At 64.0% G+C, this 57,671-nt stretch carries 47 protein-coding genes (2 of these 47 cut by a window edge); 18 read left to right on the top strand and 29 right to left on the bottom strand.

Annotation, left to right across the window (positions count from 1 at the left end):
* The 6 genes in view from AC07SU_RS09765 to AC07SU_RS09740 are tightly spaced (each overlapping or abutting the next) and all read left to right on the top strand, a layout consistent with a single transcriptional unit that may run on beyond the window.
* A protein-coding gene (locus AC07SU_RS09765) for a salicylate synthase (protein ID WP_494996955.1) crosses the window boundary here: on the top strand, positions 1–865 show its 3' portion. It extends 470 nt beyond the left edge of the window; 865 of the gene's 1,335 nt are visible here — the last part of the coding sequence; the start codon falls outside the window, past its left edge; it ends in the stop codon at positions 863–865.
* Positions 862–7,245 carry an amino acid adenylation domain-containing protein gene (locus tag AC07SU_RS09760; RefSeq protein WP_494996924.1) on the top strand — a complete coding sequence of 2,128 codons (6,384 nt, stop codon included), beginning with the start codon at positions 862–864 and terminating at the stop codon, positions 7,243–7,245. Before AC07SU_RS09765 ends, AC07SU_RS09760 begins: the two co-directional genes overlap by 4 nt.
* On the top strand, positions 7,242–12,716 hold the full coding sequence (locus AC07SU_RS09755; protein ID WP_494996923.1) for a non-ribosomal peptide synthetase: 5,475 nt from the start codon (positions 7,242–7,244) through the stop codon (positions 12,714–12,716). The genes AC07SU_RS09760 and AC07SU_RS09755 overlap by 4 nt, the downstream gene beginning before the upstream one ends.
* Positions 12,713–13,810 (top strand): NAD(P)H-binding protein, encoded by a 1,098-nt coding sequence (locus AC07SU_RS09750; RefSeq protein WP_494996922.1) that lies wholly within the window; start codon positions 12,713–12,715, stop codon positions 13,808–13,810. Before AC07SU_RS09755 ends, AC07SU_RS09750 begins: the two co-directional genes overlap by 4 nt.
* Positions 13,807–14,889, top strand: a complete 1,083-nt coding sequence (locus tag AC07SU_RS09745; protein ID WP_494996921.1) for a Gfo/Idh/MocA family oxidoreductase — start codon at positions 13,807–13,809, stop codon at positions 14,887–14,889. Before AC07SU_RS09750 ends, AC07SU_RS09745 begins: the two co-directional genes overlap by 4 nt.
* Positions 14,879–15,673 carry a thioesterase II family protein gene (locus AC07SU_RS09740; RefSeq protein WP_494996920.1) on the top strand — a complete coding sequence of 265 codons (795 nt, stop codon included), beginning with the start codon at positions 14,879–14,881 and terminating at the stop codon, positions 15,671–15,673. The genes AC07SU_RS09745 and AC07SU_RS09740 overlap by 11 nt, the downstream gene beginning before the upstream one ends.
* On the opposite strand, the gene AC07SU_RS09735 is transcribed toward AC07SU_RS09740, so the two are convergent.
* Together AC07SU_RS09735 and AC07SU_RS09730 are read right to left on the bottom strand one after the other, a co-directional pair.
* A complete protein-coding gene (locus tag AC07SU_RS09735; protein ID WP_494996919.1) occupies positions 15,670–16,926 on the bottom strand; it encodes an MFS transporter in 1,257 nt (418 codons plus the stop codon). The two genes, AC07SU_RS09740 and AC07SU_RS09735, sit on opposite strands and share 4 nt — an antisense overlap.
* A 94-nt stretch (positions 16,927–17,020) precedes the next feature.
* Entirely contained in the window at positions 17,021–17,755 is a 735-nt protein-coding gene (locus tag AC07SU_RS09730; RefSeq protein ID WP_494996918.1) for a class I SAM-dependent methyltransferase, read from the bottom strand.
* A gap of 265 nt (positions 17,756–18,020) precedes the next feature.
* Here AC07SU_RS09730 and AC07SU_RS09725 point away from each other — a divergent pair, with 265 nt between their 5' ends.
* The gene (locus tag AC07SU_RS09725; RefSeq protein WP_494996917.1) at positions 18,021–19,103 is read left to right on the top strand and encodes an LLM class flavin-dependent oxidoreductase; all 1,083 of its coding nucleotides are present in this window, start codon (positions 18,021–18,023) and stop codon (positions 19,101–19,103) included.
* 135 nt (positions 19,104–19,238) lie between these two features.
* Here the strand turns inward: AC07SU_RS09725 and AC07SU_RS09720 are convergent, their stop codons facing one another.
* Positions 19,239–20,033 carry a class II aldolase/adducin family protein gene (locus AC07SU_RS09720; protein ID WP_494996916.1) on the bottom strand — a complete coding sequence of 265 codons (795 nt, stop codon included), beginning with the start codon at positions 20,031–20,033 and terminating at the stop codon, positions 19,239–19,241.
* 327 nt (positions 20,034–20,360) lie between these two features.
* Positions 20,361–21,266 (bottom strand): LysR family transcriptional regulator, encoded by a 906-nt coding sequence (locus tag AC07SU_RS09715; protein ID WP_494996915.1) that lies wholly within the window; start codon positions 21,264–21,266, stop codon positions 20,361–20,363.
* Between the two features lie 217 nt (positions 21,267–21,483).
* On the opposite strand from AC07SU_RS09715, the gene AC07SU_RS09710 reads away from it, so the two are divergent.
* From AC07SU_RS09710 to AC07SU_RS09680, 7 genes are all read left to right on the top strand, one after another.
* Positions 21,484–22,095 (top strand): cysteine dioxygenase family protein, encoded by a 612-nt coding sequence (locus AC07SU_RS09710; protein WP_176995613.1) that lies wholly within the window; start codon positions 21,484–21,486, stop codon positions 22,093–22,095.
* On the top strand, positions 22,092–23,675 hold the full coding sequence (locus AC07SU_RS09705; protein ID WP_494996914.1) for a rhodanese-related sulfurtransferase: 1,584 nt from the start codon (positions 22,092–22,094) through the stop codon (positions 23,673–23,675). Before AC07SU_RS09710 ends, AC07SU_RS09705 begins: the two co-directional genes overlap by 4 nt.
* 284 nt (positions 23,676–23,959) lie before the next feature.
* Positions 23,960–24,934, top strand: a complete 975-nt coding sequence (locus AC07SU_RS09700) for an ABC transporter substrate-binding protein (RefSeq protein ID WP_494996913.1) — start codon at positions 23,960–23,962, stop codon at positions 24,932–24,934.
* Positions 24,935–24,949: 15 nt separating this feature from the next.
* The gene (locus tag AC07SU_RS09695) at positions 24,950–26,299 is read left to right on the top strand and encodes an LLM class flavin-dependent oxidoreductase (RefSeq protein WP_494996912.1); all 1,350 of its coding nucleotides are present in this window, start codon (positions 24,950–24,952) and stop codon (positions 26,297–26,299) included.
* Positions 26,296–26,979, top strand: a complete 684-nt coding sequence (locus AC07SU_RS09690; protein ID WP_494996911.1) for a peroxiredoxin-like family protein — start codon at positions 26,296–26,298, stop codon at positions 26,977–26,979. The genes AC07SU_RS09695 and AC07SU_RS09690 overlap by 4 nt, the downstream gene beginning before the upstream one ends.
* Before the next feature lie 121 nt (positions 26,980–27,100).
* Entirely contained in the window at positions 27,101–28,270 is a 1,170-nt protein-coding gene (locus tag AC07SU_RS09685) for an acyl-CoA dehydrogenase family protein (RefSeq protein WP_494996910.1), read from the top strand.
* Entirely contained in the window at positions 28,267–29,214 is a 948-nt protein-coding gene (locus AC07SU_RS09680; protein ID WP_494996909.1) for a D-isomer specific 2-hydroxyacid dehydrogenase family protein, read from the top strand. Before AC07SU_RS09685 ends, AC07SU_RS09680 begins: the two co-directional genes overlap by 4 nt.
* Before the next feature lie 11 nt (positions 29,215–29,225).
* On the opposite strand, the gene AC07SU_RS09675 is transcribed toward AC07SU_RS09680, so the two are convergent.
* The 11 genes from AC07SU_RS09675 to AC07SU_RS09625 all read right to left on the bottom strand — a co-directional run bounded on the left by AC07SU_RS09675 (position 29,226) and on the right by AC07SU_RS09625 (position 40,002).
* A complete protein-coding gene (locus AC07SU_RS09675) occupies positions 29,226–30,107 on the bottom strand; it encodes a LysR family transcriptional regulator (protein ID WP_176995606.1) in 882 nt (293 codons plus the stop codon).
* A 182-nt stretch (positions 30,108–30,289) separates the two neighbouring features.
* Positions 30,290–30,904 (bottom strand): isochorismate family cysteine hydrolase YcaC, encoded by a 615-nt coding sequence (gene ycaC / locus AC07SU_RS09670; protein WP_176995605.1) that lies wholly within the window; start codon positions 30,902–30,904, stop codon positions 30,290–30,292.
* Between the two features lie 29 nt (positions 30,905–30,933).
* A complete protein-coding gene (locus AC07SU_RS09665; RefSeq protein ID WP_494996908.1) occupies positions 30,934–32,772 on the bottom strand; it encodes an amidohydrolase in 1,839 nt (612 codons plus the stop codon).
* Positions 32,769–33,359, bottom strand: a complete 591-nt coding sequence (locus tag AC07SU_RS09660; protein WP_494996907.1) for an antibiotic biosynthesis monooxygenase — start codon at positions 33,357–33,359, stop codon at positions 32,769–32,771. The genes AC07SU_RS09665 and AC07SU_RS09660 overlap by 4 nt, the downstream gene beginning before the upstream one ends.
* A gap of 97 nt (positions 33,360–33,456) precedes the next feature.
* Positions 33,457–34,692 (bottom strand): Zn-dependent hydrolase, encoded by a 1,236-nt coding sequence (locus tag AC07SU_RS09655; RefSeq protein ID WP_494996906.1) that lies wholly within the window; start codon positions 34,690–34,692, stop codon positions 33,457–33,459.
* Positions 34,685–35,167, bottom strand: a complete 483-nt coding sequence (locus AC07SU_RS09650) for an L-2-amino-thiazoline-4-carboxylic acid hydrolase (protein WP_494996905.1) — start codon at positions 35,165–35,167, stop codon at positions 34,685–34,687. The genes AC07SU_RS09655 and AC07SU_RS09650 overlap by 8 nt, the downstream gene beginning before the upstream one ends.
* A gap of 120 nt (positions 35,168–35,287) precedes the next feature.
* Entirely contained in the window at positions 35,288–36,427 is a 1,140-nt protein-coding gene (locus AC07SU_RS09645) for a branched-chain amino acid ABC transporter substrate-binding protein (RefSeq protein WP_494996904.1), read from the bottom strand.
* A gap of 66 nt (positions 36,428–36,493) precedes the next feature.
* The gene (locus AC07SU_RS09640; protein WP_494996903.1) at positions 36,494–37,210 is read right to left on the bottom strand and encodes an ABC transporter ATP-binding protein; all 717 of its coding nucleotides are present in this window, start codon (positions 37,208–37,210) and stop codon (positions 36,494–36,496) included.
* Positions 37,203–37,976, bottom strand: a complete 774-nt coding sequence (locus AC07SU_RS09635; protein WP_178922526.1) for an ABC transporter ATP-binding protein — start codon at positions 37,974–37,976, stop codon at positions 37,203–37,205. Before AC07SU_RS09635 ends, AC07SU_RS09640 begins: the two co-directional genes overlap by 8 nt.
* Positions 37,973–39,058 carry a branched-chain amino acid ABC transporter permease gene (locus AC07SU_RS09630; RefSeq protein WP_494996902.1) on the bottom strand — a complete coding sequence of 362 codons (1,086 nt, stop codon included), beginning with the start codon at positions 39,056–39,058 and terminating at the stop codon, positions 37,973–37,975. Before AC07SU_RS09630 ends, AC07SU_RS09635 begins: the two co-directional genes overlap by 4 nt.
* Positions 39,055–40,002 (bottom strand): branched-chain amino acid ABC transporter permease, encoded by a 948-nt coding sequence (locus AC07SU_RS09625; protein ID WP_494996954.1) that lies wholly within the window; start codon positions 40,000–40,002, stop codon positions 39,055–39,057. The genes AC07SU_RS09630 and AC07SU_RS09625 overlap by 4 nt, the downstream gene beginning before the upstream one ends.
* 172 nt (positions 40,003–40,174) lie before the next feature.
* On the opposite strand from AC07SU_RS09625, the gene AC07SU_RS09620 reads away from it, so the two are divergent.
* Entirely contained in the window at positions 40,175–41,071 is an 897-nt protein-coding gene (locus AC07SU_RS09620) for a LysR substrate-binding domain-containing protein (RefSeq protein WP_494996901.1), read from the top strand.
* Positions 41,072–41,328: 257 nt separating this feature from the next.
* Here AC07SU_RS09620 and AC07SU_RS09615 read toward each other — a convergent pair whose 3' ends face one another.
* Complete coding sequence (locus tag AC07SU_RS09615; protein ID WP_176995595.1) at positions 41,329–42,342, bottom strand: ABC transporter substrate-binding protein; 1,014 nt, start codon at positions 42,340–42,342, stop codon at positions 41,329–41,331.
* Between the two features lie 166 nt (positions 42,343–42,508).
* Here AC07SU_RS09615 and AC07SU_RS09610 point away from each other — a divergent pair, with 166 nt between their 5' ends.
* Entirely contained in the window at positions 42,509–42,937 is a 429-nt protein-coding gene (locus AC07SU_RS09610) for a hypothetical protein (protein ID WP_176995594.1), read from the top strand.
* 108 nt (positions 42,938–43,045) lie between these two features.
* On the opposite strand, the gene AC07SU_RS09605 is transcribed toward AC07SU_RS09610, so the two are convergent.
* From AC07SU_RS09605 to AC07SU_RS09590, 4 genes are read right to left on the bottom strand one after another with little or no spacing between them, the layout of a single operon-like run.
* Positions 43,046–43,510 carry a nuclear transport factor 2 family protein gene (locus AC07SU_RS09605; RefSeq protein ID WP_494996900.1) on the bottom strand — a complete coding sequence of 155 codons (465 nt, stop codon included), beginning with the start codon at positions 43,508–43,510 and terminating at the stop codon, positions 43,046–43,048.
* Between the two features lie 19 nt (positions 43,511–43,529).
* A complete protein-coding gene (locus AC07SU_RS09600; protein WP_494996899.1) occupies positions 43,530–44,489 on the bottom strand; it encodes a saccharopine dehydrogenase family protein in 960 nt (319 codons plus the stop codon).
* Positions 44,486–44,887 (bottom strand): VOC family protein, encoded by a 402-nt coding sequence (locus AC07SU_RS09595; protein ID WP_494996898.1) that lies wholly within the window; start codon positions 44,885–44,887, stop codon positions 44,486–44,488. Before AC07SU_RS09595 ends, AC07SU_RS09600 begins: the two co-directional genes overlap by 4 nt.
* A 16-nt stretch (positions 44,888–44,903) precedes the next feature.
* Positions 44,904–45,647, bottom strand: coding sequence for an SDR family NAD(P)-dependent oxidoreductase (locus AC07SU_RS09590; RefSeq protein WP_494996897.1), 744 nt, complete (start codon positions 45,645–45,647; stop codon positions 44,904–44,906).
* Positions 45,648–45,785: 138 nt separating this feature from the next.
* On the opposite strand from AC07SU_RS09590, the gene AC07SU_RS09585 reads away from it, so the two are divergent.
* Positions 45,786–46,673, top strand: a complete 888-nt coding sequence (locus AC07SU_RS09585; protein ID WP_176995589.1) for an AraC family transcriptional regulator — start codon at positions 45,786–45,788, stop codon at positions 46,671–46,673.
* Between the two features lie 125 nt (positions 46,674–46,798).
* Here AC07SU_RS09585 and AC07SU_RS09580 read toward each other — a convergent pair whose 3' ends face one another.
* The 6 genes from AC07SU_RS09580 to AC07SU_RS09555 form a co-directional block, all read right to left on the bottom strand.
* On the bottom strand, positions 46,799–48,541 hold the full coding sequence (locus AC07SU_RS09580; protein WP_176995588.1) for an ABC transporter substrate-binding protein: 1,743 nt from the start codon (positions 48,539–48,541) through the stop codon (positions 46,799–46,801).
* A gap of 138 nt (positions 48,542–48,679) precedes the next feature.
* Positions 48,680–48,952, bottom strand: coding sequence for a DUF2160 domain-containing protein (locus tag AC07SU_RS09575; protein ID WP_176995587.1), 273 nt, complete (start codon positions 48,950–48,952; stop codon positions 48,680–48,682).
* A 10-nt stretch (positions 48,953–48,962) separates the two neighbouring features.
* A complete protein-coding gene (locus tag AC07SU_RS09570) occupies positions 48,963–49,763 on the bottom strand; it encodes a carbohydrate ABC transporter permease (RefSeq protein ID WP_003174634.1) in 801 nt (266 codons plus the stop codon).
* Between the two features lie 10 nt (positions 49,764–49,773).
* Positions 49,774–50,640: a carbohydrate ABC transporter permease gene (locus AC07SU_RS09565; RefSeq protein ID WP_176995586.1), complete on the bottom strand. Its 867-nt coding sequence runs from the start codon at positions 50,638–50,640 to the stop codon at positions 49,774–49,776.
* The gene (locus AC07SU_RS09560; RefSeq protein ID WP_494996896.1) at positions 50,637–51,734 is read right to left on the bottom strand and encodes an ABC transporter ATP-binding protein; all 1,098 of its coding nucleotides are present in this window, start codon (positions 51,732–51,734) and stop codon (positions 50,637–50,639) included. Before AC07SU_RS09560 ends, AC07SU_RS09565 begins: the two co-directional genes overlap by 4 nt.
* Positions 51,734–52,828 carry an ABC transporter ATP-binding protein gene (locus tag AC07SU_RS09555; RefSeq protein ID WP_176995584.1) on the bottom strand — a complete coding sequence of 365 codons (1,095 nt, stop codon included), beginning with the start codon at positions 52,826–52,828 and terminating at the stop codon, positions 51,734–51,736. The genes AC07SU_RS09560 and AC07SU_RS09555 overlap by 1 nt, the downstream gene beginning before the upstream one ends.
* 351 nt (positions 52,829–53,179) lie before the next feature.
* Between AC07SU_RS09555 and AC07SU_RS09550 the strand changes: the two genes are divergently transcribed.
* Positions 53,180–55,006, top strand: a complete 1,827-nt coding sequence (locus AC07SU_RS09550; protein ID WP_494996895.1) for a sigma-54-dependent Fis family transcriptional regulator — start codon at positions 53,180–53,182, stop codon at positions 55,004–55,006.
* Here AC07SU_RS09550 and AC07SU_RS09545 read toward each other — a convergent pair.
* From AC07SU_RS09545 to AC07SU_RS09535, 3 genes are all read right to left on the bottom strand, one after another.
* Positions 55,003–55,935 (bottom strand): FecR family protein, encoded by a 933-nt coding sequence (locus AC07SU_RS09545; protein ID WP_494996894.1) that lies wholly within the window; start codon positions 55,933–55,935, stop codon positions 55,003–55,005. The genes AC07SU_RS09550 and AC07SU_RS09545 overlap by 4 nt on opposite strands.
* Positions 55,932–56,474 (bottom strand): sigma-70 family RNA polymerase sigma factor, encoded by a 543-nt coding sequence (locus AC07SU_RS09540; RefSeq protein WP_176995581.1) that lies wholly within the window; start codon positions 56,472–56,474, stop codon positions 55,932–55,934. The genes AC07SU_RS09545 and AC07SU_RS09540 overlap by 4 nt, the downstream gene beginning before the upstream one ends.
* Positions 56,475–56,672: 198 nt before the next feature.
* A protein-coding gene (locus AC07SU_RS09535; protein ID WP_494996893.1) for a TonB-dependent receptor family protein crosses the window boundary here: on the bottom strand, positions 56,673–57,671 show its end. Its footprint extends 1,119 nt past the window's final position; the window shows 999 of its 2,118 coding nt (coding positions 1,120–2,118); its start codon lies beyond the right edge, outside the window; it ends in the stop codon at positions 56,673–56,675.

Below are 57,671 nucleotides of genomic sequence, written 5' to 3'. Positions count from 1 at the left end.
CGCCAAGGTAGACGTCGCCGGGCATGACGCCGCGCGGTATTGCAGCCAGGTCGAAAGCGCCGTGGCGCAGATCGTCCGTGGCGATTACCAGAAGATCATCCTGTCGCGCAAAGTGCCCCTCGACGGCCGCGTCGACCTGGTGGCCAGCTACCGCGCCGGGCGCCGCGCCAACACACCGGCGCGCTCGTTCATCCATCATCAGGGCGGGTTCTCCTGCGTAGGCTTCAGCCCGGAAACCGTGGTGGAAGTCAGTGCCGGCGGCGCCGTGAGCACCCAGCCCCTGGCCGGCACACGCGCGCTGGGCCGTGACGTGGAAGAGGAAGCGCGCCTGCGCCAATCGCTTTACCAGGATCCCAAGGAAATCGCCGAGCACGCGGTGTCGGTCAAGCTGGCGTTTGAAGAGCTGCAACCGATCTGCGAGCCACAAGGCCTGGGGGTCAGCGAGTTCATGGGCATCTCGCGGCGAGGCAGCGTGCAGCACCTGAGTTCGCGCCTCAAAGGCCGGCTCAAGCCCGACTGCAATGCCTGGCACGCTTTCGCCGCGCTGTTCCCCGCCGTGACCGCATCGGGCATTCCCAAGCGTGAAGCCATCGCCGCGATTGCCGAGCACGAGGGCCGCAGCCGCGACCTCTACAGCGGTTGCGTGCTGATCGCCGACAGCGACGGCAGCCTCGACGCCGCCCTGGTGTTGCGCAGTGTGTTCGAAGACCAGGGCCAGGCCTGGGTGCAGGCCGGCGCGGGGATTGTCTCGTTGTCGCTGCCTGAACGGGAGCTGGAAGAAACCCGCGAAAAACTCGCCAGCATCGCGCCCCATGTGCGCGTGCTGGCCGTTGAAACCCAGCGCGCCGCCGAGGTGCAGCCATGAGCGCGCTGACGGTCGAACACCTGCGCGAACAGATCGGCGCGCTGCTGCACGGTGGCCCGGCGCTGGACGATCAAGCCAACCTGATCGAGCTGGGCCTGGACTCCCTGCACCTGATGCGCCTGGTCAACCAATGGCGCCAGGCCGGCGCCCCCGTGACCTTCGCCGACCTGATCGAACAACCGACCCTCGCCCACTGGCTGCCCCGCCTCACGGCCACCCCGCGTAAAGCGGCCAACGCGGTTGTCGTCATCGACCCTGCTGCACCCTTCGCCCTCACCGACGTGCAGCACGCCTACTGGATTGGCCGAGGCGCCGAGCAGGTGCTGGGCGGCGTGGGTTGTCACGCCTACCTGGAGCTGGACGGCAACGCCCTCGACCCGCAGCAACTGGCCCTTGCCTGGCAAGGGTTGCAGCAATGGCACGGCATGCTGCGCGCGCGGTTTGATGACGAAGGCCGCCAGCAGATCCTCGACGATGGCATGTCCGCGTTGCAGGTTCACGACCTGCGCACCCTGGCACCGGCTGCCCGTGAACAGGCCTTGCAGGCGACGCGTGACAGCCTGTCTCATCGGCAATTGGCGGTCGAGCACGGCGAAGTCGCCGGGCTGCAATTGAGCCTGCTGCCCGAGGGCCGTACGCGCCTGCATTTCGACCTCGACCTGCTGGTGGCGGACGTGCACAGCCTGCACCTGATCCTGCGCGACCTGGCCGCGCTGTACCGGGGCGAACGCCTGCCCGAGACCGGGCGCGATTGGCATTTCGCGCGCTACCTGGCCCAACGCCCGGCCCCTAAAGCCAGCGCCGCGCAGTACTGGCAGGCGCGACTGGACCACCTGCCCGCCGGCCCCGCCCTGCCCCTGGCCTGCGAACCCCAGGCCATCGAGCAGGTGCGCTTTACCCGTCGCCAGCAACGCCTCACGCCAGCGGTGTGGCAACGCCTGCGGGAGGCCGCCGCCAAGCGCCAACTCACCCCGGCCATGCTGCTCGCCGGGGCCTTCGCCCAGGTGTTGGGTCGCTGGAGCGAGGTGCCGCACTTCCTGCTCAACCTGCCGCTGTTCGATCGCCAGGGCGACACGCCGGGGCTGGATCAAGTCGTCGCGGACTTCACCAACCTGCTGTTGCTCGAAGTCGACCTGCGCCAGCCCGGCAGCCTCGCCCAGCAGTTGACGCAGGTGCAGGCGCAGTTCCATCGCGACATGGCCCATGCCGACTATTCCGGGGTGCAGGTGCAACGCGACCTCGCCCAGCGTGGTGCGGGCCAGCGCAGTTTTTCGCCGGTGGTGTTTGCCTGCAACCTCGGCACACCGCTGTTGGGCCAAAGGGACGCGCAAACCCTCGGCGCCCTCACCCAGATGATTTCCCAGACGCCGCAGGTGTGGCTCGACCACCAGGTCTACGAAGAGGACGGCGCCCTGCTACTGGCGTGGGATGCCCAGGACGCGCTGTTTCCCGAGGGCCTGCTGGACGCCATGTTCAGCGCCTACCTGGACCTGCTCCATAACCTGCAACACGACACTGCTTGGGATGCGCCCGCCCTCGCACACCTGCCGGCGCACCAGCACCAGGTGCGCCAACAGATCAACGCCACCGCCACATCGATTACTCCACGCACGCTGCATCAAGCGCCGTTTGCCATCAGCGGTGAGCGCCTGGCCCTGATCGATAGCGACCAGCGCATCACCTACGCACAGCTGCAACAGGGCGCCCTGCGAATTGCCGCGGCGCTGCTGGAACAGGGTGTGCAGCCAGGTGAAGCGGTGGGCGTGTGCCTGCCCCGTGGCCATCGCGCAGTGCTGGCGTTGTATGGCGTACTCGCGGCGGGGGCGTGTTATGTGCCCATCAGCCCGAGCCAGCCCCAGGCCCGCCGTGAACGCATCTGCCAACGTGCCGCCATCGACACGCTGATCGACCCTATCTGGCTGGATCACGCCCTGGCCTTCGCGCCGCTGCCGGCACCTGTGGCGGTGAGCCCCGACAGCCCGGCTTATGTGATCTTCACCTCCGGTTCCACCGGCGAACCCAAGGGCGTGCAGATCAGCCATCGCGCTGCCTGCAACACCCTGGATGACCTGAATCAACGCTTCTGCATCAATGAGAACGACCGATTACTCGCCGTGTCAGCACTGGATTTCGACCTCTCGGTGTACGACCTGTTTGGCGTGCTGGCCGTGGGCGGCAGCGTGGTGCTGCTGGATGAAGCGCAACGCCGCGACGCCTCGGTATGGAACCACCTGATCCAGCAACACCAGGTCACCCTATGGAACTCGGTGCCGCTGTTGCTGGACATGCTGCTGACCGTGGCCGACACGCTGCCGCTGCGCATGGCGTGGCTGTCCGGCGACTGGATCGGCCTCGACCTGCCTGCACGCCTGCACGCTGCCAGCAATGGCGGTTGCCGCTTGATCGCCATGGGCGGCGCCACCGAAGCGGCGATCTGGTCCAACTACCAGCCGGTCGACCTGCCCTTGCCGGTGCACTGGCGCTCGATCCCTTACGGCACGCCGTTGGGCAACCAGCAGTATCGCGTGGTCGACAGCCTGGGCCGCGACTGCCCGGATTGGCTGGCGGGCGAGCTATGGATCGGCGGTGCGGGCGTCGCCGACGGTTACCGAGGTGCGCCGGACCTGAGCGCCGAGCGCTTCGTTGAACACCAGGGCGCACGCTGGTACCGCACCGGTGACCTGGGCCGCTATTGGCCCGATGGCCGCCTGGAATTTCTCGGCCGCCGTGACCACCAGGTGAAAGTGCGCGGCCACCGTATCGAGCTGGGTGAAATCGAAAACGCCCTGCTCGTGCAACCGCGCATCCGCCAGGCGGTGGCCCTGGCGGTGGGTACACCGTTGCACCTGCTGGCGGCAGTGGTCCCGACCGAAGGGGCGCTGTGCACCGAGGAACTGCGCCAGGCCCTCGGCACGCAACTACCCGACTACATGTTGCCCAGCCAATGGCTGTTGCTGGACACGCTGCCCCTGAGTGCCAACGGCAAACTCGACCGCCACGCACTGGTGACACTGGCCGAGCAGGCTCACCCGCAACATGCCACCGCCAACGAAGCGCCGTGCGGTGAACGCGAGCAACAGGTTGCCGCGATCTGGGCCGAGCTGCTGCCCGGTGCCCAGGTGTATCGCCAGAGTGATTTCTTCCGTTTGGGCGGCGACAGCCTGCTCGCCACCCAATGCAGCGCACGCCTGCGCCGCGCTGGCCTGGCCAATGCGCAGAGCCTGCGGCAGCTGTTTGCCACGCCGCGCCTGGCGGAGTTCGTGGCGCAGTTGCAAACCCCCGGTGTACAGGCCGAGCAACGCCTGGTGGCCAACCTCGGCCAACGCCATCAAACCTTCCCGCTCACCGAAGTGCAACAAGCTTATTGGCGCGGACAAAGCCAGGGCCTGCCGCTGTCGTGCGGCACCACCTACCTGATCGAACTGGACGGCGCAGCGCTGGACATTCCACGCTTCGAACAGGCCTGGGACCGCCTCATTCAGCGCCATGAAATGCTGCGTGCGCAGTTGGTGGGCGATGACCAGCAGGTGATCCTGCCCGAGGTGCCGCCGATGCAGGTGCATCGGCACCAGGCGCCTGACGCGGCCGCCGCCCGTCAGCGCCTGGCAGACTGCTGGGCCTCGCGCCCACGCCAACGCCATCAGTGGCCGATGTTCGAGGTGCATGCCGTCAGCTATGGCGAGCACGGCTGGCGCGTCGGGTTGTTCTTCGATTACCTGACCCTCGACGGCCTGAGCATCAAGCGCCTGCTGGCTGAACTGGCGCTGCTCTACACCCAGCCGCACACGCAACTGCCTGCGCTGGACCTGTCGTTTCGCGATTACGTGCTGCAGGTCCAACCCGACCCGGCGAGCCTTGCACTCGCCCAGGCCTATTGGCAGGCACGCCTGGACGACCTGCCCGGCCCGCCCGCGCTGCCGTTGCACACCGCGCCGCAGCAGTTGGGCGAGGTGCACTTCAGCCGCCGCGAATTCCGCCTGGCCGCGCCGCAGTGGCAAGCCTTGCGCCAACGGGCGCGGGAGTCTGGCATCACCGCCTCGGTGCTGTTGCTGAGTGTGTATGCCCAGACCCTGGCGCGCTGGAGCGACGGCCAGCCGCACACCCTCAACCTGACGCTGTTCGACCGCCAGGACCTGCACCCGCAGATTGGCCAGGTGCTCGGGGACTTCACGTCCTTGGCGCCGGTGAGTGTCTACCCGCACGCCCACGCCAGCTTCCTCAGCGAAGCCCAGGCGGTGCAGGCGCAAGTCGCCGATGTGCTGCAACACGCAGCGTGCTCATCCATCTGGGTGCAACGCGAACGCGCCCGCCGTGTCGGGCCGCAGGCCGCCGCGTTGCCGGTGGTGTTCACCAGCACGCTGGGGCTGGCCGATGACCTGCTGCAAGACCTGCCCGAAGGCTTCCCGGACATCGTCGCCGGCGGCCTGTCGGAAACCCCGCAGGTGTGGCTCGACCACCAGCTCTATGAACATCGCGGCGCCCTGGTGCTGTGCTGGGATGCGGTGGATGCGCTGTTTCCCGAGGGCCTGCTGGACGCCGCCTTTGCCAGCTACACCCAGGCTTTGCTCGGGCTGATCGACGCCGACTGGCAGGCGCCACTGGTCTTGCCTCTGCCAGGCAACCAAGCGCAAATACGCGCCCAGGCCAACGCCACTGCCGTCGAGATTGCCCCCCGGACCCTGCTCGACGCGCCCTTCGCCATCGCCTCCCGACGCCTGGCCCTGATCGACGGCGAGCGCCGCGTCAGCTACGGGCAATTGCGTGAAGGCGCCCTGCGGGTGGCCGCCTGGCTGCAGGCCCAGGGCGTGCAACCGGCAGATGCCATCGGCGTGCACTTGCCCCGGGGGGCTGACGCGGTGATCGCCCTGTTCGGCGTATTGGCCGCCGGCGCCTGCTACGTGCCGATGGGTATGCGCCAACCGCTGGAGCGCCGCCAACGCATCGAACAGCGCGCGGCCATTCGCCTGACCCTGGATGCCGAACAATTGGCCCTGGCCCTGCACAGCGAAGCACTGCCCGCGCCCGTCGCCGTCAGTGTCGACAGCCCGGCCTACGTGATCTTCACCTCCGGCTCCACCGGTGAACCCAAGGGGGTGCAGATCAGCCATCGCGCCGCCTGCAATACCCTCGACGACCTCAATCAGCGCTTCGTCATCGGTGCCGAAGACCGGTTGCTGGCCGTGTCCGCGCTGGACTTCGACCTGTCGGTGTACGACCTCTTCGGCGTGCTGGCGGTGGGCGGCAGCGTGGTGCTGCTGGATGAAGAGCAGCGCCGCGATGCCTCGGCCTGGCAGCGCCTGATCCAGCAACACCAGGTCACCCTGTGGAACTCGGTGCCGATGCTGCTGGACATGTTGCTGACCGTGGCCGACACCTTGCCGCTGCGCCAGGCCTGGTTGTCCGGTGACTGGATCGGCCTCGACCTGCCGGCGCGCCTGCACGCGGCCAGTCATGGTCGCTGCCAGTTGATCGCCATGGGCGGTGCCACCGAAGCGGCGATCTGGTCCAACTACCAGCCCGTTTGCCTGCCGTTGCCCCGCCACTGGCAATCGATCCCGTACGGCCGCCCGCTGGGCAACCAGTGCTATCGCGTGGTGGACAGCCAAGGGCGCGATTGCCCGGACTGGGTCACCGGCGAGCTGTGGATTGGCGGGCGCGGCGTGGCCATGGAGTATCGCGGCGCAGCCGAGCTGACGGCCGAGCGCTTTGTCGAGCATGACGGCCAGCGCTGGTACCGCACCGGCGACATGGGCCGCTACTGGCCGGACGGCAGCCTGGAGTTTCTCGGCCGCCGCGACCAACAGGTGAAAGTGCGCGGCCATCGCATTGAATTGGGGGAAATCGACAACGCCCTGCTCGCCTGCCCGCAGGTGCGCCAGGCGCTCACGGTAACCCTGGGCAACCCGCCAAGCCTGGCCGCCGCCGTGGTGGTCGACGGCGAAGTGTCGCTGGAAGTGCTGCGCCAACAGCTGCGCCAGCGCCTGCCGGACTACATGCTGCCCGCCAGCCTGCACCTGCTCAACGAGCTGCCCTTGAGCGCCAACGGCAAGGCCGACCGCAATGCGCTGCGTCAATGCCTGGCGGACATCGCAACTGAACACAGCGATGCCCCGCAAGGTGCGCAGGAACGGGAAATGGCGGAGATCTGGAGCGAGGTACTGCAACGCCCGATCCCCGGGCGCCACAGTGATTTTTTCCTGCTGGGGGGCGACAGCCTGAGCGCCACGCGCCTGGTGGAAACCCTCAAGCGCCGCCGCGTGTGCCTGGCCCCGCTGAGCCTGCGCGAACTCTTCGCTCATCCGAGCATCGCCGCCCTGTGCGACTACCTGGGCAGCCCTACCGAACAACACGCCGAGCATTTCGAGGAAGGCACCTTATGAATTCCCCATTGAACCTGTCGCATTTTCTCGCTGAATGCGAAGCCCTGGGTATCCGCCTGTGGGCCGAAGACGGCCAACTGCGGTTTCGCGCACCAGCCGGCGCCTTGGACGACGCCCTCAAACAACGCCTGCGCGAGCACAAGGCACTGCTGTTGCAGTGGTTCAGCCCGCAGCAGGCGGAGGTGGTCGCCGACCCGGCCAACCAGTTCCAACCCTTTGCCCTCACCGATGTGCAAGCCGCCTACCTGGTGGGTCGCAGCGATGCCTACGACTACGGCGGTGTCGGTTGCCACGGCTATGTGGAACTCGATGGCCCGGCCCTCGACCCCAAGCGCCTGGAGCGCGCCTGGCACCAACTGATCCTGCGTCACCCGATGCTGCGTGCAGTGATTGCCCAGGCCGGCCACCAGCAGGTACTGCCCGAGGTGGAGTTGCCGGCACTGCGCAGCCTGGATCTGCGCGCACTGCCTGCCGATGCCGAGCAACAGGCGTTGCTGGCCACCCGCGAAGACCTGGCCCACCGCGTGTACGCCGCCGACGCCTGGCCGCTGTACGAACTGCGCCTGAGCCAACGCAACAACGGCAGTCGCCTGCACTTGTCGATTGATTTGCTGGTGGCCGACTTTGTCAGCATCCAGTGCCTGCTGGGGGAGCTGGATCAGCTTTATCACGCCCCCGAGCAGCCACTGCCGGCACTGGAACTGACCTTTCGCGATGCCCTGCTGGCCGAGCGCGCGGCCCTCGACACCCCCGCCGCGCAAGCCCGCCACAGCCGTGACCGCGACTACTGGCTGGCACGCCTGGAGCAATTGCCGCCGGCCCCCGAATTGCCCACCCTGGAACCGGTAGAGGGCCAGGCGCCGCGTTTCAAACGCCATGCCACCGGCCTCTCCCCTGCGCAGTGGCAACGCTTCTGCGCCCACGCCGCGCAACAACGCCTCACGCCCTCGGCCGCCGTGCTCGCCGCCTTCGCGGAGACACTGGGGCGCTGGTCACGCCGACCGGCGTTCAGCCTGAGTGTCACCGTGCTCAAGCGCCCGCCGCTGCACCCCGACATCGACAAGGTGCTGGGCGACTTCACCGCGGTGAACGTGCTGGCGGTTCAGCCGCCCTCCGATAGTGATTTCCACCAACGCGCCAGCTCCTTGCAGGAACAGCTGTGGCGAGACCTGGAGCATGGCGCCTTCTCCGGCATCGAGGTGCTGCGTGAGCGCGCCCGGGTCCACGGCCGCAGCCTGATGCCGGTGGTGTTCACCAGCACCCTGGGCGTGGGCGAAGCGCGCCCGTTCATGCGCGGTGCCACCCTGGGCTATGGCATCACCCAGACGCCCCAGGTGTGGCTGGACTGCCAGGTCAGCGAAGGCCCGCAAGGCTTGCAAGTGAACTGGGACGTGCGCAGCGGCGTGTTCCCCGAGGGCTTGGTGGAGGCTGCGTTTGCCAGCTTCGAACAGTTACTGCGCGAGCTTGCCGAACACCCTGCCAGTTGGCAGGCCGCGAGCCCCTCGCAGTTGCCCGCGGCCATGGCCGAACGCCGTTTGCACAGCAATGCCACCGAGGTCGACTGGCCCCAAGGCTGCCTGCACGACGGGTTTGTCGACAGCCTGCAACGCACGCCGCAGGCCCCGGCACTGATCACCCATGAAGGCACGTTCAGCTACCGCGCCCTGGCCGAACGGGCCAACGCCGTGGCGCAAGCCTTGCACCGCGAAGGCTGCCAGGTGGGTGCCAAGGTCGCCATCGTGCTCGACAAAGGGGTGAACCAAGTGGCCGCCGTACTCGGCACGCTGTTGCGCGGCGCGGTGTATGTGCCTATCGACAGCGGCCAGCCAGAGGCACGCCGTGACGCGATTCTTGACGACGCGGGCATCCGCTACGTGCTCACCGACAGCACCCAGGTGGAACACCGCACCTGGCCAACGCCAACCACGTTGATCGCCGTCGAGCGCCTGGCGCCATTGCCCTTCGAGCAGTTGCCCCAGGTGAAAACCGACGCGGCCAGCCTCGCCTATGTGATCTACACCTCGGGCACCACCGGGCGGCCCAAGGGCGTGATGATGAGCCACCGCGCCACCTTCAACACCCTGCTCGATATCAACCAGCGGGTGGCGTTGAGCGCACAGGACCGCGTGCTCGGCCTGGCCAACCTCGGCTTCGATCTGTCGGTGTACGACCTGTTCGGCAGCTTCCTCGCGGGCGCCACGCTGGTGCTGCCCGACCCGGCCCAACGCAGCGACCCGGCGCACTGGGCCGGCCTGATCAACCTGCATCAGGTCAGCCTGTGGAACTCGGTGCCGGCGCAGCTGCAGATGCTCTGCAGCTACCTGGAGGCCGAACCCTATGCCGCACCCAAATGCCTGCGCGTGGCGCTGCTCTCTGGCGACTGGATCGCCGTCAGCCTGCCGGGTGCGATCAAGGCCCATTGCCCTGGGTTGCGCTTGATCAGCCTGGGCGGCGCCACCGAGGCGGCGATCTGGTCGATTGGCCATGAGATCGACAGCGTCCCCGCCAACGCCCGCAGCATTCCCTACGGAACCCCCTTGGCCAACCAGCAGTTCCATGTGCTGGACGAACAGTTCCAGGACCGCCCGGACGGCGTGGCCGGCGAGTTGTACATCGGCGGCGTGGGCCTGGCAGACGGTTACCTCAACGACCCCGAGCGCACCGACCAGCGTTTTATCCGCCACCCCCACAGTGGCGCGCGGCTGTACCGGACCGGCGATTTCGGCCGCTACCGTGCCGACGGGCAGATCGAGTTCCTCGGCCGCGAAGACACCCAGGTCAAGTTGCGCGGGCACCGCATCGAACTCAGCGAAATCGAAAGCCTGCTCAACGAACACCCGGACGTGGCCCACGGCGTGGTGCTGCTCAGCGGTGACAACCCGATGGAGCGCCGCCTGGCCGCGTTCGTCGAGGCGCGCCACCTGAACACCGACAGCAGCGCCGCGCCCCTGGCCGACTGCGCCCTGGCATGTGGCGCCCAAGCCACCGAACAGCTGGACCGCAGCCTGTTCGCCGAATGGGTGGCGATGGCCAACCGTATCGCCCTGCTCGACATCCTCAAGACCCTGCGCGACGCGGGTCTGTTCACCGATGCCAAGGCCCGCCACAGCCTGGCCCAGGTGCAGCAGCAATGCCGTGTTGCGCCGGCCCATCAACGCCTGATGCGCCGCTGGCTCAAGGCGCTGGTCAACGAAGGCTGGCTGTTGCACGACGCCGACGGCTACCGACTGGGCGAAGCACCGGGGGCCGACCAGCGCGCCGTGTGCTGGCAGGCCATGAATGCCCTGGAGCAACGTTTGAACTACGGCGCTGAATTGCTGCGTTATTTGCACGAATCCAGCGAGCGCCTGCCGCAGTTGCTCAGTGGCGAGGTCGACCCGCTGGCGCTGCTGTTCCCCCAGGGCAGCATGGACACCGCGCTGGCGGCCTATCACGAAAACCTGTTGATGCGCTGCATGAACCAGGTGATCTGCGCCAGCGCCCAGCACATTGCCCGTGAGCGCGCCGCCCTCGGCCTGCCGCTACGGGTGCTGGAAATCGGCGCCGGGGTGGGCGGCACCAGCCGCGACTTGATCCCGGCCCTGGATGGGTTTGCCGTGGATTACCTGTTCACCGACGTCTCGACGTTTTTTATCAACGAAGCACGTGAGCATTTTGCCGACCGACCGTGGGTGCGCTTCGGCCTGTTCGACATCAACAGCGATGCCCTGACCCAGGGGCTGAACGCGGGAAGCTGGGACCTGATCGTCTGCGCCAACGTGCTTCACAACGCCCGCCATGCGCCCACGGTGTTGAACAGCCTGCGCGAATTGGCAGCGCCCGGTGGGCACTTGCTGGTGATGGAGGCCACCCGCGAGATCCTTTCATTGCTGACCTCCATGGAATTCAAGGAAGGCCTGGACGGCTTCACCGACTTGCGCGCCGGCAGTGACCAGACCTTTATCAGCCGCGCCCAATGGCAGGCGTTGTTCAGCGACGCCGGCGCCGAACTGGTGGCCGCGTGGCCCCAGGCCCAGGACGTGCTCGATTGCGCCGGCCAGACCACATTTGTCACGCGCTTCCCGGCGCGGCGCGTGGCGCTGGGTGGCGAACAACTGCAGGACTACCTGCACCAGCGCCTGCCCGGCTACATGGTGCCAAGCCAGCTGCAAGTGCTCGAAAACCTGCCGTTGTCGGCCAATGGCAAGATCGATCGCGCGCGCCTGGCCCAGCGCCTGCATGCTCAAGGCAGCAGCGTGATGGACAGCGGTGAAGCGCCGCAAACCGATCTGGAACAACGTATCGCCAAGCTGTGGAGCCAAGCGTTGGGTTGCACCGAGTTGGCCCGGGACCAGGACTTTTTCGCAGCCGGTGGCGACTCGCTGCTGGTGGCGCAGATCGTCGCCAAGATGCGCGAGCAACTGCCGGAAACCTCAGGCTGGGAATGGGATCGCCTGCTGCGCGAAGTGCTGCGTGAACCCACGGTCAAAGCCATCGCCGCACGCTTGCAGGATGCGCCGGCGCAAGCGCCCACCGGCCACGCCACCGACGCATCGTGCTTGAGCGTACTGGCGCCGGCTCGCGACCCGGCGTGCAGCACCGTGCATGTGTTGCTGCACGACGGCAGCGGCACCCTCGCCCCTTACCGCAGCCTGCTCGCCGCCCTGCGCACGGCGCCACAACGCCAAGGTGCGATCCTGGGCCTGAGCCTGCTGGATGAAGCGGCTTACCTGAAGGTGGACGCCGAACAATTGATCGAACAGTTGGGCGCACGGTATGCCAGTGAATTGCTGGCCCACGGCAACCTGCGTTTCGAGTTGGTGGGCTATTGCATGGGCGGCCTGCTGGCCACTGAAGTCGCCCGTTGCCTGCTGGAAGCCGGCGCGCAGGTGGGCACCGTGAGCATCATCAGCAGCGACCGCTTCCGCTATGAAATCGCCGATGAACTGTTGCTGGAACGCGCCTTCGGCCGCTTGCTCGGGGCCGATATCCAGGCGGCCGGGCATGCGGTCGACGACGCCGGTTTACACAGTGCCCTGGCGCACTTGATCGAGCGCCATGGCCAGCAACTCCCGGCCGATTGCCTGCAACAGCTGGACGGTGAGTGGGCGCCCATCGCAGCCAGCTACCGCCAGCTCGCCGAGCAACCCAGCGATAGGCGCCTGCAAGCCCTTGCCGCGCAGGTACCCACCCAGGCCGAACCGATGCCGGCCGAGCAGGTGCAGGCGCTGTTCCGCGTGTTCCGCCACAGCCTCAATGCCGTGGCGCGGTATCAGCCGGCGCCGTTTACCGGTGACCTGCGCATCCTGCTCGACGACGAGACCCTGCATTTCCTGCCGGGCCTGCAAGGCGATATGCGCGGTTTCTGGAATGATTTGGCGCTGGGCGACATCAGCTTGCAGACCATCAGCGGCGACCATGTGTCGTGCATGCAGGCGCCCCATGTCAACCAACTGTTGCCCGTGCTGCTGGGCGCGCAGGTGTCCGCATGAGCCGGCGTTTGGTTGGACTGGTCGGCGCCGGAGGGGCCGTGGGCAGCGCAGCGCTGGCTCAGTTGCGGCGGCAGGCGGACGTGCACGTGCGTGCCGGCCAGCGCCGGGCTCACACCTGGCCTGACAATGTCGAGGGATGGGTGTTGGATGTGTTCGACCCACAGACACTGGCGGCGTTTTGCAGCGGCTGCCAGGTGGTCCTCAACTGCGCGGGGCCGTCGTGGCAGGTGGGTGATCGCGTGGCCCAGGCCGCCCAGGCGGCGGGTGCGGCGTATGTGGATGCCTTTGGCAATGCGGCGTTGCTGACGGCGTTACAGGGTGCCCGTCAGCCGTCGATCATCGGCGCCGGGGTGTTTCCGGGCCTTACTGCGTTGCTGCCGCGCTGGATGGCGAATCGGGGTTTCGACCGGGTCAGTAGCCTGCACATTCACGCCGGTGGCCGCGAGCATTGCAGCCAGGCCGGCGGTGCCGATGTGTTGCTCAGCGCCCTGGGCGGCTTTGGTACGCCGAACGCCCAATGGGTAGAAGGCCGTGTGCAAGCATCGCCAATCGAGCAGCAGGCTCAGCGCCTGGCGGGCTTTCCCGAAGCGGTGTTTTGCAGTGCCTACCTCACCGATGAACTGCAACGCCTGGCCCGCACCCTTGGTGTGCCCCGGGCGAGCTTTCATAACGTATTCGACCAGGCCGAGATCCCGGCGCTGATCGCTGCGTCATGCCAACGCCTGAGCCAGGACCCGAGCGCCCTGCCCGCTGCGGTGGCGCAACTGGTGCACGCCGCTGAACTGCAATTGCTCGGCCGTCGCCCGTACTACCGGCTGAGCGTGGAACTCAGCGGCTGGCGTGGTGGGCAAGCCGTGCGCCAACGTGCAGTGCTCAGCAGCCAGGACAGCTACGGGCTGAGCGCCAGTGTCGCGGTGTGTGCGGCGTTGCAACTGCTGCGCGATCCGTCCTGGCGTGGCGCGCACTGGGCCGGTGACTGCCTGATGCCCGACGACGTGATCACGGCCGTGCAAGCCGACGCCGCGTGCCAGGCCCTGAGCATCGTCAACCTGGCGGCGCAGACGACCACGGCCGAAGAGGAAGGCGTGTTATGAGCACGGTATTAAGGGTGATTGTATGCGGCACCACCTTCGGCAATGTCTACCTGCAAGGCCTTGCGCGATTGCCGGCGCACTACCACGTGGTGGGCATCCTGGGACGCGGCAGCGCAGCGTCCGAGGCGTGTGCCCGGCGCTGGCAGGTGCCGCTGTACCGCAATGTCGAGGAGCTGCCCGAGGTGGATCTGGCCTGCGTGGCCGTACGTTCGGCGGTGGTCGGCGGCCATGGCACCGAGCTGGCCAAGGCATTGCTGGCCCGAGGCATCAACGTGGTCCAGGAGCACCCGGTGCATCACGACGAAGTGGTCGACTGCCTGCGCCTGGCCCGGCAGCACGGCGTGCTGTACCGGCTCAATCCGTTCTACAGCGACCTGGCGCCCGTGCGGTGTTTTATCGACGCGGCGCGCCATGTGCTGAGCCTGCGTGAAGCCGAGTACATCGACGCCGCCTGCAGCGTGCACGTGCTGTTCCCGCTGGTGGAGATGCTCGGCCAGGCCCTCGGCGGCCTGCGTCCCTGGGCCTTCAACCTGCACGCCGAGGCCGTGGGGCCGTTCATGAGCATCAGCGGCGAACTGGCCGGAATCCCCCTGCATTTGCGGGTGCAGAACCAGATGCACCCGGGCGACCCGGACAACCACACCCAGTTGCTGCACCGTATTGTGCTGGGCACCCGTGGCGGCACGTTGAGCCTGACCGACACCCACGCCAGCGTGCTGTGGAGCCCCCGCGCCCACGTGCACCGCAATGCCCAGGGCGTGCTGGAAATGGACGGCGACGCCCCCGCCCTGGACCTGGCCGTGAGCAGCCTGATCGGTTATCCGCAGCCACCGACCTTACGCGAGGTGTTCAGCGACCTGTGGCCCGACAGCATCGCCCACGCCTTGCTGCGGGTACACGCCGCAATCGGCCAGCCCAACGACTCGGCCCTGGCACAGTTCCACCTCAGTTGCTGCAAGGCCTGGCAGCAACTGGGCACTGTGCTGGGCCCCGCCCAAGCCATCCACCCCGAGCCCCCGGTGCCCCTGGCCATGCAGGCTTGGGTTGCCCCAACGAGGAACCTGCCCCGTGCTCAATGAAATCCTGCACCTGCAACAGCATCAACAACGCTGGGTGCGCCGTTTCGAACCGCGCCCCCTGGCCCGCCAGCGCCTGTTCTGCCTGGCCCATGCCGGCGGCGGCGCCCGTTTTTTTGCCGATTGGGCGCGCCTGCTGCCGCCGAGTATTGAAGTGATCGCCGTGCAATTGCCCGGGCGCGAAGAGCGCATCAATGAGCCGTTGATCCCGCACATGCATGCGCTGGTGAATGCCCTGATGGCGGCCTTGCCAACATGGCTCGATCGCCCTTACGCGCTGTTCGGCCACAGCATGGGCGCGGCGGTGGCCCATGAGCTGTGCCTGGCCTTGCAACGCCAGGCGCTGAGGCTGCCGACCTGCTTGATGGTGTCAGGCCGCGAAGGCCCTGAACGTCATCACGGCGGCTGCCTGCACCTGGCGGACGATGCGCGGTTGCTGGCAGATATTGCCGCGTTGGGTGGCAGCCCCCAGGCCTTGCAAACCTCACCCGAACTGCGGGCCATGGCCTTGCCGATCTTGCGCAATGACTACCAGTTGATCGAGACGTACCAGCCCGCCCCCGAGCGCGCGCGCTTGAACGTGCCCATCGAGGTGCTGGTGGGGCGTGATGATCGGGAACTGAACCCCGGGGATGCCGAGGCCTGGGCGCAGGAAACCCGTGAAGGCCTGCAGGTGCACCGCTTTGAAGGCGGGCATTTTTACCTGGTGCCCCAGCGTGAGGCGGTGTTGCGCTGTGTCAGCCGGTGCCTGGGGGTGAGTCACTCCCAGGCCCTTGAAATGCCTTAGGCGTCGTCCAACCCCAGCCCACGGGTGCTACGCCGCACATGCCAGAGCATGCCGAGCGCAGCACCCAGGGCCAGCAAGCCGACGCCCAGGCCACTGGCGTAACCCCAGCTGGCCGCCACGCCGATGGCCACCGACGACACCAGGATATCGCCGAGGGTCTGCAAGCCCTGGAACACCGAACAGTCCGTGCCCGGCTGTTCGCCCAACTGCGCAAAGCGCATCGCCAAGGTGTAGGACGCCACGCTGGTGACACCAATGCCCAGCCCGCCCAGTACTGTCGCCACGCTCACATACCCCATGCCCGACAGACCCGGTTGCAGCACCAAACCCAGCCACAGCACTCCGGCCGAACCGACCATCGCCAGGCCCGTCAGCAAGGTGCTCCAGCGCGAGCAATGGCGCAGCAACAACCCGGCCACGCCACAGCCAACGATGATGGTGAGCAACTGCCCGACACCGGCCAGCACCCCCACATCACTCACCGACCAGCCATCATCGAGCAGGATCAATTTGGCCAGGCCGAAGAACGTCGAGCCGCCAAGAGTCACCAGCATCACCAGGGCCGTCAGGCGCCCGGAAAACCGACGTTTGAAGAAGCGCCGCAGGCTGGCTTTGTCTGCCGCCGGCAATGCAGCGGGCTCCCGCCAGAACAGCACCGGCAGGCTGCACAGCAGCACCACAGCCGCCAACAAGGTAAAGACCAGCGGCGCACTGAAGTGATCGAACAGCAGCATCGTGCCCGGCCCGCCGAGCAGCATGCCGACCATGAAACCCGCCACCTGGAAGGTGTTGACCCGCCCCAGGCTGGCGCTCGGCAAACGCTCGGCGGCCAGACCATCGACGGCGATGTCCTGGGTGGCACTGAACAGCGACAACAAGGCAATCAGGCCCAGCAACAGGCCCATGTTCGGCACATCAAAGGGCACCAGCGCCATGGCCGCCAGGGTCAGCACCGAGCCTGCCTGCAACGGCAGAATCCAGCTGCGACGCCGCCCCAGGCGCGGGCTCCAGCGGTTTTCCACGGCAGCGGCCCAGAACAGCTTGGCCACCCAAGGCAGGCTCGCCAACGGGGTCAGCGCCACCAGGTCGAGGGAGGCGCCCATGTTGCGCAACAGCGTAGGGTACGCCTGGAACGCCAGCCCCACCGGCAAGCCCTGGGCCAGGTACAGACCGGCCACCACCAGCACAATTCGCCAATCCCGCGTCACCGCTGCGCGCGGGCTGGCGGGGGAAGTCTCGACAACCGATTGCATGTGTTCACCCTGCCCCAAACGCTGAAAAAGCCCATCTAATGGGATCCGTCAAAAGGGCGCCGCCCGTAACCCGCAACGGCCCCCCGAATCGGGATTAACTGCGCTTGCGCAATACCGCTGCGGGGATCAGCGCATCGCCCAAAGGCTCAAGGACAAACCCTGCGGCGCCGGCCTCTTCGGCGACCTGTTCGAGGCCGAAGGTGTGCCAGTGATGGTCGGCCTGGAACTGGCGCAGCACCTGCTCGCCAGCACGCACCTGGTAGTCGAGGGTCCAGTGCATCAGGTCGCCGCCGGCGGGCTCACCCTGCAGGGCGACGTGGTAGGTGTGTTCGCCGATGTCCGCGTTGGCGACCTGCATCAGCGGCACCGTTTGCGGGGCCTTGAGCATCATCACGTCGACGATGACGAGGCCGCGCTCATCCAAGCGTTCGGCCAGTTGCTGCCAGAGTTGCTGGCGCTGTGCTGTATCGAGGTAACCAATGGTGCCGCAGATGACCGCCGCGGACAGGCGTGGCGGCAAGGCGACCTGCTCGAGTGTGCCGGCCAACACGGTGACGCGTTGGCGCAAATCGCTGCTGCGCATGATCCGCCCCACCAGCGCCGCGCGCATGGCGGCCGAAGGTTCCACCGCAAGAATGCGCGCGTTGGGCAAGGCCTCGGCGATCACCTGAACACACGGCCCGGTGCCGGCGCCGACATCCAGAATCACCCCGTTGGGGTCCACTTCCTGCAACGCCCGGGCGATGGGCCCGCCGCGTTGCAACCACTGCTGCTCGCACAGCACATCGTAGAATTCGGCAGATAACGCATACGGATCGGCGGTGGTCATGAAGGCATTCCCAATGGCTGATGAACGAGGCGTGATGATAACCACTCTCAACACCAATTCAACCGCGGGAATGCAAAGGGCATTTTTTATGCAGCCACAAAATGCAGATTACTGATACACATTAAAAATCATCATTCTGGATTTTAATAATTAGGTTAGAACCAATCGGCATTTTACAGGCCCTGCCGCTGCCCCTACTTTGAAGGCGAATAACCGACCCCTTGCCCGGTGGAGGTGACCCCCACGCACTGAACAAGGACAGACCATGAGCATCGAATTCATCGGCTACATCGGCGGCCACCACGCTTCCGAAATTCACCCGCGCAGCGGCCCGACCCTGCAACCGGACTACGTCGAAACCGTGGCCCGCGCCCACGAGGAAGCCGGCTTCGACCGCGCCCTGGTGGCGTTCCATTCCAACAGCCCCGACAGCACGCTGATCGCCTCCCACGCGGCGAGCGTGACGCGCAAACTCAAGTTCCTGATCGCCCACCGCCCGGGTTTTGCCCAGCCCACCCTCGCCGCCCGCCAGTTCAACACGCTGGATGTGTTCAACGGTGGGCGCACTGCCGTGCACATCATCACCGGCGGCGACGACCGTGAATTGCGTGCCGATGGCAGCCATATCGGCAAGGACGAACGCTATGCGCGCACCGACGAATACCTGAGCGTGGTGCGCCAGGAATGGACCAGCGAGCAACCGTTCGATTTCGACGGCACTTACTACCAGGTCGAAGGCGCGCACTCCACGGTGAAGTCGCCGCAACAGCCGCATATCCCGCTGTACTTCGGTGGGTCTTCGGCGGCCGCGATTGCGGTGGCGGGCAAGCATGCTGACGTGTATGCGCTGTGGGGTGAAACCTATGAGCAAGTGCGCGAAATCGTGACCCAGGTGCGTGCTGAGGCGGCCAAGCATGGGCGTACGATCCGCTTCAGTCTGTCACTGCGGCCGATCCTGGCGGACACCGAAGAACTGGCGTGGGCGCGTGCCGACAGCATCCTGCAACAGGCCACTGCGTTGGCTGAGAAAAATGGATTTGTGCGGCGCGAACCACCGAATGAAGGATCGCGTCGACTGCTCGCGGCAGCGGCGCAAGGTACGCGGTTGGACAAGCGCCTGTGGACCGGAATTGCCGGGTTGCTCGGGGCGCAGGGTAACTCCACCTCCCTGGTGGGCACCGCCGAACAGGTGGCTGAAGCACTGGTGGATTACTACGACCTGGGGATCACCACGTTCCTGATCCGCGGCTTCGACCCACTCAATGACGCGATCGACTACGGCAAGCGCCTGATCCCCCTCACCCGCCAGCTGATTGCTGAGCGCGAACAGGCCAAACAGGTCGCTTAATCAAGATCACCACAAAACCAAATGTGGGAGCTGGCTTGCCTGCGATGCAGACACCTCGGTTGTTCAGATGAACCGAGTTGATGCTATCGCAGGCAAGCCAGCTCCCACATTTTTGGATCTGCTGTGTACCGTGGATCAGTTTTTGTAGTCCGTATCGGAACGCTCCAACTGCCGGATCAGCGCATTCCAATGCCGCGCCACACCCGGTCCGTCGCCGGCCTTGAACACTTCGGCCTGCTTCTCGACCTTGGCCACCACTTCGGCTGGGGGGAAGATCAACTCCGCATTCCCCGCCGCCTGCGCCGCGATCTGAATGTTGCACGCGCGCTCCAGCCCTTGCAGCTGCTGAAAGGCATGCTCGACGCTGACACCGGCGGTCAACAGGCCGTGGTTGCGCAGGATCATCACGCTTTTGTCACCCAGGTCTGCGACCAGCCGCTCACGTTCGTCCAGGTCCAACGCTACGCCTTCGTATCCGTGGTAGGCCACGCGCCTGGAGAAGCCGATGGAATGCTGGGAGATGGGCAGCAAACCGTCCTTCTGTGCCGACACCGCAATGCCGTCACGGGTATGGGTGTGCAACACCGCCTGCAGGTCATGCCGCGCGCCGTGGATGGCGCTGTGGATCACGTAGCCGGCGTAGTTGATGCCCAGGCCAGTGGGATCGTCGACGATCGTGCCGTCGAGGTCGACCTTGACCAGGTTGGAGGCGCTGATTTCATCGAACAGCAAGCCGAAGGCGTTGATCAGGAAATGCTCCTCCGGGCCCGGCACGCGGGCAGAGAAGTGGGTGTAGATGTGGTCGGTCCATTTGTACAAGGCCGCCAGGCGATAGGCGGCGGCCAGTTTGACGCGCACTTCCCATTCTTCCGGGGTGACGCGTTGGCGAACGTTGTTGGAAACGCTGGAAATCGAGGTGACGCTGCTCATGGCAAAACTTCCTGGATGGCCTTAAGGACTTCCAGGCAAGCCTACGGGGTGCAAAAAAATAATAAAAAGCACATTTTAATCTAAGCTAATTATTATTTTTTTTCATAACCATAACAGCGTCAAACACCCTGTAGGAGCCCGGCTTGCCGGCGATGGCGGCCTCGAGATGCGTGCAAAATCCAAGGGCCTCATCGCCGGCAAGCCGGCTCCTACAAGGGTTGCGGGTATCGATATTCTTGTTCACGACACAAACCCGTAGGAGCCCGGCTTGCCGGCGATGGCGTCCGTGAGGCCACCGAAAATTCAGGGGCCTTATCGCCCGAGGGGTCAGGCGGCGTTGCGGATCTTGTGCAGCGAAGCCGCCACCAGCTTGCCGAAGGCGTCCACCGGCCCTTGCAGGTTGCCGAGGAAATGCGGGTAGATCAGCCACAGGTCCATCACCGGTTTGAAATCCTTGAGGGGCATCACCGCCAGTTGCTCGCGGTGGGCGCTGCGTTCCAGCAGCGGGCGCGGTACCAGGCCAAGGCCCAGGCCGTCGGCCACCAGCCCCAGTTGCAGCTCGGTGCCGAAGGTTTCCAGGTTGACCCGCAACGCCAGGCCCTGGTCCGACAAGGTGCGCTGCAAACCGGCACGGAAACCACAGCCGTCGGGGTTGAGGATCCAGCCGTTCTGGTACACGTCTGCCAGCTTGCAGGGTTTTTTCGGCAGTTGGGATTTGGCGCAGACCACCACCAGCTCCATCTTGCCGATGGATTCACCGACGATATTGTCCGGAAAGATCTTGCCTGCCGGGAACAACGCCGCCGCCGCGTCCAGCTCGCCGCGTTCGATCTTGCCCACCAACTGGCTGCCCCAGCCGGTAGCAACCTGGGCGCGCAGGTCGGGGTATTCGGTGCGCAGGTGCTTGAGCGCATCGAGCAGCACCACATCGCCAATGGTTTGCGGCACGCCCAGGCGCAGCAGGCCGGTGGGCGGCGCGTCGGTGGCGACCAACTCCCGCAGGGCATCCATTTCGCGCAGGATCAGCCGGCATTGTTCATAAACCCGGGTGCCGATCAGCGTAGGCTTGAGGGGCTTGGTGTTGCGGTCGAACAGCTCCACCCCCAGCGCCTGCTCGAAGTTCTGCACGCGGCGGGTGATGGCCGGCTGGGTCAGTTGCAGCGACTCGGCGGCGTGGCTGATGGACTGGCAACGAATCACTTCGACAAAGGCATCGATATCGTCAATTTTCATTTGGGCCGCACATAGAGAACAGTCATTAAGATGTGTGCGAAGCATAGTTGTCGGAACACGGTCTGGATAGCCCACCGACCTATCGATAACGTCTAACACTATTCAGACCGGTTCTAAATTACCTACAGCTATAAGCTAATCATTAAAAAATAGCATATTAACTATAAACATTATGCTTAGATAAACCCATCACCACCGACCACACGATGGAGTTGTCATGACCCAGGCCAAGCACCCCGAGAGACTGAGAGCCTTCATAGGCGCCCTGGCGGAATTGATCGACGGCAACCCACGCGAAGGCGACCTGTTGCACCGTGGCGGCAAGCTCCTGGCGCAGCTGGTCAGCCATGACGACTGGCTCCCCGACGAATTCGCCAGACCCGACCCCGAGCGCTACCAGCAATTTCTGTTGCATGCCGATTCGCGCCAGCGCTTCAGCATCGTCAGCTTTGTGTGGGGGCCAGGGCAAAGCACGCCGATTCATGATCACCGGGTGTGGGGGCTGATCGGCATGTTGCGCGGCGCTGAATTCTCCCAGGGTTTTGAACGCGCCCCCGACGGCAGCCTGGTTGCCGAAGGCAAGCCGATCCAGTTGGTGCCGGGCCAGGTGGAAGCGGTGTCGCCCAAGGTCGGCGACATCCACCAGGTGAGCAATGCCCACAGCGACCAGGTGTCCATCAGCATCCATGTCTACGGCGCCAATATCGGTGCCGTGCGCCGCGCGGTGTACCAGCCCGATGGCAGCGAGAAACTGTTTATCTCCGGTTATTCCAACGCCTTCCTCCCGAACATCTGGGATTTGTCCAAAGAAAAGAGCCCTGCCCTATGACCACCGTATCGACCCGCAGCTTCGCGCAGATTCGCCAGGCCCTATTGGACCATGAAGAAGTCGCCCTGGTGGACGTGCGCGAAGAAGCGCCGTTTGCCGAAGCCCACCCGTTGTTTGCCGCGAATATCCCGCTGTCCAAGCTGGAACTGGAGGTGTACTCGCGCATTCCACGGCGTGATACCCAGGTCACCGTCTACGACAACGGCGAAGGCTTGGCTGCACGCGCCGCCGAGCGTCTGGTTGCGCTGGGCTACACCCGGGTCAGCCTGTTAGAAGGCGGCCTGGAGGGTTGGCGCAACGCCGGTGGCGAACTGTTCATCGACGTGAACGTGCCGAGCAAAGCCTTCGGTGAATTGGTCGAGAGCGAACGCCACACGCCCTCCCTCGCCGCCGAAGAAGTGCAGGCACTGCTCGACAGCCAGGCCGACGTGGTGGTGCTCGACGCCCGCCGCTTCGACGAATACCAAACCATGAGCATCCCCACCGGCATCAGCGTGCCCGGTGCCGAACTGGTACTGCGCGCCCGTGAACTGGCGCCCGACCCGGCCACCCGCATCATCGTCAACTGCGCCGGGCGCACCCGCAGCATCATCGGCACCCAGTCGCTGATCAACGCCGGCGTGGCCAACCCGGTGTCAGCCCTGCGCAACGGCACCATCGGCTGGACCCTCGCCGGGCAGAAACTCGCCCACGGCCAGTCGCGCCGCTTTGCGCCGACCTCGGAAGAACACCGCCAGATCGCCGCCAAGGACGCACGCCAGGTGGCCGACAAGGCCCGTGTCGGCCGCGCCACCCTGGCCGACCTGCAACGCTGGCAGCAGGAAGCGACCCGCACCACCTACCTGTTCGATGTGCGCACCCCGGAAGAATTCGAAGCCGGCCACCTGCCGGGTTCACGCTCGACACCGGGCGGCCAGCTGGTGCAGGAAACCGACCATGTGGCCAGCGTACGCGGCGCACGCCTGGTGCTGGCGGATAACGACGGCGTACGCGCCAATATGTCGGCCTCGTGGCTGGCCCAGCTGGGCTGGGAAGTGCATGTGCTGGATGACCTGCAGCCGGAGCATTTCAGCGAACACGGCGCCTGGGTCGCGCCAGTGCCCGCGCCGGCCCAGGCTGAAGTGATCAGCCCCCACACCCTGGTGGACTGGCTGGCCCATGGCGATACGGCGGTGCTGGACTTCACCCCGAGCGTCAATTACGTCAAGCGCCATATCCCGGGGGCCTACTGGGCCTTGCGTGCGCAGTTGCCGCAAGCCCTGGCAAAGGTGCCGCCCGCCGAACGTTACGTGTTGACCTGCGGCAGCAGCCAACTGGCGCGCCTGGCCGTGGCAGACGTCGAAGCCCTTACCGGCAAGCCGGTGTTCCTGCTGCAAGGCGGCACCACCCAGTGGATCGCTGAAAAGCTGCCGCTGGAAGAAGGCGAAACCCGCCTGGCCTCACCGCGCATCGACCGTTACCGCCGCCCGTACGAAGGCACTGACAACCCCAAGGAAGCCATGCAGGCGTACCTGGATTGGGAGTTCGGCCTGGTCGCGCAACTGGCCCGCGACGGCACCCACGGTTTCTACGTGATCTGACCCTCAACTTGTAGTGAGCGGGCTTGCCCCGCGCGGCGGTGTGTCAGGTGTGCATCAGGTGCCTGGGAGACCGCGGCGCGGGGCGAGCCCGCTCACTACAGGTCGAATTAACATGCAATATAGGAATAATCAGATAAATAATGATCAGATATTTTAATGATTAACTTATAACCAAAAAGAACTTCACAGGGAGTTTTTATGGGAATAACGTTAAGTCCTCACCGACCCCTTCTCCAGGCGGAGGTAGCCAAACTCTTTTTCGAGCTACCTGGAGCCTGCATCCCATGGTCTTTACCACCCCCTTCAAACGCCTGCTCCTGGGCACCGCCCTGGCCCTCGGCCTGATCAGCACCGCACACGCCGCCGACCTGCAACCGCTGCGGGTGGCCAACCAGAAATCCACCATCAAGGCGCTGCTGGAAGTCTCCGGCGAGACGAAAAATGTGCCTTACGACATCCAATGGTCGGAGTTCCCTTCCGCCTCGCCCTTGGGTGAAGCCCTGAATGCCGGCGCGGTGGATGTCGGCGCCTTGGGCGACGCGCCCTATGTGTTCGCACTCGGCGCGGGTGCCTCGCTCAAGGTGGTCAGTATCATCCACGCCGAAGGGCGCAACACCACGGCCCTGCTGGTGCCAGAGAACTCGCCGATCAAGACCGTGGCCGACCTCAAGGGCAAGAAAATCGTCACCGGGCGCGGCTCCATCGGCCATTACCTGGCGATCAAGGCCCTGGCCAGCGCCGGCCTGAGCACAAAGGACGTGCAATTCATCTTCCTGCTGCCGAGCGAATCACGCCTGGTGCTGGACAACGGCACCGTCGACGCCTGGGCCACCTGGGACCCCTACACCACCGTCGTCACCTCCCAAAGCCACGCACGTGTGCTGATCAGCGGCAACAAGCTGTTGAGCAACCATCTGTACTTCGCGGCCACCAGCCAGGCGATCGCCGACAAGCGCGTGCAACTGGATGACTTTGTGGCGCGGGTCGACCGGGCCTATGCCTGGGCCAACGTGCACCCCGACGAATACGCCGCCGCTCAAGCCAAGATCACCGGCCTGCCCCTGGCCGTACACCTGGAGGTGGCCAAGGACACCCACCTGAGCCCGGTGGCGATTGACGACAGCGTGATCAGCGGCCTGCAAGCCACGGCCGACACCTACCAACAGGAAGGCCTGCTGCCCAAGCACATCGATGTGTCGCAGGGTTTCGACAAGAGCTTTAACGCCAAGCGTGTCCCACTTTCCCAAGCCTCGCGCTGAAACAAGGAGCAGAACATGAGCAAGCCACGTCAACTCAAACTCGGAGCCATGGTCCACGGCGTCGGTCACGGCTGGGGCGAATGGCGCCACCCGCAGGCGCAACCGAATGCCAGCACTAACTTTGGTTTCTACAAGCAGCAGACCGAACTGGCCGAAAGCGCCAAATTCGACTTCGTGTTCATCGCCGACAGCCTGCACATCCACGCCAAGTCCAGCCCGCACTACCTCAACCGTTTCGAGCCGTTGACCATCCTGTCGGCCCTGGCCGCGCTGACCACCAATATCGGCCTGGTCGCCACCGTGACTGTCAGCTACACCGAGCCCTACCAGGTGGCGCGCCAGTTCGCGTCCCTGGACCACATCAGCGGCGGCCGCGCCGGGTGGAACGTGGTCACCTCCTGGCTCAGCGGCACCGCCGACAACTTCGGCAAGGCCGAGCACCCGCCGCACGCGGTGCGCTACCGCATCGCCAAGGAACACCTGAACGTGGTCAAGGGCCTGTGGGATTCCTGGGAAGATGATGCCTTCTCCTACAACAAACACAGCGGTGAATTTTTCGCCCCCGCCAAGCTGCACGCGCTCAAACACAAGGGCGAGTTTTTCTCGGTCAAGGGCCCGCTGAACATCGCGCGTTCTCGCCAGGGCCAGCCGGTGATCTTCCAGGCGGGCACTTCCGAAGACGGGCGCAACTTTGCCGCCGAACACTCCGACGCGATCTTTGTGCACGTGGAGAGCATCGAAGAAGGCCTGGCCTACACCCAGGACCTCAAGCGCCGCGCCAAGGGCTTCGGGCGTGACGCTGACAGCCTGTCGATCCTGCCGGGCATTCGCCCGATTGTCGGGCGCGATGAAGCCGAGGTGGAAAGCCGCTACCAGCAAGCCGTGGACCTGGTGACCGTAGAGGATGCGATCGTCGCCCTGGGCCGCCCGTTCAATGACCACGACTTCAGCCAGTACCCGCTCGACGCCCCCTTCCCGGAACTCGGTGACCTGGGCGCCAACAGCCAGAAAGGCGGGTCCGACCGCATCAAGCAACTGGCCAGGGACGAAGGCCTGACCCTGCGCGAAGTGGCCTTGCGGTTCTCGCGGCCCAAACGTGATTTTGTCGGCACCCCGGAGCAAGTCGCCGATGCGATCCAGACTTGGTTCGAGACCGGCGCCAGCGACGGCTTCATCATCAACTCGGTACTGCCCGATGGCTTGCAGTACTTCACCGAATTGGTGGTGCCGGTGTTGCAACAGCGTGGCCTGTTCCGCACCGAGTACAGCGGCCAGACCCTGCGCGACAACCTGGGCCTGGACGTGCCGGCCAACCGCTACAGCGTTGCCAACGAAGTGGAGACAGAACAGGAGGCACTGGCATGAGCGAGTCTCTCAACCGTCAGTTGGCCGACCTGCATGCCGAACGCCTGGCCACCTGGGCGCCGGCCGCCTTGCAGGTCAACATCGACCAGCGCCAGCGCCTGGTGGACGAAGCGCAGCCTGACGACTACGTGCAGGTCGGTGACGAGCTGGACCCTTTTACTCTACTGAACGTGGAAGGTGGCGAACTGAACCGTGAGCTGCTGCTGGCCGACGGCCCGGCGGTGCTGATCTTTTTCCGCTTTGCCGGCTGCCCCGCGTGCAACCTCGCCCTGCCCTATTACGAGCGCCAACTCTATCCACGTCTGCGTGAGCTGGGCGTGCCATTGGTCGCGGTCAGCCCGCAGGTGCCGGAACGCCTGGTGGAGATCAAGACCCGGCACACCCTGCGACTGCTGGTGGCCAGCGACCCGGACAACAACCTCGGGCGGCGGCTGGGCATTCTCTACAGCTTTGACGACGCCTCGCGAAACGCGGCGTTGGCCAAGGGCAATCACATCGGCGACACCACCGGCACCGGGACATGGGAATTGCCGCAACCGACCGTGGTGGTGATCGCCCGGGACGGCACCGTGGCGTTCGTGGAAGTCAGCCCGGATTGGTTGGTGCGCACGGAAGCCGAGCCGGTGTTGCAGGCGGTGGAACGCTTGCTGGGCCAGCAACCCGTGCGCCTCGCCATCTGACCCACACCGCCCCCCTGTAGGAGCCCGGCTTGCCGGCGATTGGCCCCCAAGCCATGCGCAAAGCCTTCTGCCGCCATCGCCGGCAAGCCGGCTCCTACATTTTTTGATCGAGTACATGTTTATGACTCAGCCATCCCTACGCTCCGTGGAAGTCGCCCACTTCGACGCCCTGCTCGAACGCCTCAGCGCCGAACTGGCGAGCACCGCGCACCTGTATGACGAGAGCGGCGCCTTCCCCCACGCCAACTTCAAGTTGCTGCACGAACACGGCCTGGTCGCCCTCACCGTGCCCAAGGCCCTCGGCGGTGGCGGTGCCAGCCTGCCCCAGGCGCGCAAGGCGATCAGCGCGATTGCCAAGGGCGAACCCTCCACGGCGCTGATCCTGGTGATGCAGTACCTGCAACACACCCGCCTGCAAGACAGCAAGACCTGGCCTGCACACCTGCGCCAGCAAGTGGCCGAGGACGCAGTGCGCAACGGCGCGTTGATCAACGCCCTACGTGTGGAGCCCGACCTCGGCACCCCGGCCCGTGGCGGCCTGCCGGCGACCACGGCGGTGCGCACGGCCGAAGGCTGGCGCATCAGCGGGCGCAAGATCTACTCCACCGGCAGCCACGGCCTGAGCTGGTTCAGCGTGTGGGCGCGCAGCGATGACCCGGACCCGCTGGTGGGCGCCTGGCTGGTGCCCAAGGACAGCCCCGGCGTGAGCATCATCGACACCTGGGACCATTTGGGCATGCGCGCCACCTGCAGCCATGAAGTGGTACTCGACAACGTATTGGTGCCGCTGGACCACGCCGTCGGCGTCAGCCCCTGGAGCGCACCATCGCCGGAGCTGGATGGCGAGGGTTTCCTGTGGATGTCGGTGCTGCTGTCGTCGGTGTATGACGCCGTGGCCCAGGCCGCACGCGACTGGCTGGTGAACTGGCTGGAAGCACGCAAGCCGTCCAACCTCGGTGCAGCGTTGTCGACCCTGCCGCGCTTCCAGGAGACCGTCGGCCATATCGACACCCTGCTGTTTGCCAACCGCAGCCTGCTCGACGCCGCTGCCGAAGGCCACACCCCGGCCGCCAACGCGGCGCAGTTGAAGTACCTGGTGACCAATAACGCTATCCGTGCCGTGGAACTGGCCATCGAGGCCTCGGGCAACCCCGGCCTGTCGCGCCACAGTCCGCTGCAACGGCATTACCGCGACGTGCTGTGCAGTCGCGTACACACCCCGCAGAACGACGCCGTGTTGCAAGGCGTCGGCAAAGCGGTGTTCGCCCAACGTGAGAAGGAACGCCCATGACCCAGGTGATTATTGCCAGCCAGTTGGACGAGGATTACAACGACGTGATCCGCCAGCGCCTCGCCGCGCACCACCCGCAGGCCCAGGTGATCGGCGTGCCGGTGGGCGTGCCCAGCGACCTGCCGCCCCAGGCCACTATCCTGTTGCTGCGCCCGATCAACGTGCGCGGCTACACCGCCCCGGACACCCCGCCACCGGGCTGGCCGTACGGCGCGCAATGGGTGCACCTGGTGTCGTCGGGTATCGACTTCTACCCGCAGTGGCTGTTCAACGGCCCGCCGGTGACCACCTCACGCGGCAGCGCCGCCGACAACCTTGCCGAGTTCGCCCTGGCGGCGATCTTTGCGGCGTCCAAGCATTTGCCGGACATCTGGGTGAAGGATGCGCAGTGGAGTTTCACCCCGCTGCGTCCGCTCAAAGGCACCACGCTGGGCATCCTCGGTTTTGGTGCGATTGGCGAACGCCTGGCGCACAAGGCACTGGCTCTGGGTATCCACGTCGTGGCGTTGCGTCAGAGCACAGCGCCGTTTGGCGTCGACGGTGTGCAGGCGGCCAAGGACATCCACGACCTGTTCGCCCGTGCCGATCACCTGGTGCTGGCGGCGCCGCTGACCGAGGCGACGCGGCAAATCGTCGACCGCGATGTGCTGGGCAGCGCGAAGCCAGGGCTGCACCTGATCAACATCGCACGCGGTGGTCTGGTGGATCAGGAAGCGTTGCTGCAAGCGCTGGACAGCGGGCAGGTCGGCCTGGCGTCGCTGGACGTGACCGAACCGGAACCCTTGCCGGACGGGCATCCGTTGTACACGCACCCGAGGGTACGGTTGTCGCCCCACACATCAGCGATTTCGACCCACAGCCGCCATGAGATTGCCGATGCGTTTTTGGCGAATCTGGAGCGGTATGTCGCGGGTCTCGAATTGGCGAACCTCGCCAACGGCTGACCGCAGCCACGTCAGCAGCCCTGCGCCAGTTGCTCGCGCAGGAACTCTACCAGCGCCTGCACCGGCCGTGAACTCTGCCGGTGCTGGGGGTACACCGCCGACAGGGTCAGGGCTTCGGGGGCGAAGTCGTCCAGGACCGTGACCAGGCGGCCGTCCTTCAACGCGTCGCCAACGATGAACGTCGGTAAATACGTCACGCCCAGGCCGGCGATAGCGGTGTCGCGCAGCAAATCGCCGTTGTTCACGCGCATACGCCCACTCACGTTCAACGCCTGCACCTTGCCCTTGAAGCGCCATTGCACCTGACGACCATGGCCGTAAGGCAGGCAGTCGTGCTCATTGAGGTCTTCGGGTTTTTGCGGCGTGCCACGCAGGGCCAGGTACGCGGGGCTGGCGCAGTACACCCGCGGGATGCTGGCGATGCGGCGGGCGATCAGGGTGGAGTCTTCCAGGGTGCCGATGCGCAGCACCAGGTCATAGCCTTCGCCAATCAGGTCGACGGGGCGGTCACTGAGGTCGACTTCTACCGACACCTGGGGATGGCGCTGCAGGAACAGCGGCAACAGGCAGCCCAAATGGGCCATGGCAAACGACAACGGCGCACTCAGGCGCAGGGTGCCGCGCGGCTCGCTGTTCTGGCCGGCGATGCCCTGCTCGACTTGCTCGACTTCTCCGAGCAGGCGCAAGGCGGATTCGTAGTAACTCTGGCCGAGTGGTGTAACGTCCAGGCGGCGGGTGGAACGGTTGAGCAGGCGCACGCCCAGGCGATCTTCCAGCTGGATCAGGCGGCGGCTGACAAATTGCTTGGACAGGCCCAGTTGCTCGGCGGCGGCGGTGAAACTGCCGGATTCCATGACCTGGCAGAACAGGCGCATGTCTTCGAAGGGGTTCATTGTCGCTTCTCGGTGGACATTTAGCGGTGTTATAGCGCGCCAGTAGCCACACCACAAAACAAAATGTGGGAGCTGGCTTGCCTGCGATGGCGGTGTATCAGCAGACGTTACTGTCGACTGACACTCCGCCATCGCGGGCAAGCCCGGCTCCCACAGGGTTCAGCGGTGTTCTCTAGCGATAATTACTTGGTAAACGCTGTGTAGCTGTTCATCAGGTTACGGTAGTTCGGGATGCGCTGGGACAGCAGGTTGGCCAGGCCTTCCATGTCATTGCGCCAGTCGATCTGCAGCTCGCAGGCCACCGAGAACCAGTTCACCAGCTGCGCGCCGGCCGCACTCATGCGTGCCCAGGCGGCTTGTTGCACGGTTTCGTTGAAGGTGCCGGACGCGTCGGTGACCACGAACACCTCAAAGCCTTCAGCCAGCGCGCACAGGGTCGGGAACGCTACGCAGACATCTGTCACCACGCCCGCGATGATGATCTGCTTGCGCCCGGTCGCCTTGACGGCCTTGACGAAGTCTTCGTTGTCCCACGCGTTGATCTGGCCAGGACGTGGAATGTACGGCGCGTCCGGGAACATTTCCTTGAGTTCCGGCACCAGCGGGCCGTTGGGGCCGCTTTCAAAGCTGGTGGTGAGGATGGTCGGCAAGTTGAAGAACTTGGCCAGGTCCGCCAGGGCCAGCACGTTGTTCTTGAACTCGTTGGGCGAGAAGTCCTGCACCAGGGAGATCAGGCCAGTCTGGTGGTCGACCAGCAGTACGACGGCGTCATCTTTGTTCAAACGGTTGTAAGCCATGGGGTTATCTCCTAACGGGGGTTGGGTAATCAGAAGGCAAAACACGAGCAGCCGAACGCACCCCAGAAGCCCTGGAAGTCGCTGACCGGAACGCTGGAAAGACGCGCTTTTTCATGGCTGTGCACATGCACGCCACACGGGCCGCTGCATTGGTGCACCTGGGCCTGCAATGGCGAGCTTGGACGCCAGTGCCCGGGCACCTTGACCACCGGCGACCAGTCCGGCAGCACCGGCACGTGTGGCGGTGCGTACTCTTCGAAGTCGCCGGCGCCGTAGACCACCTTGCCGCCGACCACGGTGAGCACCGACTCGATCCACTTGATGGCCTCTTCCTCGACGCTGAAGAAGTCCGCCGACAGCGCAGCAACGTCCGCCAATTGGCCGACCTTGATCTGGCCTTTCTTGCCTTGCTCGGACGAGAACCAGGCGCTGCCGTGGGTAAACAGTTCCAGCGCGGTGAGGCGCGGCAAGCCCTCGGCGTGCAGCGCCAGGCCGCCTACCGTGCGGCCGCTGACCATCCAGTACAGCGAGGTCCACGGGTTATAGCTGGACACCCGCGTGGCATCGGTGCCCGCCCCTACCGGCACGCCTTCGGCGAGCATACGCTGGATCGGTGGCGTGGCTTCGGCCGCCTTGGCGCCGTAACGCTCGACGAAGTATTCACCCTGGAACGCCATGCGGTCCTGGATCGCAATCCCGCCGCCGAGGGCTCGCACGCGCTCGATGTTTTTCGGGGTGATGGTTTCAGCGTGATCGAAGAACCAAGGCAGGCCGTTGAACGGGATGTCGCGGTTGACCGTCTCGAACACGTCGAGCATGCGCGAGATGGACTCGTCATAGGTGGCGTGCAGGCGGAACGGCCAACGCTGCTCCACCAAGTGGCGCACCACCGGCTCCAGCTCCTGTTCCATGGTCAACGGCAGGTCTGGGCGTGGTTCAAGAAAGTCCTCAAAGTCGGCGGCCGAGAACACCAGCATTTCGCCGGCGCCGTTGTGACGCAGGTAGTCATCGCCCTGGTGCAGGGTGACGCTGCCGGTCCAGTTCTTGAAGTCGCTGAGTTCTTCCTTGGGCTTCTGGGTGAACAGGTTGTAGGCGATGCGCACCGTCAACTGTTCGTCCCTGGCCAACTGCTCGATCACCGCGTAGTCGTCGGGGTAATTCTGGAAACCGCCACCGGCGTCGATCGCACTGGTGAGGCCCAGGCGGTTGAGTTCACGCATGAACTGGCGGGTCGAGTTGACCTGGTATTCCAGCGGCAATTTCGGGCCTTTGGCCAGGGTCGCATACAGGATCATCGCGTTGGGCCGCGCCACCAGCATGCCGGTGGGGTTGCCGTTGCTGTCGCGCACGATCTCGCCGCCCGGTGGGTTGGGCGTGTCCTTGGTGTAGCCGGCCACGCGCAGGGCCGCGCGGTTGAGCAAGGCGCGGTCGTAAAGGTGCAGCACGAACACCGGGGTGTCGGGCGCGGCCTGGTTCAGTTCGTCGAGGGTGGGCATGCGTTTTTCGGCGAACTGGAATTCGTTCCAGCCGCCCACCACGCGCACCCATTGCGGGGTCGGTGTGCGGTCGGCCTGGTCCTTGAGCATGCGCAGCGCATCGGCCAGGGACGGCACGCCTTCCCAGCGCAGTTCGAGGTTGTAGTTCAACCCGCCGCGGATCAGATGCAGGTGGGAGTCGTTGAGGCCGGGGATCACGGTGCGGCCCTTGAGGTCGATGACCTGGGTGCCGCTGCCGCGCAGGGCCATTGCCTCGCCATCGGTGCCCACGGCGACGAAACGCCCACCGCTGATGGCGACAGCAGTAGCGCGCGGGTTTTCACGGTCCACGGTGTGGAACTGGCCATTGAACAGAATCAGATCGGCGTTCATAGGGTTTCCTTTACAGAGGCTTCAAGCCAGGGAGCGAACAGGCGGGTGGCCGCCGGCATCAGCAGGTAGACCACCAGCAACACGATGGTCAGGGTCACCAGGAAGGTGGCGACCACGTAGTTGGAGAGAAAGGGATGCAGGCGCAGGACCGGTCCCCACACCAGCGGCACCAGCAGGGTCAGCGGCAGGATCACGAACAGGGTGACCACCGCCTGCTTCCAGCGTGGCGGCTTGGCGGCGCTGTCGGCCAGGGGCGAGAACCAGAACTCGTTGACGCCGCCGACTTCGGTCTTGTCGCCGTCGGCCAGCATGGGCGCAGCTTCGGCGATCAGGTCGTTGCGTTCGGGGGAGTCGAGCCAGCGCTCCAGGGCGTCGGTGGAGCGGTAGCGCAATACGCAGGTGAACAGCGCCAGGCCGTTCTGTTGACTGCGCACCACGTCCACGCCGAGGTGGCCGGGGCGCTCACCGGCGATGCGCACAATGCGCCGCAGCCAGGCTTCATAGTCGGCCTCAAGGCCTTTCTTGATCAGGTGTTTGACGACCAGGGTGACGACTTCGTCGGGCCCTGTCTCTGGTGCTGGGTCCATGGTGCTCCCCTCTGCCTTGAAAGATCAGCGATGAGGGGAGTGTGCCGTGGGCGGGGGTGATGAAAATTGGATGTACGTGCTGTTTGATCGCCGCTTGTCAGCGCCGGGATTTGGCCAGGATGGCCTGCAACAGCACATCGGCGCCGGCTGTCGACCACTCGGGAGAGATGGCCTCGGCTTCGTTATGGCTCAACCCGTCCACACACGGCACAAAGATCATCGCAGTGGGCGCGACCTGGTTGAGGTAGCAGGCGTCGTGCCCGGCACCGGAGATCATTGGCCGGTGGCTGTGGCCGAGCTTTTCAGCCGAGGCACGTACCACTTCTACACAGTCGCTGTCGAAGGCAATTGGCGCGTACTGGAAGATCTGCTTCACGCTGTGCTGCAAGCCGATGCCCTCGGCGATACGGGCCACGGCGTCGCGCAGTTGCTGATCCTGGCGCGCCAGGACTGCTTCGTCCGGGTGACGGAATTCCACGCTGAAAAACACCCGGCCCGGCACCACGTTGCGTGAGTTGGGGAAGATGTTTGCCATACCCACCGTGGCGCGCCCTTCGGCACCTTGTTCCAGCCCCAGACCGTTCACTGCCTCGACGACGCGGGCAAAACCGAGCAAGGCATCCAGGCGATGGTCCATGGGCGTGGTACCGGCGTGGGCGCTGCGCCCGCTCAGTTCCACTTCATACCAGCGTTGGCCCTGGGCGCCGGTGACGACGCCGATGGTGATGCCTTGGGCTTCGAGGATCGGGCCTTGTTCGATGTGCAGTTCGAACGCGGCATGTATCGCTTGGCCGCCCACCGGATGTGCGCCGGCATAGCCGATTTCTTTCAGCGCCTCGCCAATGGTTACCCCCGCTTTATCCTCGCGGGACAAACCGTATTCCAAGTCAAAGACACCGGCGTAGACGCCCGACGAAATCATCGCCGGGGCGAAGCGTGAGCCTTCTTCGTTGGTCCAGTTGACCACTTCGATGGGCCGGTCGGTTTCAATGCCCAGATCGTTCAAGGTGCGCAGCACTTCCAGCCCGGCGAGCACGCCGTAGATGCCGTCGTACTTGCCGCCGAAGGGCTGAGAGTCGCCATGGGAGCCAGTCAGCACCGGAGCCAGGTGGTCGTGGCGACCGGCGCGGCGGGCGAAGATGTTGCCCATCGCGTCCACACGAATGCTGCACCCGGCCGCCGTGCACCACTGCAAAAACAGGTCGCGGCCACGGCGGTCCTCATCGGTGAGGGCCAGGCGCGAGACGCCGCCCTTTTCGGTGGCGCCGATCGTTGCCATGTCCATCAGCGAGTCCCACAGGCGCTCGCCGTTTACCCGTGCGTGATCATTCATGAGGCTTGGCCCGGTAGCGGAAGTCACAGTGATGGGCACCGCCCATGATGGTCTGGGTGCGGGTCAGTTCGATGTCGGGGTTGTAGCCGACGATAAACAGCTCGTCGCGGTTGCACGACAGCAGGTGGCCGATCTCGCCCAGGCCCATTTCGTGGTACATCTCGGCGTAGCGGCAACGCTTGACGTCGTAATCGTAGTGCTCGGCATCGCTGGCGATGATCTCGACTTTGAGGGCGTCATCCTTCTCCCACAGCACTTGCAGTTCGACAAAGCTCTTGAGGTCGGCGCCCTGCTCTTCCAGCGCGGCAAAATGTTTGCCGGCCTGGATCGCCGCGTTGCCCACGGCCTCGCCGATCACGGCCGCGGCAAATGCCTGGCCCTGCTCGCGCTTGAGAATCTCGTAGATCGGCTTGATGATTTCGGCCTCGATCCGCCGACGGGCAAGAATGCCCAGTTCACCTTCCAGCTTGCTCATTTCATGTCTCCTCCACTCCGATGTGGGAGCTGGCTTGCCTGCGATAGCGGAGTGTCAGCCTGTGCATCCTTGGCTGATAGACCGCCATCGCCGGCAAGCCGGCTCCTACAGTCGACCTGTTTATTGACCGCCGGCCACGCTTACGGGCTGCCATTGGTTGGCCTTGACCTGGTAAACGGTGAACGACGGCTTCTTCAAGTTGCCTTCGGCATCGAACGCGATAGTGCCGGTCACGCCCGGGTAGCTGATGGCGCGCAAGACCGGCAGGTACTTCTGCGGGTCCACCGAGTCGGCCTTTTCAATCGCCGCCACCAACACGCCGACGCCGTCGTAGGCGAACGGTGCATGCAGCTCGATGTTGGCCTTGTAGCGCTCCTTGTAAGCCTGCTCGAACGCCTTGCCGCCAGGCATCTGCGCGACCGCCAAACCCGGTTCCAGGGCAATCACGCCCTCGCCTTCGTTCTGCGCCAGTTGCAAGAAGGTCTGGCTGACAAACCCGCCCGCGCCCATCAACGGCGCCTTGATACCCAACTGCTTGATACGCCGGGCCAGCGGTGCGGCCTGGGAGTCGACGCCGCCGAAGAAGATCAGGTCCGGGTTCTGGCTGCGGATGTTGGTGAGCACGGCACTGAAGTCGATGGTCTTGTCGTCCACGTATTCGCGGCCCACCACCGTTGCGCCGCCCGCCTCGATGGCCTTGACGAACTGGTCGGCCAGGCCCTGGCCGAACGCGGTGCGGTCGTCGATCACGGCGATGCGCTTGGCTTTCAGGGTATTCAAAGCATAGTCGCCGGCCACGCGGCCGCCATCGTCGTCATGGCCCATGATCCGAAAGCTGGTGTCGAAACCCTGCTGGGTATAGGCGTGGCCGGTGGCAACCGGGGCGACCTGGGCAATGCCGGCGTCGTGGTACACCCGCGCAGCCGGGATGCTGGTGCCGGTGTTCCAGTGGCCGACCACGCCGACCACGCCTTCATCCACCAGGCGCTGGGCCACGGTCACGGCGGTGCGCGGGTCGGACTGGTCGTCTTCGGAAACCAGCTTGAACGTCACGGCTTCACCGTTGATTTTCGGGTGTTTGGCGTTGGCCTGGTCGATGGCCAGTTGCGCGCCGTTTTCCAGGTCCTTGCCGATCCGTGCAGACGGGCCGGTGAGTGGTCCGGCCAAGCCGATCAGCACGGTCTGGTCGGCCTGGGCCACGGCGCTGGCGAGGCTGCTGAGGGCCAGGCCGATCAGTGCGGTTTTCTTCAATGTGTTCATCTGGGGTTCCTGCTGGTTTTCAGGCGGGTCGGAACACGCCGGGCGTCCGGTAGCGTCATGGGTGATCTATTCGCCGAGGTATGCACTGCGCACCTCGGGGTGTTCAAGCAAATCCTGGGACGGCCCCGTGAGGCTGATACGTCCGGTGTCCATCACGTAGGCGCGGTCAGTGACCTGCAGCGCCAGCCGTGCGTTCTGCTCCACCAGCAACAGGGTCATGCCCTGGCGGCACACGTCATCGATCACCTGGAAAATCTTCTCCACCATGATCGGTGCCAGGCCCATGGACGGCTCATCGAGGATCAGCAAACGCGGGCGTGACAACAGGGCGCGAGCCAGCGCGAGCATCTGCTGCTCGCCGCCCGACAGCAGGCCGGCCGATTGGTGCAGGCGTTCCTGCAGGCGCGGGAAGTGGTCGAACAACTGGCGCATTTCGCGCTGCACTTGCGCTTGGTCACGGCGCAGGAAGGCACCGGCTTGCAGGTTTTCCAGCACGCTCATGCGCGCAAAGATCCCGCGCCCTTCGGGGACCATGGCGATGCCCTGGCGCAGCAACTGGTCGGGCGCCACGCCGCGGATCGAACGCCCGGCAAAGCGGATCTCGCCCTTGGCCGCCGGCAGCAACCCGGTCAGGGCCTTGAGGCTGGAGGTCTTGCCAGCGCCATTGGCACCGATCAGCGTGACGCGCTCGCCTTCGTGGATCTGCAGGTCCAGGGATTTGACGGCTTCGATGGCGCCGTAGCGCACTTGCAAACCGTCGACACTCAACAGGGCTTCAGACATGGGCACTGGCTCCCAGGTAGGCCTGGATCACGGCCGGGTGCTGGCGAACATCGGCGGGTGGGCCCACAGCGATGACTTGGCCGTAATCGAGCACACTGATGCGGTCGCACACACCCATTACCAGCTTCACGTCGTGCTCGATCAGCAGCAGCGTGTGGCCGTCGTCGCGGATCTTTTCCAGCAGGCCGCGCAATTGCACTTTTTCGCTGGCGTTCATGCCGGCAGCCGGTTCGTCCAGCGCCAGCAAGCGCGGTTCGGTGGCCAGGGCGCGGGCGATTTCCAGGCGGCGCTGATGGCCGTAGCTGAGGCTGTCGGCGCGGTAATGGGCAAACCCGGCCAGGCCCACATAGGCCAGCAGGCGATGGGCGTGGGCGCGGGTTTGCGCCTCTTCCTCACGCGCCCGGCGATGCTGACTCAGAGCCGCCCACAGACCGTTGCGGGTGCGCACATGGCGCCCGACCATGACGTTTTCCAGGGCGCTCATGGCGTTGAACAGGCGGATATTCTGGAAGGTGCGGGCAATGCCGGCTTCGGCCACCTGGTGCACACCGGTGGGCTTGTAGTCTCGGCCATCGAGCTGGAAACGCCCGGAATCCGGGGTGTAGAGGCCGGTCATCACATTGAAGAAGGTGGTCTTGCCCGCGCCATTGGGGCCGATCAACCCGTAGATTTCGCCGGGTTGGATACTCAGGCTCACGTCGGTCAGCGCCGCAACGCCGCCGAAGTGTTTGTTGACCTTGTCGATCTGCAACAACGGTGCGTTCATCGTGCCACTCCTTTGGGCCACAGCCCGGCCGGTCGGTAGAGCATCGCCAGGATCAGTGCCAGGCCGTAGAACAGTTGGCGGATGATTTCCGGGTCCACCAGCACCTGGCCGAACAGCGACTGCTGCAGCGGGCCCATGCTGGCGCGCAGGGCTTCGGGCAAGGCCGCCAACAACACGCAGCCCAGGATCACCCCGGGGATGTGGCCCATGCCGCCCAACACCACCATCGCCAGCACGGCAATGGACTCGTTGAGGGTGAAGGATTCCGGCGAGACAAACCCCTGGAACGAAGCGAACAGCACCCCGCTCACGCCGCCAAACGCCGCACCAATCGCAAACGCCAGCAGCTTGAGGCGCACCGTGTTGATGCCCATGGCTTGCGCCGCGTCTTCGTCTTCGCGGATGGCCACCCAGGCGCGGCCGATGCGCGAATGCTCCAGGCGGATGCAGGCGAACAGGATCAACACCACCAGTGCGGCAAACAGGTAGTAATAGAGGTACACCGAGGGCAGGCGCAGGCCGAACAGTTCTTGAGTGCGCCCCAGGTTCACGCCGAGCAGGTTCACCGGGTCCACCTGGGAGATGCCTTTGGGGCCGTTGGTGATGTTCACCGGGCGGTCGAGGTTGCGCAGCAGGATGCGGATGATCTCGCCAAAGCCCAAGGTCACAATGGCCAGGTAGTCGCCGCGCAGGCGCAGGGTCGGCGCGCCGAGTACCACGCCGCAGCCGGCCGCCAGCAAGGCGCCGAGTGGCAGGATCAGCCAGATCGAGGTGTGCAGGCCCGCCGGCAACAACGCCGCCAGCGCGGGGAACTGTTGCAGCAAATGCGGCGACGAGAGCAACGCCGCGAGATAAGCGCCCACCGCGTAGAACGCGATAAAACCCATGTCCAGCAACCCCGCATAGCCGACCACGATGTTCAAGCCGAGGGCGAGCATGATGTACAGCAGGGCAAAGTCCAGGGTGCGCACCCACGTGTTGCCACCGGCGTGGCCGACGATCCACGGTGCCAGCACCAGGGCAACGGCGAGCAAAAGCAAGCCCAGGCTCGCGCGTTTGTTGGGGGAGAGAGCGTTGATCATGCGCGGGTCGCCAAACGTTCGCCCAGCAAGCCCGAAGGCCGGAACACCAGCACCGCAATCAGCACGATGAAGGCGAACACATCCTGGTAATTGCTGCCAAACACGCCGTTGGTAGCCGAACCCAAATAGCCGGTACCCAGGGCTTCGATCAGCCCCAGCAACAGGCCGCCGAGCATGGCGCCCTTGAGGTTGCCGATGCCGCCCAGCACGGCTGCGGTGAAGGCCTTGATGCCGGGCAAAAAGCCCATGTAGAAATGCGCGCTGCCGTAGTTGCTGGCCATCATGATCCCCGCCAACGCGGCAAGCGCGCCGCCAATGGCAAAGGTGATGACGATGATGCGGTTGGGGTTGATGCCCATCAGGCTCGCCACTTGCGGATTTTCGGCCACGGCGCGCATGGCCCGGCCGAAGCGCGTGCGCTCCACCAACACCAGCAGCGCGACCATCACCGAAACGGCGATGGCGATGGTGGTAAGGGCCGTCACGTTGGTGATCGCCGGGTGCGCGGAGGCGCCGGCCAGTACTTCAATCGGCGCCAGGGGCAGCAATTGCGGGAACATCTGCGGGTTGCGGGTCCACACCAGCATGGCAGCGGTTTGCAGCAGCAGCGACACACCGATGCCACTGATCAACGGTGCCAGGCGCGGGGCATGGCGCAGGCGGCGATAGGCAACGCGCTCGATCACTACCGCCAGCACCGCGCAGAAGGCCATTGCGACGACGGTGGCGCAGAGCAACACCAGCACCGGCGGCAAGGCGGGCCAGGTCGCCTGCAGCAGGCGGATCACCGACAAGCCCACCAGTGCGCCGATCATCAACACGTCGCCATGGGCGAAGTTGATGATGCGCAAAATGCCGTAGACCATGGTGTAACCCAGGGCCACCAGCGCGTAGAGACTGCCCGTCATCAAACCGTTGAGCAGTTGTTGGATAAACCCATCCATCAGGACCATCGACCTCAGTGCGTACAGGGGCGGCACACTAAGCATCTATTCTGTTTTTATCAAATATCAGAAAGTCATATCGTTATACCCAACAAAGAACAGGCTATTTATGCCGCAAATACGGCACTTATGGCTCTTTATTCGGCGATAAAGTTGGTATTTAATTCAACACATGAATAAATCAGAACAGTTAGCTAATGACCCTCCCCTGCGTGCCGTGCGCACGTTCGAAGCCTTTGCGCGCCATGGCGGGGTGAATGCCGCCGCCCGCGAGCTGGACGTCTCCGCCTCGGCCATCAGCCATCAGTTGCATTTGCTCGAGGATTTTTTGCAGCAGCCGCTGACCTTGCGCCAGGGCCGCAACCTGGTGCTCACCGACGAAGGTCGCGAGTACTACCGTGCGATTCGCTCAGCCTTTGCGGTACTGCGCAGCGCCACCGAACACGTGCGTGAAAAAAGCGCGACGCGCCAGGTCACCATCAGCCTGATTCCGCTGTTTGGCATCAACCTGTTTATCCCGCGCCTGGCGAATTTCCTGAAGGATCACCCGGCGCTGGACATCAACGTGACGTACGCCAACCACCGCAGCTACCCCAGCGACGCAGCGGACCTGTCGATCCGTTTTGGCACCGGGCATTGGCCGGGCTACCACAGCGAGCCGTTGATCTCTGGCGCGGTGACGCCCTATTGCAGTCGCGCGTTCCTGGCGCAGCACGGGCCCATCGACACGCCTCAGGCGCTGAGTGAACTGCCGTTGCTGCACGACGAAGAACGCGGCACCTGGGGCCAATGGTTCGAGGCCGCCGAAGTCGACACCACAGCGCTCAATGGCTTGCTGCTGGAAGACGGCCAACTGGCACTCACCGCCACCCTCACCGGCCTCGGTTGCGCGCTGCTGCGCGAGCCGCTGGTGGCGCCCCATGTGGCCAGTGGTGAGTTGGTGAAGTTGTTTGATCGGCAGGTCAATGACGGCCGCCAGTACTACCTGTGCCGGCGCGCCAACAGTGAGCTGTCGAGCGAGGGGAATGACTTGTATGACTGGATCAAGCGCAGTCTGATTGCGCAATAGATGGGATACACAACACCTCTGTAGGAGCCGGCTTGCCGGCGATATCGGTGTATCAGCTACCGAATGTATCGACTGACACGCAGCTATCGCCGGCAAGCCGGCTCCTACAGATGATCACAACAGAGATCCAAATGTGGGAGCTGGCTTGCCTGCGATGACGGTGTGTCTGCTATCAATGTTCTGGCTGATCCACCGCTTTCGCAGGCAAGCCAGCTCCCACATTTTTAACCGTGTTCGGCATCAAGAATTTTTGCGGCTCAGCTGCCGTTGCCGCCGTGGGCTTCTTCGAAGAAGTAGTCCTTCCAGCTGGCGGCCTTGTTTTTCAGCACACCCAGCTCCTGCAATTTCTCGGCGTAGATGAAGGTGCGCTGCGGCACGATGGTGAAGTCGATTTCCGGATCCTGGACGATCTTTTCCACCAGATCCAACGGCAGTTTCGACTGCTCTACGCGGATGTAGGCCTTGGCGGCCGCTGGCTTATCGGCCTTGATGATTTTTTCAGCCTCGGCCAGTGCGTCATAGAACGCCTTGTAGGTCTTGGGGTTTTCGTCGTGGAATTTCTGCGTGGTGTACAGCACGTTGAACGTCGCCTGCCCACCCAGGATGTCGTAGGAACTGAGCACCTTGTGCACATTGGGGTTCAGCAGTTCCTGGTACTGGAACGGTGGGCTGGAGAAATGCGCATTGATCTCCGAACCTCCGGCAATCAACGCCGCCGTGGCATCGGGGTGGGCCAGGCTGATGGAGATGTCGTCGAATTTCTTGTACTGGTCATTGCCGAATTGCTTGGCGGTCTCGATCTGCAAGGTGCGAGACTGGAAGCCCACGCCAGCAGCAGGCACGGCGATACGGTCTTTCTCGCTGAAGTCCTTGAGGGTTTTCACGTTCGGGTTGTTGGTGAGCAGGTAGTTGGGCATCGAGCCCAGCGAGGCGATGGCCTTGACGTTCTGCTTGCCCTTGGTGCGGTCCCACAGCGTGAGCATCGGCGGCACGCCGGCCGAAACCACATCCAGCGCGCCGGCCAGCAGCGATTCATTCATCGCGGTGGCGCCGGAAATGCTGTTCCAATCCACCTTGATGTCCAGGCCCTGCTCCTTGCCGTGCTTTTCGATCAGGTTCTGATCGCGCACCACGTCGAGGATCAGGTAGCCGATGCCGAATTGCTGGGCGATGCTGATCTTGCCTTCGGCCTGGGCACCGGGGCTGAGCAAGGCCGTTGCGGCGGCCAACGAGGCCGCCAGGAGGGTCAGGGAGGAACGCTTGAAGGTCATGGGGGAGTCTGCCGCGCTTTTGAGAAGGTGAGCGAGGGTAGCCACGATTTTTAAGACAGGAAAAGAATATCGGGATCTATTGTTATGCAAAATGGCCCACAAACCTGCCCATGGCTGCTATTGTGCCGCGCTTTGAAAAACCGTCGAACCTGCGAGGAAATGGACGTTGAACACTGACGAAAAAATGACCGGGGACCTGTTCGAAGTCGATAAGCGCCTGTCACTCAAGCCCGTGGTGGACTTCAACGCCTACCTGCGCAGCGCCTTCGGCGACGGCCCGTGCACCTGTGTACGCTGCACCGCCAGCGGCGGCGATGAAACCGGCTACGCGTTCCAGCACAGCTTTACGTTCGACGGCAAACCCACCCACCGCCGCTTCGCCTCCACGGCGGGCAGTGATGTGTTGATGGCGTTGAAGAAGGCGTGGCTGTCCTACACCAAGGCCGAGCTGCCGCTGAGCGGCGTGCTGGTGCTGGACACGGTGAAGGAATTTGTCGAGCCGCAACTGCACAAGCGCCTGGCGCCGTTGTTTTTGGCCAGTGGGTTGGTCAAGGACGTGGACGGCGAGTTGCAGATTCAACCGCAAGCCGCCTGATAACCTGTAGGAGCCGGCTTGCCGGCGATGGTATCGGCTCGGTTTTCCCTGATACACCGAGGCGCCTGCATCGCCGGCAAGCCGGCTCCTACAGTACGTTTGGTGTTCTTAAACTCCCGCCAACACCGCAGGGTCACCTGAGCGCCAGACGTTATCCACGGTCACGCGCTGGATCAGCCATACGCCCTCTTCCCGCACCAACGCCACGTCATAACGGTTTTTCATCAGGTAATGCCGTGAAGGATCGTTTTTGGGCACGTGCTGCGCTTCCACCAACGCATCCAGCCGCGCACTGTCGCCCTCAAGGGTTACCCGCGCGTTACTCACAGAATGAGTGGTATCGAGTTGACTGAGGGCGCCGGACAGTGCGGTGACGATGGTGTCGCGCCCTTCCAGCACCGGGTATTCAAAACCTGCCTTGGCAGCGGCCGGGCCAAAATCCGATACGGCGTTGACGGTGAACGCCGAAGCGAGCAAAGCCGGATCGTGCAGATCAATGCCTGCTGCGAAGCGATGCAGGGTGTCGATCACTGCGAACTTATCGGCAGCGGTGTGTAGGTCGAGGGTGGTCATGGGGGTAATTCCTGTGGGATTAGTAATCGGTGATCCGCGTGCCGGCAATGGTCTGCGCAAAGCCCACGCCAAACAGCCTGGCAGGGGTTTCAAAACCCGCGCGACGTTCACCGCCCAGTACTCGGAGCGCCGCTTCCACGGCAGCCAAAGGGGTGTAGCTGTAGCCGTTGACGGTCTCGATGACTGAACGCGCCACCGTCCCATCAATGCCGATGACTTCGGCCACGGCACGGGCACGATGGGCGTCGCGCTGGCCTTGGGTGGGGCCGTCGGGCAGCAGTGACAGGTCGCCCTCCGGGAACGCTTCGCCAGTGATGTGAACGAACATAGCGATATTCGGGATGGCGCTGGAATGCCATGCAGTGACCAGGTCGCCAAAGGACAACGGGGCACACAGCACTGGTCCGTCGCCAAAATCCAGGTGCTGGGGTTGCGCGTCCGGCGTGGCGACCAACTGACCGTCGAGTCGCGCCATCACGCCGGCGCCGATGATCTCGCTGACACTCATGGCCGAACCCCGGGACATGGCACCGGGCACCTGCAAGGCGATTTTCAGCGAGTGCGGCTGCTGCACACGACTGGCGACGTGCATGGCCAGGCAGTCGGTGGGCACCACGTCCCAGCCCACGCCGGGCAGCAACATCACGTCCGCTTCGGCGCCGAGTTGCTCGGCAAGGCGGTACACGTTGATTTCGGCGGTGATGTCCAGGTAGTCGGTGCCGTTGGCGATACAGGCGCGCATCAAGGCTTCGGCGGTGTGGGCGAAGGGGCCGGCGAAATTGAGCAGGACGTCGATCCCGTCCAACTGGGCGGCATCCGGCGTGAATACGCGGTAAGGCGCGCCCAACTCAGCGGCCAGGGACGCCAGGCGTTCGGCGTTGCGACCGGCGAGCACCAGGTTGAGGCCAAGTTGTTTTGCGTGTTGCGCCGCCATGCGCCCGGTGTAGCCGGTGGCGCCGTAGATCATCAAGGTTTTCATGAGGTGTGCTGCCAGTTCTTGTAGACGAATTCGAGGCTGTAGCCGTCCGGGTCCAGCACGTTGGCCGCGTAGTAGTTGGGGTCGTAGTGCAGGCGTGCGCCCGGAGCGCCGTTGTCGGTGGCGCCGTTTGCCAGGGCGGCGGCGTAGGCGTTATCCACCTCGGCGCGGTTATTGGCGACAAAGCCCACATGCACCGCGCGCCCTTCCACGGCGCCTTCGCGCAGCCAGAAAAACATGCGCCCGTTGGCGCCAAAGCCCTTCAGGTCCGGGTGGCCGGGCGGGCCATCCTTGCCGTCGTAGTCATGCCGCGCGGTGATGCCGAGCGGCGTCAGGGTGGCTTCGTAGAAGCGGATCGAACGTTGGATATCGCTCACTGAGATAAACAGATGATCGAGCATGGTGGAGCCTCCTGATTCAGATGATGTAGCCGCCCGCAACTTCGACGGTCTGGGCATTGATCCAACGGCCTTCTTCCGACAGCAACAGGGCGATAACCCGTGCCACATCTTCCGGTTCGCCTACGCGGCCGAGGGCGGTTTGCCCGGCCAACAGGGCTTCGAATTCGTCATTCAAGCCGCCGCCCAGTTCGGTGCGAATGGCGCCGGGGGACACGGCGTTGGCACGGATACGCCGTTCACCGAATTCCTTGGCCATGTAGCGCGTGAGCACATCCAGTCCCCCCTTGAATGTGGCGTAGGGCGCGACACCCGCCGTCGCGACGCGAGTGGTGGCGCTGGTAAGGTTGACGATGCTGGCGTGTTCTTCCAGCAGCGACAGCAGGGTTTGGGTCAGGAAAAACGGCCCCTTGAGGTGCACGTTGAACAGGCCGTCGAACTGCGCCTCGGTCACCGACTCAAGGGGGTTGAACAGGCCGTAGCCGGCGTTGTTCACCAGCCCACTCAAGGTGCTTGCGCCCCATTTGGCCTGCAGGGCATGCGTCACCGCCTCTCGGAAGACAGGGAATGTGCTGGCAGCCGCAACGTCCAATTCCAGCGCCACGGCTTTCCCGCCGCTGGCCTCGATACGCTGGACCACCGCCTGTGCCGCATCCGGGTTGCGCTTATAGGTGAGGATCACACCATGCCCCTGACGTGCACACAGCTCGGCGGTACTGGCACCGATCCCACGGCTGCCTCCGGTAATCACGATAACGCCCATGGCCTGCTCCACTGCTGAAAAGTTGAGTGACCACAGTAGTCATCGCCCTACTCTTCGACGCAGCCGTTCCTACTCCAATCTTGCCTGTTTCTGCTTTTTGCTTGCGCAAGGCTCAACGGCAGGCACAGCATGGTCGCCATGAATACTCAATTGATCGAACTGCGCGCCTTGGCTGCCAAGGCCGAAAACCGCCGCACCGAGACCGGCATCCCCCGCGTGGCGATGGTCCAGGGGGCGATTCCCGAGCATATGCTGGCGGCGGTGTATGACCCGATGATCAACCTGATCCTGCAGGGCAGTAAGTGCATGACCGTGGGCGACCGCACGCTGCATTACGACCCGGCGACGTATTTTGTGATGTCCATCGAGTTGCCCGCAGTCGGCGTGGTGAATCCGGCGATCACGGGCGAACCCTACCTGGCGGTGAGCCTGACGCTTGATCCGACCGTGCTGACCACCCTGCTCAATGACCTGCCGGCCCCCAACGGGCGTTGCGAACAGGAAGCCGGTTTCTCCGTGGCGGCCGTCACACCCGCCTTGATGGATGCTTGGGTGCGCATGCTGCGCCTGATGGGTGACCCGGTAGCAATTGCCGCGCTGGCCCCTGCGTATGAACGGGAGATCCTCTACCACGTACTGCAAGGCCCTCATGGCTGGATGCTGCGCGAAATTGCTGCGCCAGACACGGCGATGGCACGGGTCAGCCAGGCGATCCAGTGGATTCGTCGCGACTATGCCGAACCGATCCGCGTGGAGGCCTTGGCCCAGAAGGCTGCGATGAGTGTTTCGGCATTTCATCGGCACTTCAAGGCGGTGACCAATTTGAGCCCTTTGCAGTATCAGAAACGCGTGCGGTTGTTACAGGCGCGTACGTTGATGGTTGCCAGCGCGAGCAGCGTGACCCATGCGGCGTTTGAGGTGGGGTATGAAAGCGCGACCCAGTTCAGCCGCGATTATGCGCGGGTGTTCGGGTTACCGCCGGCGCGGGATACCGCGCGGATTCTGGCTGATAGCCGAGGGCATTAGTGTAGGAGCCGGCTTGCCGGCGATGCGGTGTATCAGCCAGCCAATGGGTTGACTGATCTGCCGCAATCGCCGGCAAGCCGGCTCCTACAGGGGTGGGTGCCAGCGTGGAGCATCGGCGCAAGTGTTTACTTACGCGCAGCCTCCCACTGCTTGAGCAGGTCGCCGTAGGCCACGGTCTCGCCTTTGGGCTTCTCGTTGGCCAGTTTCGGCTTCGGTGCGCCCGGCTGGTCGAACCAGTATTGCGCGTCACGCTCTTCGTTCATTTTCGGGCCGCACACCGGTTGCACTTTGGAGCGTTCCAGGCGCGTCATGATTGCGTCCTGCTCCTTGGCCAGGTTGTCCAGCGCTTGCTGCGGGGTTTTCTCGCCGCTGGCCGCTGCCGCAATGTTGCTCCACCACAGTTGCGCCAGGCGCGGGTAGTCCGGCACGTTGGTACCGGTCGGAGTCCATTCGACACGGGCCGGGCTGCGGTAGAACTCCACCAGGCCACCGAGTTTCGGCGCCAGGTCGGTCATGGCCTGGGAGTTGATATCCGACTCACGAATCGGCGTCAGGCCGACGATGGTTTTCTTCAATGAGACGGTTTTGGACGTCACGAACTGCGCGTAGAGCCAGGCCGCGAGTTTCTGCTTCTCGGGCGTCGACTTGAGGAAGGTCCAGGAGCCTACGTCCTGATAGCCCTTCTTCATGCCCTTTTCCCAGTAAGGTCCGACCGGCGACGGCGCCATACGCCATTTCGGCGTGCCGTCGGCGTTCACCACCGGCAGGCCGGGCTTGGTCATGTCGGCGGTAAACGCGGTGTACCAGAAGATCTGCTGGGCGATGTTGCCCTGGGACGGCACCGGGCCGGATTCGGAGAAGGTCATGCCCGCCGCTTCCGGTGGCGCGTAGGCTTTCATCCAGTCCACGTATTTCTGCGTGGCAAACACAGCCGCAGGGCCGTTGGTGTCGCCGCCACGGGTAACACTGGAGCCGACCGGGTGGCAGTCCTCTACGCGAATGCCCCACTCGTCCACCGGCAGGCCGTTAGGCAAGCCTTTGTCGCCGCCACCGGCCATGGAGAACCAGGCATCAGTGAAGCGCCAGCCCAGGGACGGGTCTTTCTTGCCGTAGTCCATGTGCCCGTAGATGCGCTTGCCGTCGATTTCCTTGACGTCTTCGCTGAAGAATTTGGCGATGTCTTCATAGGCCGACCAGTTCACTGGCACGCCCAGTTCATAACCGTACTTTTCCTTGAACTTGGCTTTCAGGTCGGCGCGCTCGAACCAGTCGGCGCGGAACCAGTAGAGGTTGGCGAACTGCTGGTCGGGCAACTGGTAGATCTTGCCGTCCGGCGCGGTGGTGAAGGAAATGCCGATGAAGTCCTTGATGTCCAGGGTCGGCGAGGTGAAGGCCTTGCCTTCGTTGGCCATCAGGTCGGTGATGGATTCGGTCTTGCCGTAGCGAAAGTGCGTACCGATCAAGTCGGAATCGTTGACCCAGCCGTCATAGATGTTCTTGTCGGACTGCATCTGGGTTTGCAGCTTTTCCACCACGTCGCCTTCCTGCAGCAAGTCGTGGGTCAGCTTGATGCCGGTGATTTCGGTAAAGGCCTTGGCCAGCACCTTGGACTCGTACTCGTGGGTGGTGAGGGTTTCCGACACCACGTTGATCTTCATCCCACGGAACGGCTCCGCCGCCTTGATAAACCACTTCAACTCTTCGAGCTGCTGCTCGGCGGTCAGGGTGGACGGTTTGAACTCACTGCCGATCCATTTTTTCGCGGCATCTTCATACGCATCGGCCCAGGCCGTGGCGCTCAAACCACTGAGGGCCAGTACGGCGGCCAATGAAATGCTATGTCGCAGCTTATTGTTGTTATCGAACATAGAGACCTCCTGGTTAATTTCAAACGGGACTTCAGACGCCGACCTCCACCGTGTAGGAGCTGGCTTGCCGGCGATAGCGATCTTGCGGACGCCATCGCCGGCAAGCCGGCTCCTACGGGTGGGTGATCGCCGCCCGCATCAGCCCCAACGCATCACACACAACAGCCACACCAGGGACAGCGCGGACGCCACCCAGATGCTCCAGCCGGTTACGCCGATCACCAGCAGGTGCAGGTAGGCGCTGCCGAGAAGACCGATAAACAAGCGATCACCACGGGTGGTGCTGATCGGTAAAAAGCCGCGCCGGGGGATGCTCGGCGAGCGCAGCTCCCACGTGGTCATGCCCACCAGCAACAGGGCAATGGCCGCGAAGAACAGCGCGGTGGGGGTGGTCCAGGCCATCCATTCCATCATCGACTCCTCAGACCCGGCCCAGGGCAAAGCCCTTGGCCACGTGGTTGCGAACAAACCAGATCACCAGCATGCCAGGCAGGATGGTCAACACCCCCGCCGCTGCCAGCACGCCCCAATCGATACCCGACGCCGAAACCGTGCGCGTCATGACCGCCGCGATCGGCTTGGCGTTGACCGAGGTCAGGGTGCGCGCCAGCAGCAGTTCGACCCAGGAAAACATGAAGCAGAAAAACGCGGTCACACCGATGCCGGAGCCAATCAGCGGGATAAAGATCTTCACGAAAAACTTGGGAAACGAGTAACCGTCAATGTAGGCGGTTTCGTCGATTTCCTTCGGCACGCCGGACATGAACCCTTCCAGGATCCACACCGCCAATGGCACGTTGAACAGGCAGTGCGCGAGGGCCACGGCGATGTGGGTATCGAACAGGCCAATCGACGAATACAGCTGGAAGAACGGCAGCAAAAACACGGCTGGCGGCGCCATGCGGTTGGTCAGCAGCCAGAAGAACAGGTGCTTGTCGCCGAGGAAACGGTAACGCGAGAACGCATAGGCTGCCGGCAGCGCCACGCTCAGGGAAATCACCGTGTTCAGGCTCACGTAGTACAGCGAGTTGAGGTAACCGGTGTACCAGCTGGGGTCGGTGAAGATCACCTTGTAGTTGGCCAGGGTGAAGTCCTGCGGAAACAGCGTCAGCCCGCCGAGGATTTCGGTGTTGCTCTTGAAGGACATGTTCAACAGCCAGTAGATCGGCACCAGCAGGAACAGGATGTAGATCAGCAGCGGAATAACCTTGCGCTTGCTCATGGCTGCGGCCTCAGCGGTTGGCGTCGGAATGGGTCATGGCGGTATAGAACAGCCAGGACACCAACAGGATGATCAGGAAATACACCAGGGAAAACGCCGCCGCCGGGCCCAAGTCGAATTGGCCTACGGCCATCTGGGTCAAGGTCTGACTCAGGAAGGTAGTGGCGTTACCCGGCCCGCCGCCTGTGAGGACGAAGGGTTCGGTGTAAATCATGAAGCTGTCCATGAAGCGCAGCATCACCGCGATCAGCAGCACGCTTTTCATCTTCGGCAGTTGGATATGTCGGAATACCGCCCAGGGCGATGCCCGATCAATCCGCGCGGCCTGGTAGTACACATCCGGGATGGCGCGCAGGCCCGAATAACACAGCAGTGCGACCAGCGAGGTCCAGTGCCACACGTCCATGATCAGCACGGTGACCCAGGCGTCCATGGTGTTGGCCGCGTAGTTGTAGCTGATGCCCAAGGCGTTGAGGCTGTAACCCAGCAAGCCGATATCGGCGCGGCCGAAGATCTGCCAGATGGTGCCCACCACGTTCCACGGGATCAGCAACGGAATGGCAAGGATGATCAGCACCAGCGAGGACCAGCGCCCCTTGGTCGGCATGGTCAGGGCGATGGCAATGCCCAGGGGGATTTCGATCAACAGCACGCAGGCCGAGTAGATGAACTGGCGCAGCAGCGAGTCGTGCAGACGCGGGTCGAGCAGCACCTGCTTGTACCAGTCGGCACCGACAAAGTAGCGGCTGGACTGGTCGAAGATGTCCTGCACCGAGTAGTTGACCACGGTCATCATCGGGATCACCGCACTGAACGCCACCAGCAGGAACACCGGCAACACCAGCCACCAGGCCTTGTTGTTCTGCACCTTGTTCATGGCTGCACCTCCAGCAGGTAGTCATCGGCGTAGAGCATCAGCCATTGCGCAGGGAAACTGATGGAGGCTTGCCCTTCGGGGACCGGCTTGTCTTCGGCCAGGCGCACTTTCAGCGGGGCGCCATCGAGGTTGAGGGTCATGATTTTGTAAGTGCCAAGGTCTTCGACGTGTGTGACGTCGGCTTGCAGGGCGTCAGCGTTGTACTCGTCCCATACGTGGATAAATTCCGGGCGGATGCCCACCTGCAGTTTCTGGTACTCCGTGCTGGCAATGCGTTGCTGCAACGCTTCCGACAGCGGCAAGTGCGTGCCGGCGAAACGCACGCCGCCCGCCTCGGCCTGCACGTCGATCAGATTCATCCCCGGGCTGCCGATGAAATAGCCGACAAAGGTGTGGCTGGGCCGTTCGAACAGCTCACGTGGCGTGCCGAATTGCACGATCTGCCCGCCGTACATCACCGCAATCTTGTCGGCGAAGGTCGACGCCTCCAACTGGTCGTGGGTGACGTAGACCATGGTGATGTTGAACTGCTCGTGGATCTGCTTGAGCTTGCGCCGCAGCTTCCACTTGAGGTGCGGGTCGATCACTGTCAGCGGTTCATCGAACAGGATCGCCGACACGTCGTCGCGCACCAGGCCACGGCCCATGGAGACTTTCTGTTTTTCGTCGGCGGTGAGGTTGCGGGCTTTTTTGGTCAGCAGGTTTTGCAGGTCGAGGACTTCGGCGATTTCCTGCACCTTGCTGTGGATTTTCGCTTCGGCCAGGCCCTGGTTGCGCAGCGGGAACGCCAGGTTGTCGAACACGGTCATGGTGTCGTACACCACCGGGAACTGGAATACCTGGGCGATGTTGCGTTTTTCCGGGGTGAGGTCGTTGACCACGGTGGTGTCGAACAACACCTGGCCTTCGGACGGGCTGAGCAGGCCGGAGATGATGTTGAGCAAGGTGGATTTGCCACAGCCCGAAGGCCCGAGCAAGGCGTAGGCCCCGCCCTGCTCCCACACGTGGTTCATTTCCCGAATGGCGTAGTCTTCCGGCCCATTTGGTGCAGGGCTGTAGCTATGGGCGAGGTTTCGCAAATGGATCTCGGCCATCAGGCAACCCTCGCGACACGGCGCCCGGGGGCCTGGACCAACCGGCCCTGGCCATCGAACACAAACAGTTTATGGGTGGGGATATACACGCGGATCGGCGCGTCGACGTCGTACTCGTGCACCCCCGGCAGGTGCAGCACCAGCAAGAAGTGTTCGCTGCGCACGTGCAGGAAGGTTTCCGAGCCGCTGATCTCGGCGACTTCCACGGTCACCGCCAGCTCCAGGTCATCATCGTTGCTCGGCACCAGGCTGATATGGCTGGGGCGCACGCCAAAGCGGAATTCGCCTTCGCCGATGGGGCGCAAATCGACGTTCAGCGGGAAATGCACAAAATTGGCGAAGCTCACTTCATTGCCGCTGATACGCCCCGGCATCAGGTTGATCGGCGGTTCGGAAAACAGCTCGGCCGCCAGCACGGTTTGTGGCTGGTGATAGACCTCGGCAGCCTTGCCGCTCTGGATCACCCGGCCTTCGTGGAGGATGGTGGTGGTGCCACCCAGGGCCAGGGCTTCATTCGGTTCGGTAGTGGCGTAGATGGCGATGGTGTGGCGCGCCTTGAACAGTTCGCGCATTTCCTGACGCAGCTCTTCGCGCAGTTTGTAGTCCAGGTTCACCAACGGCTCATCGAACAGGATCAGCTCGGCATCCTTGACCAGCGCACGGGCCATGGCGGTGCGTTGCTGCTGGCCACCGGACAGCTCCAGCGGATGGCGCTGCAGGAATTTCTCGATGCGCAGCATTCTTGCGGTTTCGAGCACCTTGCTCTGGATCACCTCGTTAGACACACCGGCCTGGCGCAACGGCGAGGCGATGTTTTCGAACACGGTCATGGTCGGGTAGTTGATGAACTGCTGATACACCATCGACACGTTGCGCAGGCGTACGGGCTTTTGCGTGACGTCCACGCCGTTCATCAGGATGCGGCCGCTGTCGGGCTTGTCCAGGCCGGCCATCAGGCGCATCAGACTGGTCTTGCCGGACAGGGTGCGGCCGAGCAATACGTTGAAGGAACCGGCTTCGAAACGCAGGTTGGCGTCGTCGATCCAGGTTTGCCCTTCAACGACGCGGGAGACATGTTCCAGGGTCAATGACATGACACGACCTTTTTTATTATTGGAATGAATCTGGCCAGTCGTCAGAGCGAGTTTCGTGCCAAAACGGCAAGTGGTTGATGTGTAAAGAAATGGGGTAAAGCGGATGTTCGGGAGTGAACACTTCGGGTGAACAACTGAACAGTGCTGGGGTTGACAATGAACAGTTCTGAACAACACTCTCATGCCTAACACAGAATAAATGTGGGAGCTGGCTTGCCTGCGATAGCGATGGGTCAGCGTGCTCATTTGTTACTGATACACCGCTATCGCAGGCAAGCCAGCTCCCACAGTTTGATCCGGTTTCAACCGCTGGATTGTGCAAGACCCCATAACAATAAAAAGAAGGTCAACATGGCCGAACCCTTGGCTCACGACACGCTCATCCAGGAATCCTGGCGCCGTTGCCGCGCCTTTGGCCTGGACCATCAGAGCACGCCCAGCTTCGACCAGCTGCCCGCCGAGGGCATCAGTCAATTGCTGGAAAGCCAGCATTCTTTGGTGCAGACCACCCATCAGGAGGTCCTGCCCTACTACGAAAACATCCTGAGCAACTCCAACTGCCTGATCATGCTGGCTGACAATCAGGGCCAGGTCCTGACCTCGTGGGGCACCCAGCGTTTTATCGAGCCCACGTTGGCCCGGGGTTTCAGCGCCGGCGCCAGCTGGCAGGAGCGCTCCAGCGGCACCAATGCCATCGGCACCGCGCTGGCGTGTGCCCAGGCGGTGCATATCGAGCACGACGAACACTTCTTGAAAGCCAACCGCTTCATGACCGGCTCGGCAGCGCCGATCTTCGATGCCCAGCGTGAAATCATCGCGGTGCTGGATGTGTCCAGCGACAGCTACCTGCCGCCCTCCCACACCCTGGGCATGGTCAAGATGATGAGCCAGACCGTGGAGAACCGGCTGATCCTCAACCTGTTTCGCGGCGAGCATTTCCAGCTGACCTTCAACACCGGCCTGAACAACCTCGACAGCCAATGGGCTGGCCTGCTGATTTTTGATGAGAGCGGCCAGGTACTGTCGGCCAACCGCCGCGCCGATAACCTGCTGGGCATCAGCTTGTCGCGGGTGATGGTCGACAGTTTGTTCAAGGTGTCGCTGCTGGAGCTGCTCAACCAGCCGGAAGGCCTGCCGTTTTCACTGCAGGCGGCGGGACGCAATCGGTTCCAGTGCTTATTGAAGCGACCCAAGCAGATGCCGGTGCAGGCGCGGGTGTTCAGTGCGCCCAAGGCCAGTGAATCAGTGCAGGCAAAACCGGCCGCGATTGGCCTCAAGACCTTGCACTTCGGCGATGTGCGGGTGGAGAAAGCCGTGCGCCAGGCAGAGCGCTTGCTGGAGAAGGATATTCCGCTGCTGATTCACGGTGAGACCGGCGTGGGCAAAGAGGTGTTTGTCAAAGCCCTGCACCAGGCCAGTTCGCGCAGCCGGCAGGCGTTTATCGCGGTGAACTGTGCGGCGATACCCGCAGAGCTGGTGGAGTCGGAGCTGTTCGGCTATGAAAAAGGCGCCTTCACCGGCGCCAATCAGAAAGGCAGCATTGGCCTGATCCGCAAAGCCGACAAAGGCACGCTGTTTCTCGATGAGATTGGCGATATGCCGCTGCCGACCCAGGCGCGCTTGCTGCGGGTGTTGCAGGAACGTTGCGTGCAGCCGGTGGGCAGCAGCGAGCTGTTTCCGGTGGACCTGCGCATCATTTCTGCCACCAACCGGGCGTTGCGCGAGTGGGTGCAGGCCGGGCGTTTTCGTGAAGACTTGTACTACCGCATTGGCGGCCTGACCCTGGAACTGCCGCCCCTGCGCGAACGCACCGACAAGCAGGCGCTGTTCCAGCAACTGTGGCAGCAGCACCGCGAGCCGACCCAATGGGCCGGGCTGAGTGCCGAAGTGCTGGCGTTGTTCGAACAGCACCCGTGGCCCGGGAACCTGCGTCAGGTCAGCAGCGTGTTGCAGGTGGCGCTGGCCATGGCCGAGGACCAACCGATACGCGCGGAACACCTGCCGGATGATTTTTTTGTCGACTTGAACCAGGCGGCGCCGCTGCCCACCCAGGAAGCGCTGGATGACAGCCGTGACCTGTCACAGCGCTTGAAAGCGGCCGGCGGGAACATTTCCCACCTGGCGCGGGAGCTGGGGGTGAGCCGCAACACCCTGTACAAGCGCCTGCGCCAACCCTAGCGCGGCTTGACCACCACCAGCAGGTCGGTGAAGTACTCCACCTGGATCGGCAGGTTGTCGGCCAGAGTCGCCAGCGCAGCGGCCGTGTCGTCCAGCTTGAACACGCCGGACACCCGCAGGTTCTGCAGGGCTTGCGGGTCGAAACGCACCAGGCCATGACGGTAGCTGGCCAGGGTTTGCAACACCTCGCTCAACGGCTGGTCGTTGACCTTGAGCAGGCCACGGGTCCAGGCATCCGGGTCGCTGCTGCCGATGGCGCGTGGCGGCTGCGGCTGGCCGTGATCGAGCACCGAGCGTTGGCCGGCCGTCACCTTGACGCCCTCGCCCGTGTCACCTTTGACCGCTACGGTGGACTCAATCACCGTCACTACCGTGGTGCCATCCGCCGCGCGCTTGACCAGATAGCGCGTACCCAGTGCCGTCGCCGTGCCCTGGTCGGTGCGCACCACGAACGGCCGCTGCGCATCCTTGGCCACCTCCACCCACAGTTCTCCTTGCAGCAGTTCGATCACCCGTTGGTGGCCGTCGAATTTGACGTCCACGGCCGAGTTGCTGTTGAGCTGCAACTGGCTGCCATCTTCCAGGGCGATCTGGCGGCGCTCGCCGACGCCGGTGCGTTGGTCGGCCATCCAGATTGGCGCCTGTTGCACACCCAGCCAGGCGCACAGCACCACACCGAGCACGCCCGCCACTTGAGCGCCACGGGAGCGCCGGGGGGCGAATGCACGGTTCAACGCCAGCCGCGCGGGCTTGGCGGGCACAGTCTCGAGGCTGCCCCACAGCGAGCGCATGCGCTCGATGGCGACGGCGTGGCGAGGGTCGGCCTGGCACCAGGTGTGGAAAGCGTGGCGGTCGGCGTCACTGACGTTTTCGTCGTGCAGGCGTGTCAGCCAATTCGCGGCTTGCTGGATGATCTGTTCGGAACTCACGACAACGGGTCCGCCGCGTGCAGGCTGTGATAACAGTGCACCAGGGCACTGGAGATGTAGTTTTTGACGGTGCTGGAGGACACCTCCAGGCGTGTGGCGATCTCGCTGTAGGTCAGCCCGTCGAGGCGGCTCAGCAGGAAGGCCTCACGGGCCTTGGCGGGCAGGCCGGCGAGCAGTTCGGCGATGCGTTCCAGGGCTTGCAGCGCCAGGTGAATCGCGGCCGGGTCGGGCATGCCGGCGTCTTCGCACTGGATCACCAGGGCTTCCATGTAGGCTTTCTCGATACGCCGACGCCGCGCGCCGTCGATCAGCAGGCGCCCTGCCGTGGTGGCGAGAAAGGCGCGAGGCTCCTTGATGGTGTGGGGCTCGGCCAGCATCAATACACGGATGAAAGCATCGTGGGCCAGGTCGGCCGCGTGCTGGGAGCAACCGAGTTTTTTGCGCAGCCAGCCATGCAGCCAACCGTGGTGATCGACGTACATTGCCGCGAGGGTTTGCTGACGCGTGGGCGTACCCAGCGCGGCCGGAATGTCATGCATGCGCAAAAATTTCTCAAATAGGAAATATTACCAATTGCGCGAACAATGCCAGTAAAACGACGATGTATCAAGAACCTTTCAGACAACCTAAATTCCTGTAGGAGCCGGCTTGCCGGCGATCGCGGTGTGTCAGTCAACCCCTGAGGGACTGATACACCGCAATCGCCGGCAAGCCGGCTCCTACAGTGAAATGGGGTGTTAGCGCCAGCTCCAGGAGACACCGGTGAAGATGCCCCGACCATCGGCTGGGGTCGACCGGGCAGCGTCCTGCCCTTTGTCGTCATAACCCGGCGTGACGGTGTTGGCGTAGCGCCGGTTGGTGAGGTTGCGCAGGTCGATCCAGGCTTGCCAGTCCTGTTTCGGCGCGTCGTAGCCGAAGGTTGCGCCGAGGGTCGTGTAAGCCGCTGCGTAGTAGGAATTGGCGTAGTCCACCGCCACCCGCGAGGCATGCTCGGTATTGAGGCTGGTGTAGAAACCGGTCGGGTGGCTGTAGCGCAACTGGGCCTGGTAGTAGTGCTTGGGAATGCCCGGCAAGGTGTTGCCGCCGAAGCGGTCGTCGTCGCGGTAGTGGAAATCGCTGTAGGTATAGGCTTGGCGCAGGGCCAGTTGGCCGTTGCGGCCGCCCTCCCATAAAGGGCTGAGCAGGCTCAGTTCCACGCCCTGGTGCACGGTGGGGCTGGCGTTGGATTCGGCGACGATGGCGCTGCTGGTCTGGGTTTGGGCCTGGGTTTCGACGGTGAGCAGCTCATGGCGCACTTCGGAGCGGTACAGCGCCAGGTCCCACTGGCCGAAACGGTGCTCGCCACGGGCGCCGACCTCAAGGGTGGTTGCGGTCTGATTACGCAGGTTCACGCCTTCACGTTGCAAACCGGTGGCCGGGCCGCTGCCGGGGCCAAAGTATTTATTGGAACCCCAGATCATCGACCACGCATGCGGCGGCTCTACCGAGCGGCTGAGGTTGCCGTACACCTGCAGTTGCGGATTGAAGTCGTAACGCAGGCCGATGCGTGGCGCGTAGTCCCAGTTCTGCTGGCGTGTCGGCGTATGGGTATCGGGATAAGTGACTTCGGTTTCGCGACGAGTGTAGATCGCCGCCAGGCCAGTGGTGAGCCACAGGTCCGGGACCAGCTCCAGGTCGTTGCCGATGTGCAGCACGGTGTCGGAGCCCAGGTAGCTGTAGTCGCGGGTCTTGGTACC

The organism is Pseudomonas sp. GW821-FHT05H12 (genome assembly GCF_059419385.1).
The sequence above is the reverse complement of the archived record's forward strand: the minus strand, read 5'-3'. Positions and strand labels throughout refer to the sequence as shown.

Bases quoted from the DNA above. Each gene is read 5' to 3' on its own strand.
- AC07SU_RS09760 (WP_494996924.1), top strand. From the start codon at position 862: ATGAGCGCGCTGACGGTCGAACACCTGCGCGAACAGATCGGCGCGCTG.
- AC07SU_RS09755 (WP_494996923.1), top strand. From the start codon at position 7,242: ATGAATTCCCCATTGAACCTGTCGCATTTTCTCGCTGAATGCGAAGCC.
- AC07SU_RS09750 (WP_494996922.1), top strand. From the start codon at position 12,713: ATGAGCCGGCGTTTGGTTGGACTGGTCGGCGCCGGAGGGGCCGTGGGC.
- AC07SU_RS09745 (WP_494996921.1), top strand. From the start codon at position 13,807: ATGAGCACGGTATTAAGGGTGATTGTATGCGGCACCACCTTCGGCAAT.
- AC07SU_RS09735 (WP_494996919.1), bottom strand. From the start codon at position 16,926: ATGCAATCGGTTGTCGAGACTTCCCCCGCCAGCCCGCGCGCAGCGGTG.
- AC07SU_RS09730 (WP_494996918.1), bottom strand. From the start codon at position 17,755: ATGACCACCGCCGATCCGTATGCGTTATCTGCCGAATTCTACGATGTG.
- AC07SU_RS09725 (WP_494996917.1), top strand. From the start codon at position 18,021: ATGAGCATCGAATTCATCGGCTACATCGGCGGCCACCACGCTTCCGAA.
- AC07SU_RS09720 (WP_494996916.1), bottom strand. From the start codon at position 20,033: ATGAGCAGCGTCACCTCGATTTCCAGCGTTTCCAACAACGTTCGCCAA.
- AC07SU_RS09715 (WP_494996915.1), bottom strand. From the start codon at position 21,266: ATGAAAATTGACGATATCGATGCCTTTGTCGAAGTGATTCGTTGCCAG.
- AC07SU_RS09710 (WP_176995613.1), top strand. From the start codon at position 21,484: ATGACCCAGGCCAAGCACCCCGAGAGACTGAGAGCCTTCATAGGCGCC.
- AC07SU_RS09705 (WP_494996914.1), top strand. From the start codon at position 22,092: ATGACCACCGTATCGACCCGCAGCTTCGCGCAGATTCGCCAGGCCCTA.
- AC07SU_RS09700 (WP_494996913.1), top strand. From the start codon at position 23,960: ATGGTCTTTACCACCCCCTTCAAACGCCTGCTCCTGGGCACCGCCCTG.
- AC07SU_RS09695 (WP_494996912.1), top strand. From the start codon at position 24,950: ATGAGCAAGCCACGTCAACTCAAACTCGGAGCCATGGTCCACGGCGTC.
- AC07SU_RS09690 (WP_494996911.1), top strand. From the start codon at position 26,296: ATGAGCGAGTCTCTCAACCGTCAGTTGGCCGACCTGCATGCCGAACGC.
- AC07SU_RS09685 (WP_494996910.1), top strand. From the start codon at position 27,101: ATGACTCAGCCATCCCTACGCTCCGTGGAAGTCGCCCACTTCGACGCC.
- AC07SU_RS09680 (WP_494996909.1), top strand. From the start codon at position 28,267: ATGACCCAGGTGATTATTGCCAGCCAGTTGGACGAGGATTACAACGAC.
- AC07SU_RS09675 (WP_176995606.1), bottom strand. From the start codon at position 30,107: ATGAACCCCTTCGAAGACATGCGCCTGTTCTGCCAGGTCATGGAATCC.
- ycaC (WP_176995605.1), bottom strand. From the start codon at position 30,904: ATGGCTTACAACCGTTTGAACAAAGATGACGCCGTCGTACTGCTGGTC.
- AC07SU_RS09665 (WP_494996908.1), bottom strand. From the start codon at position 32,772: ATGAACGCCGATCTGATTCTGTTCAATGGCCAGTTCCACACCGTGGAC.
- AC07SU_RS09660 (WP_494996907.1), bottom strand. From the start codon at position 33,359: ATGGACCCAGCACCAGAGACAGGGCCCGACGAAGTCGTCACCCTGGTC.
- AC07SU_RS09655 (WP_494996906.1), bottom strand. From the start codon at position 34,692: ATGAATGATCACGCACGGGTAAACGGCGAGCGCCTGTGGGACTCGCTG.
- AC07SU_RS09650 (WP_494996905.1), bottom strand. From the start codon at position 35,167: ATGAGCAAGCTGGAAGGTGAACTGGGCATTCTTGCCCGTCGGCGGATC.
- AC07SU_RS09645 (WP_494996904.1), bottom strand. From the start codon at position 36,427: ATGAACACATTGAAGAAAACCGCACTGATCGGCCTGGCCCTCAGCAGC.
- AC07SU_RS09640 (WP_494996903.1), bottom strand. From the start codon at position 37,210: ATGTCTGAAGCCCTGTTGAGTGTCGACGGTTTGCAAGTGCGCTACGGC.
- AC07SU_RS09635 (WP_178922526.1), bottom strand. From the start codon at position 37,976: ATGAACGCACCGTTGTTGCAGATCGACAAGGTCAACAAACACTTCGGC.
- AC07SU_RS09630 (WP_494996902.1), bottom strand. From the start codon at position 39,058: ATGATCAACGCTCTCTCCCCCAACAAACGCGCGAGCCTGGGCTTGCTT.
- AC07SU_RS09625 (WP_494996954.1), bottom strand. From the start codon at position 40,002: ATGGATGGGTTTATCCAACAACTGCTCAACGGTTTGATGACGGGCAGT.
- AC07SU_RS09620 (WP_494996901.1), top strand. From the start codon at position 40,175: ATGAATAAATCAGAACAGTTAGCTAATGACCCTCCCCTGCGTGCCGTG.
- AC07SU_RS09615 (WP_176995595.1), bottom strand. From the start codon at position 42,342: ATGACCTTCAAGCGTTCCTCCCTGACCCTCCTGGCGGCCTCGTTGGCC.
- AC07SU_RS09605 (WP_494996900.1), bottom strand. From the start codon at position 43,510: ATGACCACCCTCGACCTACACACCGCTGCCGATAAGTTCGCAGTGATC.
- AC07SU_RS09600 (WP_494996899.1), bottom strand. From the start codon at position 44,489: ATGAAAACCTTGATGATCTACGGCGCCACCGGCTACACCGGGCGCATG.
- AC07SU_RS09595 (WP_494996898.1), bottom strand. From the start codon at position 44,887: ATGCTCGATCATCTGTTTATCTCAGTGAGCGATATCCAACGTTCGATC.
- AC07SU_RS09590 (WP_494996897.1), bottom strand. From the start codon at position 45,647: ATGGGCGTTATCGTGATTACCGGAGGCAGCCGTGGGATCGGTGCCAGT.
- AC07SU_RS09585 (WP_176995589.1), top strand. From the start codon at position 45,786: ATGAATACTCAATTGATCGAACTGCGCGCCTTGGCTGCCAAGGCCGAA.
- AC07SU_RS09580 (WP_176995588.1), bottom strand. From the start codon at position 48,541: ATGTTCGATAACAACAATAAGCTGCGACATAGCATTTCATTGGCCGCC.
- AC07SU_RS09575 (WP_176995587.1), bottom strand. From the start codon at position 48,952: ATGGAATGGATGGCCTGGACCACCCCCACCGCGCTGTTCTTCGCGGCC.
- AC07SU_RS09570 (WP_003174634.1), bottom strand. From the start codon at position 49,763: ATGAGCAAGCGCAAGGTTATTCCGCTGCTGATCTACATCCTGTTCCTG.
- AC07SU_RS09565 (WP_176995586.1), bottom strand. From the start codon at position 50,640: ATGAACAAGGTGCAGAACAACAAGGCCTGGTGGCTGGTGTTGCCGGTG.
- AC07SU_RS09560 (WP_494996896.1), bottom strand. From the start codon at position 51,734: ATGGCCGAGATCCATTTGCGAAACCTCGCCCATAGCTACAGCCCTGCA.
- AC07SU_RS09555 (WP_176995584.1), bottom strand. From the start codon at position 52,828: ATGTCATTGACCCTGGAACATGTCTCCCGCGTCGTTGAAGGGCAAACC.
- AC07SU_RS09550 (WP_494996895.1), top strand. From the start codon at position 53,180: ATGGCCGAACCCTTGGCTCACGACACGCTCATCCAGGAATCCTGGCGC.
- AC07SU_RS09540 (WP_176995581.1), bottom strand. From the start codon at position 56,474: ATGCATGACATTCCGGCCGCGCTGGGTACGCCCACGCGTCAGCAAACC.